This is a genomic window from uncultured Phenylobacterium sp. (assembly GCF_902826855.1).
Lineage (GTDB): Bacteria > Pseudomonadota > Alphaproteobacteria > Caulobacterales > Caulobacteraceae > Phenylobacterium.
In genome coordinates this window covers 1-45,339 of sequence record NZ_CADEGK010000002.1, presented here as the reverse complement: position 1 = coordinate 45,339, position 45,339 = coordinate 1, and the positions used below count along the sequence as shown (strand labels likewise).

Below are 45,339 nucleotides of genomic sequence, written 5' to 3'. Positions count from 1 at the left end.
GGCATCCGGACGCTGATGACCAACACCATCCTGAACGCCAGCCTCACCCTGGTGTTCGCGGCGGTCTACCTCGTTCTGCTCTTCGTCTACGACGTGCGCATGGCCCTGGCGGGACTGGCCCTGACCCTAGTCTACGCCGCCGCCGTGGCCGCCAGCCGGATCGCCCAGGCCGGCCCGCTGCGCGAAGCGGCGGAGCGCGACGGACGGCTCGCCAGCCTGACGTTCGAGATCCTCGAGGGTATTCCGAAGCTGCGATCCTCGGCCGCCGAGGCGCGCATCTTTGCGCGCTGGCGGGCCGGCTATGCCGGCGAACGGGCCGCGACGCTGCGCGGCGAACGCGTCGGCGCCCATTTCGCAGCCTTCGCCGACAGCTGGAGCATCGTGACCCTGATGGGCGTCTTCGCCGTGGCCATCTTGCTGGCCGCGCGAGACCTGCAGCCCGGGGTGTTCATCGCCTTCCTGGTGGCGTTCGCGGTCTTCCAGAGCGCGTTTGCCGCGTTCTGCGAGTCGATGCTGGCGATGTACGCCGTGCGCCCGCAGGCCGAACGCGCCCAACCGATCTTCAGCGCGGCGCCGGAGGCGGGGGTCGGCCGCGCCGACCCTGGGCGGCTGACCGGCGACATCCAGGCGAGCGGCCTGAGCTTCACCTACTCGGACGCCGGCGCCCCGCTACTCGACGGCCTCAGCTTCGCGATCCGACCCGGTGAACACCTGGCCATCGTCGGTGGTTCGGGTTCTGGCAAGTCGACCATTCTGCGGCTGTTGCTGGGGTTTGAGCGTCCCCGCACCGGCTCGCTGACCTATGACGGCCAGGAGCTCTCGAGCCTGGATCCGTCGCGGGTCCGCTCCCAGATCGGCGTGGTCCTGCAGTCGAGCAAGCTGTTCGCCGGCTCGATCAACGACAATATCCGCGGCGCCAGCGGAGCAAGCCTTGAGCAGTGCCGGGTCGCGGCGGAACGGGCCGGGCTGGCGCCGGACATCAAGCAGATGCCCCTTGGCCTGCACACCCCCATCACCGAGGGGAGCGACACCCTGTCGGGGGGACAGCGGCAGCGAATCCTGATCGCTCGGGCGATCGCCGCTGAGCCCCGGATCCTGTTCTTCGACGAGGCGACCAGCGCACTCGACAACGCCACCCAGTCGGTCGTCGCCCAGACGCTCGACAGCCTGCACGCGACCCGCGTGACCATCGCCCATCGCCTGTCGACGGTCCGCAAGGCCGATCGGATCTGCGTGCTGGAGGGCGGCAGGTTCGTGGAGACAGGCAGCTACGAAGAACTCATGGCCCGCAACGGAGCGTTCGCTGCGCTCTCGCGCCGGCAGTTGCTGGAGGACTGACGTGCGCAAGGCGCTTTACATCCTGGGGGAGCTGGACGACCGCGATATCGGTTGGCTGGCGCGCAACGGCGCCACGCGGACGCTCGCGAAGGGCGAACAGTTGATCACCGCCGGCCGAGAGGTCCGCGACCTCTACTTCGTGACCGAAGGCGAACTCGTCGTGTCGACGCCGGGTGGCAGCCGGCTGTCGACCATGGCGATCGGCGACGTCGTGGGTGAGATGTCGTTCGTTGAAAAGCGGCTGCCGAGCGCCTCCGTCACCGCGATCGCGGCGTCCCAGGTCCTCGCGGTGCCGCGCGAGGCCTTGCTGGCGGTCTTTGAGCAGGACCCGGGCTTCGCGGCGCGCTTCTATCGCGCTCTCGCGATCTTCCTGTCAGATCGACTGCGCTCGGCGACCACGGAGGGGGCCGCTGGCGATGAGCTGGACGAAGGTCTGCTGGATACGCTGCAGCAGGCCGGCGATCGCTTCGTCCGGCTCATGAACCTCCTTGGAGGCCGCGAGCACTGACCTCAGCGTCGTCCCTTGGGAGGCAGCGCGCTCGGCTTGGCTCATCGCAAGGACGTTGCGCCCTCATGGCGACGCGAAGAATGTACCGCTAGCCCCTCGTCGGCGGCTTGGGCGGCGTTGGGGCGGCGTAGCCGACATTGTGGCCGGCGACATCGAGCATGAACCGGCCACCGGTGGAGGTGTCGCCAGCCCCGACCGTCGTGTCGAGCGCGTCATCGTCCAGCACTGCCGCCACAGGCGCCTTCTCAACTTCCCCGGTCATCCTCGATCTCCTCTGAGCGATCAACGTTCTCCGTGAACTAAACGTCGACGCGACCGCCGGACAGCCCATTTTTCGCAGAGCCGCTCGGCGAAAGCCGCGCGCCGACAGGAGGCGATCTCGCGACGGGCCCGTAGTGCGCACCTTCGACCATCGACGCTCACCGCCAATCAACCCGCCAACATCGTTTCGCCGCTCGCGAGTGGCCCTCGGCGGTGCTCCAAGCCCATCACCCCACTTCGCCGCTACACCTGGATCAGGTGGGCGATGTCCGCCGTGGAGGTTTCGGCCACGCGGCCCTGCTGCACGATCCGCCCCCGCTGCATGACGAAGTAGTGGTCGGCGAAGGCCCAGGCGAAATCCAGGTTCTGCTCGACGATCAACACGCCCACGCCCAGCTCACTGCGGATGGTGGAAAGCGCGCGTTCGATCTGCTGGACAATGTTGGGTTGGATGCCCTCCGTCGGCTCGTCGAGGATCAGGAGGTCCGGCCGCCCGGCGAGCGCGCGGCCGATCGCCAGCTGCTGTTGCTCTCCGCCGGACAGCACGCCGGCCTTGCGCTGCGAGATGTCGCGCAGCTTTGGGAACAAGTCGAAGATGTAAGGTGGGATCTTCTTCGGGTGCTTGCCCTTGCGGGGCGAAAGGGCTGAGAGCCCGACGTTCAGATTCTCCTCGACTGTGAGGTGGGGGAACACGTGACGTCCCTGGGGGACGAAGCCGACGCCGGTCCTGGCTCGTTCGTGCGCCTGGCGCCGGCTGACGTCGATCTCGTTGAGGAAGACTTGGCCCTTCAGCAGCCGCAGTTGTCCCACGATGGTTTTCAAGAGGGTCGTCTTGCCCACGCCGTTGCGCCCCAGAATCGCGCCCGCTTCGCCCTTCCTCATGTCGAGCGCCACGTCCCAGAGGACCTGGCTCTTGCCGTAGGCCACGTCCACGGCTCGCAAGTTCAACAACTGGCTCATGCGCGTGGCCTTCCCAGGTAGATGGAGGCGACGTCCGCGTCGCTGCGGACCTCGGCCAACGATCCTTCCTTGAACAGCGAACCCTGGTGCAGCACCGCGACATGGCCGCCCATCTGCTCGACGAAGTCGATGTCGTGGTCGATCACCAGCACCGCGTGCCTGCCGACCAGCCCCAGGATGATCTGGGCTGTCCTGGTGGACTCGGCCGCTCCCATTCCGGCGGTGGGTTCGTCCAGCAGGATCAGTTCGGCGTCGGTGGCGACCACCATGCCGATCTCCAGCCACTGCTTCTCCCCGTGCGACAGTTCGCCGGCCAGTACGTCGCGGCGGTCGGCAAGCCCGATCATCTCGAGCACCTGCTCGGCCCGCTCGCGGCCGGCCGCCGGCCCGGCGAGGGTGAAGCTCTTCCACCAGCGCCGGTCCTTGGTGGCGGCGATGGCCAGGTTGTCGATCACGCTGAGGCCCACCAGCACGCCCGGCGTCTGGAACTTGCGGCAGACGCCCAGCCCCACGATGCGGTCCTCGCGCAGCTTGGAGATGTCCTCGCCGCGCAGCAGCACCCGCCCCGCCGTGGGACGCACGCGGCCGATGATGGTGTCGCACATGGTCGACTTGCCGGCGCCGTTGGGGCCGATGACGATGGTCAGGCTGCCGGGCTCCAGCGACAGCGACAGGTCGTTCAGGGCCTTGAAGCCGTCGAAGTCGACCGTAACGCCCTCGAGCTGCAGCAGGGGGGCGCTCACGTGGCGACCTCCTTGGGTGCGGCGGGAACGACGGGCGCGTCGGCCTCGGTGTTGCGCGTCCGGGTCGGGAACAGGCCGGCCAGGCCCTTGGGCATCACCGTCACGACGAGGATGAACACGATCCCCAGAACGTAGAGCCAGAACTCCGGGAAGACGCTCGAGATCTTATCCTTGGCGAAGTTGACGGCCAGGGCGCCGGCGATGGCGCCGGCGAGGCTGGTGCGTCCGCCCATCGCGGCCCAGACCACCATCTCGATCGACGGCGTCACGGCCACCAGGGCCGGCGAGATCACGCCGGCGTGGAGCGCGAAGAGAGCGCCCGACAGCCCCGCCAGAACGCCGGCGAGCGTGAAGGCGACGATCTTGTAGGGCGTGGGGTCATAACCGAGGAAACGCACGCGGTTGGTGTTGTCGCGTGTCGCCCGCAGCAGGCGTCCGAAGCGGGAGCTCAGCAGCCACGAGCCGCCGAGGAACGCCGCGGCGACGAACGCCACGGTCACCCAGTAGACGCCGCGGATCACAGCCGCATCGTTCAAGTCGAACCCGAGCAGGGTCTTATAGTTGGTCAGGCCGTTGAAGCCGCCTGTCATCCCCTGTTGGCTGATCAGCAGCGTGGAGAAGGCGAGGGTCACCGCCTGGGTGATCAGGGCGAAATAGACGCCACCGATGCGCCGGCGGAACACCAGCCAGCCCAGCGCCGCCGCCGCCAGCCCCGGCACGATGACGATGCCCAGCATCGTAACCAGAGGGCTCTTGAAGATCGCCCACCACCAGGGCAGCGCGGCGACGTTCGACCAGACCATGAAGTCCGGCGTGGCTTCGCCCACATCCAGAGCCACCAGTTTCAGGTGCATCGCCAGCACGTAGCCGCCGAGCCCGAAGAACATCCCCTGCCCCAGGCTGAGGATGCCGCCATGGCCCCAGATCAGCACCAGGCCCATGGCCGTCAGCGACAGCGCCAGGAACCGGCCGGTCAGGCTGAGGTCGTAGGACGACAGGAAGAAGGGGGCCGCCAGCGCCAGGGCGAGGGCCGCCAGGCCGCCGACGAGCTTGATGGGGGACAGCGTCATGGGTCAGTCGTCCAGGGCGCGGGACCGGACGGCGATCACGCCCTGCGGCCGGAACTGAAGGAAGATGATCACGAAGACGAGGGTCACCACCTGGGCGAAGCTGGCGTCGACGAACACCTGGGCCATGGCCGAGACGATGCCGATCATCAGGGCGGCGATGGCCGATCCCACGATGCTGCCCAGGCCGCCCAGGATCACCACCAGAAAGGCCGTCACGATGTAGCTCTGGCCCGCGGTAGGCGTCACGGGGCCCAGCAGCGCCAGCACCACGCCAGCGACGCCCGCCACCCCTGAACCCAGAGCGAAGACGAACATGTCCACCTGCCGCACGCTGACACCCATGGCCGAGGCCGTAGCCCGATCCTGGTTGGCGGCGCGTACCAGCAGGCCGATGCGGCTCGTCTTGAGCAGCACCGCCAGCCCGCCCAGCGCCAGCGCCGCGACCAGCAGGATGAACAGGCGCGCCAGCGGCAGCGACAAGGGTCCGACGTTGATCGCCCCGTCCAGCCATGCGGGCGCAGTGACCGAGACCCCGGTGGCGCCGAAGAGGTCGCGGGCGGCCTGTTGGACGATGAGGCTGACGCCCCAGGTGGCCAGCAGCGTGTCCAGCGGGCGGTCCGCGAGCCGGCTCACCAGGGTGGTTTCGAGGAGTGCGCCCAGCAGGCCGCCCCCGATCAGCGCCGCCACTATGGCGGCGGGTATGCCCAGGGGTCCGGGGACAAGCTTGATGGTGAGGAAGGCGATGTAGCCGCCCAGCATCACGATCTCGCCGTGGGCCATGTTGATGACCCGCATCAGGCCGAAGCTGAGCGCCAGGCCCAGCGCAGCCAGGATGTAGATGGACCCGACGCTCAAGCCGTTGAAGACTTGTCCCAGGAGGAAGGTCGGGTCCATCGGAGGTCCAGCTCTCTACGCGGTGCTTGCGATCAGCTGATCGTGCAGGTCTTGCCGGGGAAGGTGACCGGGTCGTAGGGCTCGGGTTCGATCGGAGCTGGCGAGGTCCAGATCACCTTGAACTTGCCGGCCGCGTCGAGCTGTCCGATGTAACCGGTCTGGACCAAGCTGTTGTTGGCCATGAACTTCACCGCACCCAGCGGCGTCGGGATCGACTCCAGGGTCACCGCGGCGGCGCGGACGGCGGCAGGGTCGAAGGACTTGGCCTTCTCGACGGCGGCCTTCCAGATGTAGACGTCGACATAGCCGTGGACCATCGGGTCGCTGGTGACCTTGTCGGCCCCGAACTTGGCGCGGTAGGCCTCGATGAACTTGGCGTTCTCGGGGCTATCCAGGGTCTCGAAGTAGTTCCAGGACGCATAGGATCCCTTCACCAGCGCAGGTCCCATGGACAGCGCTTCCTCTTCGGCGATGGAGAGCGACATGATCGGAACCTTGTCCGGAGTCAGGCCGGCGGCCGCCATCTGCTTGAAGAAGGCCACGTTGGAGTCGCCGTTCAGGGTGTTGAGGACGAACTCGGGCTTTGCCGCCTTGATCTTGGCGATCACACCGGAGAACTCGGTGCCGCCCAGCGCCTGATATTCCTCGCCCACGACCTTCATGCCGCCGCCTTCGATGTGCTTGCGGGCGATCAGGTTGGCCGTGCGGGGGAAGACGTAGTCGGAGCCGACGAGGAAGTAGGTCTTGAAGCCCTTCTCCTTCGCCCAGGCCAAGGCCGGCAGCATCTGCTGGTTCGGCTGGGCGCCCGAGTACATGATGTTCGGCGAGCACTCGTTGCCCTCGAACTGCACGGGGTACCACAGGAGGTTCTTGGCCTTCTCGAAGACCGGCAGCATCGCCTTGCGGCTGGCCGAGGTCCAACCGCCGAACACCGTGACCACCTTGTCGCCGTCGGTCAGCTTGGCCGCCTTCTGAGCGAAGATGGAGGGGTCGGAGGCGCCATCCTCGACGATGGCCTCGATCTTCTTGCCCATCACCCCGCCCGCGGCATTGATCTCGTCGATCGCCATCTGGGTGGAGTTCTTCACCGTCACCTCGCTGATGGCCATCGTGCCGCTCAGCGAGTGGAGGACGCCGACCTTGACGGTTTCACCGGCAGCCGCCGCCGCCGGGCCCTCTTCCTTCTTCTGACAGGCCACCAAGGCCGCGCCCATCAGCAGAACCGCGACCAAGCGCCCTGCCTTCACCCCCATGACCATTTCTCAGACCCCTCTGCAAAAGTATCGCCGGACGACCGGCGTCATGCCGGGCGATCCGATGTGACCAGGACTATGTGCAGGGGGCGCCGAAGGTCGGCATGCGCCATTTGACGTAGGCGTTGGACGGGGTCTCGACCCGCGCACCGACGGGATCGGACAATACGTCAAACGCCCCATGTCTCGAGCGGATCACGTCGGGACATTGCTGCGCACGTTCCCCCGGCCGCCGCCCGAAAGACCCAAATCCTGCCGAAGTGCCACGAGCAGCCCGTTGAGCGCCCGATTTCACGGCAGGCGGAGCGCCGCATCGCTTCAGACCCCTCGGACGCATTCCGTTTCCAGGACGGCCGGCCGACCTTGGACTGCGCACCAGGACCCGCCATGACCTGCCGATGACCGCCGAGCCGATCCGCGATTCGAACCCGCCCCGGCGTGTGGTGGAGCGCCGACAGCGGGTGGTGCGCACACGACGGCAATACAACCAGTGGGCCGCCAACCAGACCCTTGAGGACTTCGCGCTGCGCTTCACCGCCGAAGGCGCCCGCCGATGGCCCCTGTCGCGGATCGCCAACACCGCGCTGGGTTCGATCGCCTTCCTGGCCTGCGAGGCCGTGGGGGCGACCATCACCCTGGAGTTCGGCTTCATCAACGCGCTCGCCGCGCTGATCGCCATGGCCGGCGTCATCGTGGTGACGGGATTTCCAATCTGCTACTACGCCGCCCGCTACGGCGTGGACATGGACCTGCTGACCCGCGGCTCGGGGTTCGGCTACATCGGCTCCACGATCACCTCAGCGATCTACGCGGGCTTCACCTTCATCCTGTTCGCCATCGAGGCGGCGATCATGGCCGCCGCGCTCAAGCTGTGTTTCCAGATCCCTCTGGCCTTGGGCTATGTCATCAGCGCCGTGGTGGTGATCCCTATCGCCGCCTACGGGGTGCGTCGCATCAGCTGGATGCAGACCTGGAGCCAGCCGATCTGGCTGGTGCTGCAGTTGGCCCCGCTGGTCTACCTGGCGCTCAACCACACCCAGCTGGACGGCTGGGTCCGCTACAGTCCGATCGCCGGACGCGGGTTCGACCTGGCGATGTTCGCCTCCGGTTTTGCTGTGCTGCTCTCGCTGCTCCCGCAGATTGGCGAACAGGTCGACTATCTGCGTTTCCTCCCGCCGAAGCGGACGGACGGGCCGAACCGGGGCTGGTGGACCGCCCTGACCCTTGCAGGTCCCGGCTGGATTTTGCTGGGCGGCGTGAAGATCCTGATCGGCTCTGCCCTGGCCTATGTCGCCATCGGCCGCGGCCTGCCGTTCGCCGACGCCACAGCGCCAGCGGCCCTCTACAACATCGTCTTCCAGGGCCTGCTGAGCAGCCCGACGGCGGCCCTCGTGCTGACCGGCCTGTTCGTCGCGGTTTGCCAGGTCAAGATCAACGTCACGAATGCCTACGCCGGCTCGATCGCGGCCTCAAACTTCTTCTCCCGCCTCACCCACCGGCACCCGGGCCGAGTGGTCTGGCTGGTCTTCAACATCGCCGTGGCGCTCCTGCTCATGGAGGTGGGGATCGTCACGGTGGTGGCGAAGATCCTGACGATCTACGCCAATTTCGCCGTCGCCTGGATGGGGGCGGTCACCGCCGACCTCCTGATCAACAAGCCCCTTGGTCTCAGTCCCAAGGGCATCGAGTTCAAGCGGGCTCACCTCTACGACGTCAATCCTGTGGGCGTGGGCGCCATGGGCGGATCGCTGGCCGTCACCACCGCACTTTCGTTGGGCGCCCTGGGGTCCACCGCCCAGGCGCTGTCGCCGCTCATTGGGCTGGGCGTGGCGTTCGGCCTGGCCCCGACCATCGCTTGGCTCACCCGCAGCCGCTACTACCTGGCGCGGGAGGACAGCCTGCCCGCGCAGCCGCAGACAGAGCTGGTCTGCACGGTCTGCGAAAACGCCTTCGAGCGGCCCGACATGGCGTTCTGCCCGGTCTACGCCGGGCCGATCTGCTCGCTCTGCTGCACGCTGGAGGCGCGCTGCCACGACGCCTGCAAGGAAGACTCACAGGTGGTGGAGCAGGCCGCCGGCCTGCTGCGGCGGATCGCACCGGCTCGCCTCACCGAGGGCGGCTATGCCGTGGTGGCGCGCTTTCTGGGCGTGCTGCTGCTGTCGGCCCTGGCGCTGTGGGCGGTGCTGGGGGCGATTTACTACCAGCAAGCGCGCGGCGCGGCCGACCCCGACGCGATCCGCAACACCCTGGTAATGGTGTTCCTGGCGCTGTTCTCACTCGCCTCGTTCGCCGGCTGGTTCTTCGTCCTGGCCCGCGAGAACCAGCGTGTCGCGGAGAGCGAGAGCGATCGCCAGACGACAATGCTGCTGGAGGAGATCGAAGCCCATCAGCGCACCGACGCCGCCCTGCAGAAAGCGAAGGAGGCGGCCGAACACGCCAACCTCGCCAAGAGCCGCTACATCGTCGGCGTCAGCCATGAAATCCGTGCGCCGCTCAACGCCATATCCGGCTACGCCCAGCTGCTGGAACGCGATCCGGCGCACGCCGCCGACGCGGTCCGGGTGATCCGCCGCAGCGCCACCCACCTGTCCGACCTCGTGAATGGCCTCCTGGACATCTCGCGCATCGAAAACGGCGCGCTGCGGCTTGAGCGCAGCCGGGTGAACCTGATCGAGTTGCTCAACCAGATCGTGGACATGTTCCGCCTGCAGGCGACCAGCAAGGGCCTCGCCTTCCGCCATTCCTGGCCCGACACCCTGCCCACGCACATCTATGTGGACGAGAAACGCCTGCGGCAGGTGCTGATCAACCTGCTGTCCAACGCCATCAAGTACACCGATGCCGGCGAGGCGGCGTTGACCGTCGAGTGGCGCGGCCACACGGCCGAGTTCGTCGTCTCCGACACCGGCATGGGCATCGCCAAGCAGGATCTTGAACGCATCTTCGAACCGTTCGAACGGCTGGGCCGGGCGGCGGGTCGGCCGGGGGTCGGCCTGGGGCTGACCATAACCAAGGTGCTGACCGTGGTGCTTGGCGGCGACATCACCGTTCGCAGCGAGCTCGGCGTTGGCAGTGCGTTCACCGTCAAGCTGTTCCTCAGCGACACCCCGCCGCCGGCCAAGGGCGGCGCCGATACGATGCGGATCGGCGGCTACCTGGGCCGCCGCCGCCGCATCCTGGTCACCGACGACGACCCGACCCACCTCGACCTGGTGCGCCAGTTTCTGCAGTCGCTCGAATTTGAACTGGCTTTCGCCCGTGACGGGGAGCAGGCGCTGGAGGCGGCGCGTCGCGACCCTCCCGACCTGGTGATCATGGACATCGCGATGCCCGGAATGAACGGCTGGGACGCGGCCCGGGCGTTGCGTGACGAGCACGGCGATGAGCTATCGATCCTGATGATTTCGGCCAACGCCCACGATTTCTCGCGAGGCTGGCGCGAGGACGACCCGCACGACGACTACCTGCTCAAGCCCTACGAGGTGGATGACCTGTTTGACCGCCTGAGGACCCTGCTCAACCTGGAATGGACGAAGGCCGGCGAGGAGGCCGCATCCACGTGACACCGGACACGCGCGACCTCATCCTGGTGGTCGACGACGACGCCGAGACCCGCGACATGTTGGCCGCAGGCCTGCGCCAGGCGCAGTTCAACGTGCTGCCGGCGGCGGACGGCCAGAGCGCACTGGCCTTGGCCGCCCAGGCGCGGCCCGGCCTTGTGGTGCTGGACGCGGTGATGCCGGGTATGAGCGGCTTCGAGGTCTGCCGACGGATGAAGGCCAACCCCGACCTGGCCCACCTGCCCGTGATCTTCCTGACCGGGCTGGCGGAGACCGAACACGTCATCGAGGGCCTCCACGCCGGCGGCGTGGACTATGTCACCAAGCCGATCATCCTGGATGAACTGGCGGCGCGGATCAGCGTCCACCTGGCGACCGCTCGCATCGCGCACAGCGCCCGGGTCGCCCTGGACGTGGCTGGGCGCGCGATGCTGGCGACCGATGGCGCCGGCCGGTTGCTGTGGCGGACGCCCCAGACCGAGGCAATGCTGGCCGCACTCGGCCCCAACGACGGCGACGGCCTGCCCTCGACGCTCGGCAAGGCGCTCTGCGGCCTCATTCAGCGCCGCCACGAGGCGGGCATTCCCTCGGCCCGGATAGAGAGCGGGGCGGCGACGCTGGAGGTGGCCTATGTGGGCGGGGCGGACGACGCCTCCTACTTCCGGCTCAGCCAGCTGATCGAAGGCCGCGAGGCCAACCTGCTGCGCTCGGCGCTCGGCCTGACCATCCGTGAATCCGAGGTGCTGGTCTGGATTGCAGCCGGGAAGTCGAACCGCGACATCTCTGAGATCCTCGGCATCAGTCCACGCACCGTGAACAAGCACCTGGAGCAGGTTTTCACCAAGTTGGGGGTGGAGAACCGCGCCGCCGCAGCGGCCATCGCCACGCGGGTGATCTCCAACTGAGGCGCAGAAGAGCCGGGGCCAGATCCGCTCCAGCCGGACCTGGCCCCGCTTCGGCCGGCGAGAAAGGCGGGGAACAACCTTCCTGCACGCCGACCCCGGTCCGGTCGGCTTCGCGGAAAAACCGACCGGCGCCTTGCCTCTAGAACTGCAGCTGGACGCCGGCGGTGAGCCGGTCGTTGTCGGCGGCCCCGGCATCGACATGCTGCCAGACCGCGGACAGCCGGGCGTTGTGACCCTTGATGATGTAGTTCAGGCCGATGTCGTAGGCCTCGACCGTGGGGCCGACCCTGGGATCGAACTCCTGATAGCGGACGACTGGCTGGAACTTGCCGGGCCCGACTTCGGTCGGAAAGAGGAAGGCCGCCGAAGCCAGGAAGGCCTTGCCGTCGACGATCCCGCCGACGTTGTCGGTCGGGCCCGCGCCGCCGAAGCCGGGCGGCACGTCCAGCACCCCATCGGTGTCATAGTCGTAGTAGGCGCCCTCCAGCGTGATGGCGCCGCCGTCCATGACCTTCTTCTCGAAAAGAACATCGACGTTCCAGGCCGTGTAGTCGCCGCGGACCAGCGCGGTGCCCACGCCGTTCTTCTGGGACTGCACCGCGAACGCCACCGTGAAGATGTCGGCAGAGCCGTAGTAGGTGCTGCTGGTGTAGTAGCCCGGGTTGTCCTCGACCTCGAGGAAGTTGTAGGCGACGCGCCCCGCGAAGAGCGGCTCATGGCCCTTGTTCGACGCGGTAAGGGCCCTGTTGTGGCCGTTGAACACGCCGACGGCATAGGTCAGCTTCTTGTCGAACACCTTTCCCCAGACCGTGACCCCGTTGTCGCGCCCGGCGAACTTGGCGGGGTATTGCGACACCACGCCGGGGTAGTTCCAGGAGCTGAGGTAGTAGGGGCCGTCGAGGTTCGCGCGGTCACTCGGCGGCAGCATGCGGCCGACCCAGACGTTGAACTCATCCATCGGCTGCCAGCGGACGTAGCCGTCCAGGACCTTGATGTCGTCGTCGCCGTCCTTCTCGGTGTTGAAGGTGGCCCCGATCGTCTTGGTGACTTCGGCGTTCACGTAGAGGCGGACGCTGTCCAGACTGACATCCGTGGAGCGGGAGCCGTCGGAGGCGCCGTGCTCGTCGCTGTTGGCGCTGGCGCGGATGCCCAGGCCGATGCTGATGGACTGATCGCCGTCGCCGATCTTGATCAGTCCGCCGGCATGAGCCGCGCTCAACGGAGCCATCAGCGCCGCCGCTCCGACGCCTGCGCAGAACATGCGCCGGCAAGCATAGGTGAAGGCAGAGTTGTCTCGCATAAGTCTATCCCCCGGCACATGACCGCATCGCTCGGAGAATCTTCTCTCCGGTCCGAATGCGATCGAGATCTCAACGATCGTTTTCCTGGGCGAATTTTGAATACGTCAAAGCGCGTAGCTGCGCGGTTTCCTGCGGCCCACGTGTGGACAGGGCGATCGTCAGTCGCCAGTTTCGCCCGATGGACATGCTCCCAGCTTCCCGCGCCGCGACGCCTTCGCCGCAGCGGGCCGTGGGCGAGGGCTGGTTCCGAGCGGGGCCCGGAGTTGCGCTGGAGCGGCTCCATCAGTCCGGGTCGGCCAAGATCCGGTTCTGCCGGACCGAGGACAACACGCGCGAGGCGGTGCTGCTGAACACCGCTGGCGGGCTAGCGGGCGGCGACCGATTCGCCTGGGGCGTCGACTTGGTCGAGGGCGCACGTTGTCGGGTGGTCACACAAGCCTGCGAGAAGGTCTATCGCGCAGCCAGCGACGACCCGGCCAGTGTCGCGGTGCGGATCGATCTGGCCGCCGGTGCGAGCCTGGAATGGCTGCCGCAGGAGACCATCCTCTTCGAGGGCGCACGCCTTGAACGTCGCTTCGACGTGCGTCTGGCGCCGGGGGCGCGCCTGCTGGCCACCGAGGCGGTCGTGCTCGGCCGTCACGCCATGGGCGAAACCGCGATCCGCGCCCGGTTGCGCGACCGTTGGCGCGTGCAATGGGGTGAACGACTAATATTCGCAGACGAGCTTCGCCTCGATGCTGGGCCCTCAACAGCCGGGCGCCCTGCCCTGCTGCGCGACGCCGCCGCCTTCGCTCTCGTGCTGTTGATCGCCGAGGACGCTGAGGCCGTTCTCGACGCCGTGCTCCAGGTTCTGGGCGACAACGGCGGAGCGAGCGCATGGGACGGAAAGCTGATCTGCCGCATCGCCACCGCGGACGCACGCGACCTGCGGCAAACCCTGATGGCCGTGATGGCGGCGCTTCGCGGAGGCGCCCTGCCACCGCGTCTTTGGACGGTGTGACAGCGTGAACCTTTCTCCGCGCGAAAAGGACAAGCTGCTGATCAGCATGGCGGCGATCGTGGCGCGCCGGCGCCTGGAGCGTGGGGTCAAGTTGAACTACCCCGAGGCCATGGCGCTGATCGCCGATTTCGTCGTGGAAGGCGCCCGCGATGGATGCACCGTGGCCGAATTGATGGAGACGGGCGCCCACGTGGTGAGCCGCGGCCAGGTGATGGAGGGCGTGGCCGAGATGATCCACGACGTCCAGGTCGAAGCGACGTTTCCTGATGGAACCAAACTCGTGACCGTCCACGAGCCTATCCGGTGAACCCGAAGGGACCCCCATGAAGACAGCCGTTGTTCTGGCCTCCGCCGTGACGGCCGCGCTCCTGGCCGTCGGCCCCGCCCTCGGCCATCCCGGCCACGGCGAGGCCGTCCTTGCCTCGGGCCTGGCCCATCCGCACACCGGCCCCGATCACGTCGTGGCTTCCGCCGCCCTGCTGGTCGCCGCAAGCCTCGGCTTGTGGCTGATCGCACTACGGCTTCGCCGCCCGCCGGTAGCGCGCCTCCTCGGCGGCGTTGTCGCGCTGGGCGCGCTGGCGCTGGGCTTGATCGGCCAGCCGTGATTCCCGGCGAGATCATCCCCGGTGACGGCGAGGTCGTCCTGAACGGCGCCGCGGCGACGCTGGTCCTGCTGGTCGCCAACGCCGGCGATCGGCCGATCCAGGTCGGCAGCCACTACCACTTCGCGGAAACAAATCCCGCCCTGCGGTTCGACCGCGAGGCCGCCTGGGGGCTGCGGCTGGACGCGCCCTCGGGGTCGGCTGTCCGTTTCGAGCCGGGCCAGTCGCGGGAGGTGACCCTGATCCCCTTCACCGGCGCGCGAAGAGTGATCGGCTTCCGCGGCGCCGCGATGGGCGACCTCTGATGGCCATGCGGCTCTCCCGCGCAGCCTACGCCGGCATGTACGGCCCCACGGTTGGCGACCGCGTGCGATTGGCCGACACGGAGCTGTTCGTGGAGGTGGAACTCGACTTCACCACCTACGGCGAGGAGGTTAAATTCGGCGGGGGCAAGACCATCCGCGACGGCATGGGCCAGAGCCAAGTCACGCGCGCCCAGGGCGCCGTCGACACGGTCATCACCAATGCCCTGATCATCGACCACTGGGGCATCGTGAAAGCCGACGTGGGCCTGAAGGATGGGCTGATCGTCCGGCTCGGCAAAGCCGGCAATCCGGACATCCAGGACGGCGTCGACATCATCATCGGGCCGGGCACCGAAGTGATCGCCGGCGAGGGCAAGATCCTCACGGCCGGCGGCATGGACGCCCACATCCACTTCATCTGCCCCCAGCAGATCGAGGAGGCGCTGGCCAGCGGGATCACCACCATGCTGGGCGGCGGCACGGGCCCCGCCACCGGCACCAACGCCACCACCTGCACCCCCGGGCCCTGGCACCTGGCCCGAATGATCCAGGCGGCCGACGCCTTCCCCATGAACATCGGCTTCGCAGGGAAGGGCAACGCATCGCGACCCGAGGGCCTGGTGGAGCAAATCCTCGCCGGCGCCTGCGCGCTGAAGTTGCACGAGGACTGGGGCACGACACCGGCGGCCATCGACTGCTGCCTGTCTGTCGCGGACGAATACGACGTGCAGGCGATGATCCACACCGACACCATCAACGAAGCCGGCTTCGTCGAGGACACGGTGGCCGCCATCAATGGCCGCACGATCCACGCCTTCCACACCGAAGGCGCCGGCGGCGGCCACGCCCCCGACATCATCAAGATCTGCGGCCTGCCGAATGTGATCCCCTCATCCACCAACCCGACGCGGCCCTACACGCGCAACACGGTGGACGAGCACCTCGACATGTTGATGGTGTGCCACCACCTGGACCCCTCGATCCCCGAGGATCTGGCCTTCGCCGAGAGCCGCATCCGGCGCGAGACCATCGCCGCCGAGGACATCCTGCACGACATCGGGGCCTTCTCGGTGATCTCCTCCGACAGCCAGGCCATGGGTCGCGTGGGCGAGGTGATCCTGCGAACCTGGCAGACCGCCCACAAGATGAAGCTCCAGCGCGGCGCGCTGCCCGGCGACGGCGCGGCCGACAATGCGCGCGTGAAGCGCTACATCGCCAAGTACACGATCAACCCGGCCATCGCCCACGGCCTGTCCCGCCACATCGGCTCGGTGGAGGCCGGCAAACGCGCCGATCTGGTGCTGTGGAGCCCGGCGTTCTTCGGGGTGAAGCCCGACATGGTCCTGCTGGGCGGGTCCATCGCCTGTGCGCTGATGGGCGACCCCAACGCCTCGATCCCGACGCCCCAGCCCGTGCACTATCGGCCGATGTTCGCGGCCTATGGCGGCGCGCTCATCCGCTCGTCGGTGACCTTCGTGTCCCAGGCCGCCGTGGACGACGGCCTGGCCGGCCGTATCGGCGCCCAGAAATCCCTCCTGGCGGTGAACAACACCCGCGGCGGGATCGGCAAGGCCTCGATGATCCACAACAGCGCCACGCCCCATATGGAGGTCGATCCCGAGACCTATGAAGTACGCGCCGACGGCGAACTGCTGGTCTGCGAACCGGCGGATGTCCTGCCCATGGCGCAAAGGTATTTTCTGTTTTGACCCCGCATCGCGTCATCGAGGTGCTGGACCCCGGCCAATGGCGCGGACACGCCGCCGACCACATCTGCCTGGACTACGACGATCGCCATAGACGCCGCCTGGTGCTGACGGCCGAACACGGCACGCGGTTCATGCTGGATTTCCCGGAGAGCCGTCGGCTCGCGGGCGGCTCGGCGCTGCGCCTGGAAGACGGCCGGCTGGTGGAAGTGACGGCCCGCGAGGAGGCCCTGCTGGAGGTTCGCGCCACCGACGCGCCCGCGCTCCTGCGCCTGGCCTGGCACATCGGCAACCGCCACCTGGCGGCGCAGGTCGAAGCAGACCGCATCCTCATCCGGCGCGACCATGTCATCGCCGAGATGCTGGCGGGCCTGGGGGCGACCGTCCGTGAGCTGGACGCGCCCTTCGATCCGGAAGGCGGGGCCTACGGCGGCGCGCACATCCCGCATGGCCATCACCCCGGCCACGGCCACGCCCATGGACACTGACCCCGGCCCAGCGGCGCTTCCGGCCCTGCTGTTCGCCTGGTTCTCGCCAGCCTTCCCCACCGGTGGATTCGCCTGGTCGCATGGGCTCGAGGCGGCCGCGGCCCATCCGGCTGCGGACGAAGCCTGGCTGGGGGCGTGGCTGGAGGACGTGCTGATGCGCGGTGGGGGCTGGTCGGACGCCGTGCTGATGAACCTCGCCTGGAACGCGGGCCAGACGCGCGACGTCGGCGCCTGGCGTGACGTCGGCGTCCTGGCCATGGCCCTCTGTTCTTCACGCGAGCGAAGAGCCGAGACCCTGGGCCAGGGCGACGCTTTCGTCGCCGCCGTGCGCGAAGGTTGGCCGGCCCTGGCGCCACCGGGACTGGAAGCCACGCCCTACCCCGTCACGGCAGGGTGGAGCACGGCGGCCCTGGGCGCGCCCGCGACCGACGCCATCGCCGCCTATCTCACGGGCTTCGCCGCCAACCTGATCGCCGCCGGCGTGCGGCTGTCCCTGTGCGGCCAAGCGGGAGCGGTGCGTATCCTGGCCCGGATCGCGCCTCGCATCGCCAATCTGGCCGCCCGCGCGGCGACCGCTAGCGAGGACGACCTGGGCGGTTGCGCGATCGCCGCCGACATCGCCGCCATGCGGCACGAAACCCTGGACGGAAGGCTGTTCCTCTCATGATCCACGGTCCCCTTCGCGTCGGTGTCGGCGGCCCGGTGGGCGCCGGCAAGACCACCCTGGTGGAGAAGCTCTGCAAGGCGATGCGCGGCCGCTGGTCGATCGCCGTCATAACCAATGACATCTACACCCGCGAAGACGCCCTGATCCTGGCGCGCCTGCAGGCCTTGCCCGAGGAGCGCATCATGGGGGTGGAGACCGGCGGTTGCCCGCATACCGCCATCCGTGAGGACGCCTCCATCAACCTCGCCGCCGTCCGCGAGATGAGCGCGCGGTTCCCGGACCTGGAGGTGATCTTCATCGAGTCCGGCGGCGACAACCTGGCGGCCACCTTCTCTCCGGACCTGGCCGACCTCACGCTCTACGTGGTCAGCGTCTGCCAGGGCGAGAAGATCCCCCGCAAGGGCGGTCCAGCGATCAGCCGGTCGGACCTCCTGATCATCAACAAGACCGATCTCGCGCCCTATGTGGGCGCCGACATCGAGGTGATGCGTCGCGACGCCGCCCGCCAGCGAGGCGATCGGCCGTTCGTGTTCACCGACCTGACGCGTGTCATGGGCGTCGACCAGGTCGTCGACTTCGTGGCGGAACGCGGCGGCCTGCAGATGGGGCCGCGCTAGCGGGCCTTTTTCGTCGCCACTAAGTTCCGCCGTCAGTAGCCGTCCAACGCCCGGGCCGCCGCGTTCGAAGCGTTCGGCCGGGCGCTCACCCGGTGGCGGCGGAACGTGCGGCTGACACCTTGGTGTCGGCGAGACCTTCGTCCAATCGCGTCGCGGCCCTCAGCGCGCAATCTGTCTGCAGTCCTGCACGCAACGGCCGAGGAGGTCTCAATGAACGCCCAGGCAGCGCCTGCTCAGATCCGTGTGGTCCGGCGCAGCTCCGCCTGCTGGCGGGTCACCTTCGACAACCCGCCGCTGAACGTGATGGGTCCACAGATGGTCCGCGAGTTCGCGGGGCTGATCGATGAGATCGAGGCTGCCCCGGGCCTTCGCGTCGTCGTGTTCGACAGCGCCGTCGAAGGCGTCTTCCTGAACCACTCGGATTTCAGGGCGCCTCTGGAGGATCTGCTCGCTCTCCCGCCCGGGCCGACCGGCCTGCCGCCGTGGCCGGACTTCCTCGTGCGCCTGACCCGGGCCCCGGTGTGCTCGATCGCCCTGATCCGCGGACGGGCGACGGGCAACGGCAGCGAGATCGTCCTGTCCTGCGACATGGCCTTCGCCAGCCGCGAGACGGCGATCCTGTCGCAGTGGGAAGTCGGCGTCGGCATGGTCGCCGGCGGCGGACCCATGGCCCGGCTGCCGCAGCTCATCGGACGGAACCGGGCTCTGGAAGTCCTGCTGACGTCCGAAGACATCCGCGCCGATCAGGCCGAAGCCTGGGGCTACATCAACCGCGCCCTACCCGACGCTGAGCTGGATGACCACGTCGACGCGATCGCCAACCGGATCGCGCGCTTCGACAAGTGGGCGATCGCCCAGACCAAACGCCTGGTGAACACCAGCCTGTCGCCGGATGTCGAACTGGGCGCCGGCTGGGAGGCCTGCATCGCGTCGCTCGGCCGACCGGCGGCGCAGGAGGGCATCGCGGCCCTCACCGAGAAGGGCTTCCAGGCGCCAGGCGACGTCGAGACCCGCCTCGCCGTCCACCTCGGGCGTCTGGCGGCGCGCTGAGCCGACCATCCCCCATAGGCCCGCGCGACAATGGAGACCCCATGAAAACCCTGATCGCCGCCAGCGCCGTCCTGGCGGTCGCCGCCTCCGGCCCGGCGAGCCTGGCCGCACCGAAGCCGCCAGGCCCCTACCGCTACGCGCTCCCCCTCGACCTGGCGCTCGAGGCGTCGACGGAGGCGGTCCGCGTGTGCGGCCTGCGGGGCTACCGGGTCACCGCAACCGTCGTGGACATGGACGGCATTCCCCAGGTGGTGCTGCGGGGCGACGGCGCGACCGTCCACACCGGCCAGTCGAGCTTCGAGAAGGCGTTCACCGTGGTCACCCTCGGCCCGGAGTTCGGGTTCGACACCTCGGGCGCGCTCTTCGAACTCGTGAAGACCAACCCTTATGCGCCGCGTCTCGCCCAGGTCGATCACGTGATGGCGCTGCCGGGCGCGGTGGCTTTCTACGCCGACGGCGCCATCGTCGCGGCGCTGGGTGTCGGCGGCGCGCCAGGCGGCGACAAGGACGAGGTCTGCGCGCGGGCCGGGATCGCGAAGGTCGCCGACCGCCTGCCCCGGTGATGCCGGACGGCGCCAGACCGGATCTGACGAGGGTCATGGAGCTCAATCGCGGTCGTCGCGGCGGCGGACGTCGGGCCGGTGCAGGAGGTCCTCCGCGGCTGAACGCCGACCCCTACCAGGCGGTGGCGCCGCCCTCGACCGGAAGGTTGGCGCCCGTGATGTAGGACGCGCGGTCGGACGCCAGGAACACGGCGGCTTCGACGACCTCTTCCGGTCGACCCCAGCGCTTCAGAAGCGTCCGGCCGGTGACCAGGTCGCGCTGTGCGGCGTCCAGGTCGCCTTCCCGCGACAGGATCGCCCCCGGGCTGATGGCCACGGCCCGGATGCCGAAAGGCGCGCCTTCGACCGCCAGCTGGCGGGTCAGGGCGATGACCCCTGCCTTGGCGGCGGCGTGGGCCGCCATGGGCGGTTGCGGGAAGCCGATTAGACCGGCCACGGAGCTGATGTTGAGGATCACCCCGCCGCCTCGGGCCACGAGGTGTGGCCAGGCAGAACTGGTGACGTAGAAGACGCTGTCCAGTTCCACGGCGAACGTGGCGCGCCAGTCCTCGACCGGCATCGCCGACACTGGGCCGAAGCGCGGCCCACCCGCGTTGTTGTAGATGACGTCGAGACCGCCGTAGCAGGCCGCCGCGGCATCGACGAACCGCCCGACCGCCTGCGGATCCGTCAGGTCCACAGGCGCGAACCCGGTCATCTGTCCGCCGGCCGCGCGAACCGCGCGAACCGTCTCCGCATTGCCGGCGTCCTGGAGGTCGCTGCCAATCACCCGGGCGCCCTCCCGCGCAAAGGCGAGGCAGGCGACCCGCCCCTGGCCGCCGGCGGCGCCGGTGATGAGGGCGACCTTTCCGTCGAGCAATCCCATCATGGTCTCCAGTTCGTAGGCTGTTGCATCGCTGCCGCTCGTGGGTCGGGATGCGACGCAGGGGTCCGGGGTCCCCCGCGACAGGCCGGGTCCGGATCTGCGCCGCCTTCGCCATCCCAGCGCATCACCTCCAGGTCGTCCTCAGAGGCGGCGGGGGCTTCGTCGGGGGTCAGCAGCCGGGGCGGGCGGCCGGCGGCCGCGCCCTCGAAGACGATCTCTTCGAAACTATCGATCTGGGAGGTCTGGATGGCGATGCGCGTCATGTCGGGCTCCGTCTCATGGCCCGGCCCGGACCACGGGATATGTCGGTAGGGCATCGGGCGGCACAAAGACGCCGCGCCTCCGGCGGGCGGGGGTTGGACCGGAGGCGCGGCGCAGGCCTCGGCTCGGGGGAAGCCGGGGCGGGTGGCGGAGGCGCGGCGCACGTCAGGCGCCGCTCAGATGCGCCTCCACGAACCAGAGCTGTTTGTCGGTGGCCCGGGACACCTCGGTGAGCACGTCGGCGGTGTCGGCGTCCGGGAGCGCGGCCGCAGCGTCGATGTCCGCCCGCAGGCTCTTGCCGAACTGAGCCAGCACAGCGGCGATGGCCCGAAGGTGGTCCTCGCCCGCCACCGTCTGCAGCGCGTATTCGTAGAGCTGGGTCCTGACGGCGGTAGTCTGCACCCGGCCGTCGGCGACCCCGCCCAGCGTCGCGATACGCTCCGCCAAGGTGTCGGCGAACCCTTCGACCTCGCCGTGTACCGCGTCGAACAGCTGGTGAAGTCCGAAGAAGCCCATGCCGCGCACGTTCCAATGGGCCTGCTTGAGCTGGGCGTCGAGGTCGAGGGCGTCGGAAAGGCGCGCCTGGAGCAGCCGGATAGCGGCCTTGCGCGTGTGGTCGGGGATGTCGATCCGGCTGGCGTACATGTTGGAGTGTCTCCCGAAACGAAGGATCAAATGGCGGGGCGAGTGGGTGCGGGGCCGCGCTGCAGCTCGGCGAGGCGGCGGCCGAAATTCAGCTCGAAGTCACTGCGCTCGCCGTAGCCGAGCGCGTCCAACGGGCCGCGGCGCGCCTGCGCGGCGGGGCGACCAAGTGCGGCGAAGAAGGCCTGGTTGCTGGCCTCGAACGCCTCGCCGTCAGGCACGCCGACCCGGTTCACGAGGGCCTTGAGCGCACCCATCGTCTCGCGGTCGAACGACGCCAACCGGCGCGCCAGGCTGTCGACGAAGGGATCCAGGGCATCGTCGTCCAGGGCCCGGTTGACCCAGCCGTAGCGCTCCGCCGTGTCGGCGCGGAAGTCGTCGCCGCTGAGCACGATCTCCAGGGCGCGGGCGCGTCCGACCAGCCGAGGCAGCCACTCGAGCGCGCCGCCGCCGGGCGGCAAGCCGACGCCGACCTCCGGCTGGCCCAGGATCGCGCGCTGGCGGCTCGCGAAGCGCAGGTCGCAGGCCAGGACGAACTCGCTGCCGACGCCGCGCGCGCGGCCCCGGATCTTGGCGATGCTGATCACCGGCGAGCGGCTGAGCCGGAGCACCACGTCGATCCAGGGCGACTGGCCGCTCGGCCCGGGCTCGCGGGGCATCTCGGCGGCCCCGGCGGTCTCGAAATGCGCGATGAAGAAGTCCGGGTCGACGGAGTCGAACACCAGCACCTTTACGCTCTGATCGGCATCGACCGCCGTGACCAGAGCCTGCAGCTCCACGATCGCGGCCGGCGGCAGCAGGTTGATCGGCGGGTTGGAGAAGGTGGCCCGCCAGATCCCCGGCTCGGACCGGTCGACGGTGAAGAAGCCCTGCGCGCTCATGCGACCGCCTCCGCAAGCTCGGCGAGCAACGCGGCGGTCTTGGTGATCGCGTGCGCGTAGGTCGGCCCGTTGACCTCGTGCGCCGAATGCATCGCCTCGGCGCTGAACGCCGCGGTGGCGTCCTTCACCAGGGTGACGTGGTAGCCCAGCTCCATCGCGAAGCGGCCCGTGGCCTCGAGGCAGGTGTTCGCGATCAGCCCGATCAGGATCACCCGGCCGATTCCGTACTGCTTGAGCTGCATGTCGAGGTCGGTATTGGCGAAGCCGCTGGCGCCCCAGTGCTCGTGGATCACCACATCGCCATCCTGCGGCTGGAAGTCGGGATGGAACGTCCCGCCCCAACTGCCCTTCTCGAAGATCCGGCGCTGGGCGCCCGCGCGCTGGTAGGGCGTCGTGTGATGCCAGTGGGCGTAGTCGCCGTCCTCGAAGCGGTGGTGCGGCACGAAGAAGATCTTCAGGCCAGCCTCGCGGGCGGCCGCGACGATGGCGCGGAGGTGGTCGAGGAGGTTCACCTCCTCGGCGATCAGCTTCAGCTTGGGCCACGATTTGCCGCCCTCGCTGAGGAAGTCGTTGTACGGGTCCACCAGCAGGATCGCCGTGGACTGGGGCGAATGGGTCATGGCGCGACCTCAGGCGGCCGCGGCGGCGTGACGCTGGGTGAAACGCTCGAGGCTGGCCGCGAACAGCGGCGTCTCGCCGGCGTTGTGGGCGGCGCTGTAGGGCGCACGGCCAGCGCGAAACACCTCGAAGGGGATCCCCTGGCGATCGAGGTACGCCTGGAACTCCTCGGTCGGGTAGGTATGCACCCGGTTGGTGAACTCGCAGCGCCCGCTGCCCAGGCTCTTCACGCTGAGCTCCCACACCACGACCATGGTGGTGCGGCCCGCGGCCGTGAACAGGTCGGAGACGGACTTCAGCACCAGGCGGTGCGGCGTCGCCTCCTGCTCCACGTAGTGCTGCACCATCGGCGTACCGCCGATCACCTCGACGTTGATCGACATCCGGCGCCCGTCGGGGGCGGTCGTGGCGCCGGCGGCCACGTGCGCCGGCGAACAGCCCTGGTATTCGACGTCCGGCAGGCTGAAGCACCAGGCCGGGATGTCGACGGCTTCGATGGGGGCGTTGATCACGGCGGTGAAGCTCGTGTCGACGATGACGTTGTCGTCCATGAGGTGCGCTCCTTTCGGGGTGGGGGTCAGAGGCGGGCGACATCGAGGATCGCGCGGGCGAAAGCCTCGGGCGCTTCTTGCGGCAGGTTGTGGCCGACGCCGCCGGGGACCAGGCGGTGGGCGTAGGGACCGGTGAACTTCGCGGCATAGGCCGCCGGGTCGGGGTGAGGCGCGCCGTTTGCGTCGCCCTCCAGCGTGATGGTCGGGACCCGGATGGTCGGGGCCGCCGCCAGCCGGGCTTCGTCGGCGTCGTAGCGCCGCTCGCCGTCGGCCAGGCCCATGCGCCAGCGGTAGTTGTGGATCACCACCGCGACGTGGTCGGTATTGTCGAAGGCGGCGGCGGACCGTTCGAAGGTAGCGTCGTCGAATGACCACTTCGGCGAGGCCAGCCGCCAGATCAGCCGGTTGAACGGCCGGCGGTTCGCCTCGTAGCCGGCGCGGCCGCGCTCGGTGGCGAAATAGAACTGGTACCACCACTGCAACTCCGCCTCCGGCGGCAGCGGCTTGGCGCCGGAGGCCTGGCTGCCGATCAGGTAGCCGCTCACGGCCACGAGCCCCTTGCAGCGTTCCGGCCACAGGGCGGCGATGATGTCGGCGCTCCGCGCACCCCAGTCGAACCCGCCCAGGATCGCGCTGCCAACGCCCAGCGCATCCATCAGGGCGATGGTGTCGAGCGCGACGGCGGTGGGCTGGCCGTTCCGGAGGCTGTCCGGCGAGACGAAGCGCGTCGCGCCGAAGCCGCGCAGATAGGGCACGATCACCCGGTAGCCCTCGGCCGCGAGCCGGGGCGCGACGTCCTCGAAGGCATGGATATCGTAGGGCCAGCCGTGCAGGAGGATCACTGGGTCGCCGCCGGGCGGCCCGATTTCCGCATACGCGATCTCCAGGGCGCCGGCGCGGGCGCTGCGAAGGGGTGGGAAGGCCCCGGACGGGGTGCGCGTTCCGCCGGATCCCGCCGCGGCGACTGCGGCCCGGCCCGGCCCCAGGGCGGCGGCGGAGATGACGGCCGCCCCCAGCAGCCGACGGCGTGACGTCTCGAGGTTCGTGGACATCCGGATTCTCCCGCTAGCCGAAGGTGAAGCACCAGACGCGCGCGCCGGCGGCCTGGAATTCGATCGTGAAAGTGCGGTCGCCGACCGGCCCGGCCTGTCGGATCAGTTGGTACATGCGCGCCTCGCGCAGCTCGCCCCGGCCGGCCGCGTCGACGTCCCAGCCGTGGTCGGGCCCGGGCGCGGCGCCATCCAGCGATACACGGACGCGGACCGGCCGGTCGCCGGGGCCCGGCCCCATGACGAGGTGGAGGTCGCGGGCGTGGAAGCGGAAGGCGATGGCGCCCGGCGCGGCGCCGGCCTCGGCGAATTCGGAGCGCACGGTCCAGTCGCCCGACAGGCTCCAGCCGTTCAGCGGCAGGCGGGGGGGCGGAATGTAGCCATGGGCGACATCGCGGCGGAGGCCGCCGCCGGCGAAGGTCTCCGCCTTCGCGTAGCCGGTGTAGCTCTCGGGCGAACGGAGGTCCTGCCAGTCCGGCGCCGCCTGCGGACCCTCCCCCGCCACCGGCTGTATGGGGTCGTCGACCCGTTCGCCGCGCGCTCCGCTCAGCAGCGACTGCAGGACGCGCTCGGTCCTGTCGTACTCGCCCTCGCCCTCGCCGAGGCGCTTGTGGCGGACCCGGCCTTCACCGTCCAGGACGTAGAAGCCCGGCCAGGCGTTGTTGCGGAACGACCGCCAGATCGCGAAGTCGTTGTCGATTACGACCGGATAGCGGATCCCCAGGTCGGCAACCGCCGTCCGCACCCGCGGCAGCTCGTGCTCGAAGCTGAATTCCGGGGCGTGCGCGCCGATCACCACCAGTCCGCGGTCGCGATATCGATCGGCCCAGGCGCGCACATAGGGCAGCGGCCGCAGGCTGTTGATGCAGGTGTAGGTCCAGAAGTTCAGCAACACGACCCTGCCGCGCAGGTCCGCCGCCCGGAGCGGCGGCGTGTTCAGCCACGGTCCCGCGCCGGCGAAGCCGCGCCAGGCATCGGCCGGCGCAGCGCATGCGGCTAGTCCTGGCGCAACCGCCAAGGGCCCCGCGAACAGGCCGAGCGCCGCGGTCCGGCGGCTCGGCGTCATGTCTGTGCGGTCTAGGACAACGGGCATGGCGCGGGGCCGCCTTGGAGCTGAGGAGTCTGAAAAGAAGGGGGGCGGATCGGCCCGGGGAGGCGCGCCGATCCGCCGGTCCGGCGGTCTGCTAGGCCTTGTGCAGAGGCCGGAACGCGTCCCGCAGGTCCTCGCTGAGGCGCTGCGGCTGTTCCCAGGCGGCGAAGTGGCCGCCGCGATCGTGCTTCCGGTAGAAGATCAGCTTCGGATAGGCCCGCTCCGCCCAGGACTTGGGGGCCTGGTAGAGCTCATCCGGGAAGGCGCTGACCGCCACCGGGATGCGCACGCCCTTGGGAGCGAAGAAGGGCAGCTTGCTCTCCCAGTACAGCCGCGCCGAGGAAACCGCCGTGTTGGTGAACCAGTAGAGCGCGACGTTGTCGACGATGTCCTCCTGGCTCAGGCCTTCCTTCTGGCCGGCGAAGACACGGGCGATGAGCTCCTGGCTCTTGGCGTCATGGTCCAGCATCCAGGCCGCCAGGCCGATCGGCGAGTCGGCCAGCGCGTAGAGCGTCTGCGGGCGGTTCGCCATCTCGTTCGCGTAGCCCAGGCCGTGCTTGTAAAAGCTATCGAGCTGGTCGAAGGCGCGCCGTTCGTCGGCTGTCAGCCCCGACGGGGCCGGGGTCCCAAGCTGCAGCGCCTTGGCCACGTCGTCCGGGACGGTCGCAGGCATGTTGGTGTGGATGCCCAGCAAGCCCTTGGGCGTCAGCAACGCCATCTGCTCTGTGACGGCGTTGCCCCAGTCGCCGCCCTGGGCGACGTAGCGGCCGTAGCCCAGCCGCTGCATGAGGATCACCCAGGCCTTCGCAATCCGGATCGGATCCCAGCCAAGCTGCGCCGGCTTGCCGGAGAACCCGTGGCCGGGCAGCGAGGGGATCACGACGTGGAAGGCGTCCGCCGCGGTCCCGCCGTGGGCGGTCGGATCCGTGAGCGGTCCGATGATCTTCAGCTGCTCGATGATCGAGCCCGGCCAGCCGTGCGTCACGATGATCGGCAGGGCGTCGGCGTGCTTCGACCTGATGTGGAGGAAGTGGATGTCGACGCCGTCGATCTCAGTGACGAAGTTCGGCAGGTTGTTGAGATAGGTCTCGCAGCTGCGCCAGTCGTAGTTGCTGGCCCAATACTGGGCGAGCGCCTTCACCGTAGCCAATTGCACGCCCTGGGAGTCGTCCGCGACGAGTTCCTTGTCCGGCCACCGTGTAGCCAGGATCCGACGCTTGGTGTCGTCGAGCAGGCTCTGCGGCACCTGGATGCGATAGGGACGGATGGCGCCGCTCCCGCTGCCGCCGACGGGCTCCGGGGCCAACCCCACCACCTCGGCCGCAGCCGGACCGGCCAAGCCGAACGCGCCTGCGGTGGCTGAGACCGCAAGGAAATGACGCCGCGTCTTAAGTCTGGATTCCGATGACATCTCGCCTCTCCTGATGCGGGTCGCCGATCTCCGGCGCCTCCACTAACAGGAAATAATTTGATGACTATTCACGCTGATATCTATTGAACTATAGTATAGTATATACCTTCGTATTGGTCGTTACATCAAATAATCTAAGAATTTATCTAAACGTCATCGAACACCGCCGGCGCGGGCCGGCGGCGTTCAAGCTCCAGGACCTAGGGGATCGCCTGGGAACCTAGGTCAGCTGCGCGTCGAGTGTGATCTCGGCCTTAAGCACCCGCGAGACGGGACAGTTCTGCTCGGCATCAGCGGCCACGCGTGCGAACGTGTCCTGGTCGAGACCGGGAACGTCGGCCCGCACGCTGAGCGCCGAGCGGGAGATTCGGAACCCGTCACCCTCCTGGTCGAGCGATACGGCGGCTTCTGTGGCGAGCTCCGTCGGGACGTAGCCTTCAACCTGCAGGCGGAAAGCTAGCGCCATTGTGAAGCAGCCCGCGTGCGCCGCGGCGATGAGCTCCTCGGGATTGGTCCCGAGCTTGTCCTCGAACCGGGTCCGATAGGAGTAAGGGCTGGCGTTCAGGACGCCTGAATCGGTGGTGAGGTCCCCGTCGCCATCGCGGCCCGTGCCTCGCCAGATGGCCTGCGCCTTGCGAATCATCGTCTGCTCCTCGTCGCCCGGTCGGCTGCGGCCCGTGTGGATCAAAGTCCAGCCGGTGCGGAACCCAGATGCTGGCTGACGGCGCAAAGGTCCATTGTACCAAGGTGTCGCCGATACCTTGGTACAATTGCCGCCGGTGGATCCCCCGACCGATCCTGCCCCTGTCCTGAAGGGGGAGTTGCGGATGCGTCGAAGAGGCCTCGCGTGCGCGAGCGGCGCCGTCCTGGCGGCCGCGGTCAGCTTCGGCACGGCCAGCGCTGACGAGGCCGGCGTCGAACCCATCCAGGAGCTGGTGGTCACCGCCCAGAAGCGTGAGCAGGCGGCAGACAGCGTCGGGATGGCGATCACGGCCGCGGGCGCAGAGACGCTGCGCCTGCGCGGCATCGACGCCGTAGCCGACCTCCCGCAATTGGTCCCAGGCGTGACCCTCCAGGAGAGCAATTTCGCCTCGACGTCCTTCAATCTGCGCGGAGTCGGCTTCTTCAACAGCGATCTGGCGACCTCTCCGGCAGTGACGGTCTACCTGGACGAGGCGCCGCTGCCCTACCCGGCCATGACCAAGCTCGTCGCCTTCGACCTGGAGCGGGTCGAGGTTCTCAAGGGACCGCAGGGTACGCTGTTCGGGCAGAACGCCACCGGCGGCGCTGTCAACTACATCGCCGCGGCGCCGCGCAACGATCCCGAAGGGGGGGTGGAGGCGACCTACGGCCGTTTCGATCGGATCCGGGTGGGGGGCTACGTCACCGGACCGCTGACGGGCGACCTGTTCGGGCGTCTTGCGGTGCAGGGCCGCTGGGGAGATGGCTGGCAGAAGAGCATCACCCGACCGGGCGACCGGCTCGGCCGGATCGATGAACTCCAAGTGCGGCTCAGCCTGGAGTGGACCCCCAATCCGCGGCTGACCAGCGGGCTCACCTTGACCTACACGCACGATGGGTCCGAGACTCCGGCGGCCCAGTTCATCGCGGCTCGCCCGGTCGTGCCGGCGCTCGCGACCCCCGGGCTCCTGACCTTCCCGACTGTGACCAAGCCCCGGGCCGCCGACTGGAGCGTGTTGCGCGTCGATACCGGCGAGACGTTCCCCTACTCGAGCGACACAACCTTCCTGCACGTGAGATGGCGGAACGATTTTCAGCTTGGCGAGCGGGTGACCCTGACCTCCTTGAGCTCCTACGCCTATCTCGACCTTGAGTATGGCCAGGACCCCAATGGTACGCCATTCAACCTCAATGAGGTCATCGACAGGGACGGCCAAGTTTCATCGGTGTTCCAAGAGCTGCGCCTGGCGGGTGAACAGGGGCGCCTGACCTGGCTGGCGGGCGTGAACTACGCGCATGACCGAGCCAAGGACCAGCCGCTGCAGACGTTCCGCGATGTGGATCTGGCGCAGCTTTACGAGTCGATTGACCCCCAAGCCTATGCAGACGTGAACCTGCTGTTCAGCCGCGTGCGGGTAAACACCTACGCCGCCTTCGGCCATGTGGAATACCGGCTTTCCGACGCCCTGACGGTCGAGGCGGCCTTGCGCTACAACATCGATCGTCGGCGCTTCGACAGCTGTACGCTGGCCCCCTCGGACCACTTTGCGCGCTTCTGGAATTTCTTCCGCAACGGAGCGTCGCCAGTCACCCAGGTCGGTGACTGCACTGTGCTCGATCCGGCGAACGGACTGCGTCCCGCGCAGAACGTCCACAACAAACTGAACGAGAACAGCCTCTCCTGGCGGTTCGGAGTCACCTGGACTGGACGGCCGGGGCTGCTGGCCTACGCCAACGCCAGCAAGGGCTACAAAGCCGGCGCCGTCCCGGTCGCCGCCGCATCCACCACGACCCAGTACGACCCCATCCAACAGGAATCGCTGATCGCCTACGAGGCGGGGGTGAAGGCGTCATTGTTCGAGGGCCGCGCTCAGTTCAACGCGTCCGGCTTCTACTACCGCTACCGGGACAAGCAGCTTCGCGGCGCCTTCGAGGATCCCAACTTCGGCCCGTTGGAAGCCCTGGTCTCGATCCCGAGGTCGCACGTGATCGGCGCGGAAGCCCAGCTGGTCGCCCGGCCGATCGAAGGCTTGACCTTGGACACCTCGGTCACCTGGCTGCACAGCGAGATCGACCGCTTCGTGGGCGTCGACGGGCTCGCGCAGATTGGGGATCAGGCCGGGACACCCTTCCCGTTCGCGCCCGAATGGCAGTCCGCCACCAACCTCGACTATGAGTTCGCGGTGACGGAGGCCTGGGGCGGATTCGTGGGCGGAAGCCTGACCTATCGCAGCCGCACCTGGGCTGGCGTGGGCGCTCCCCAACCCCTGCGGATCGGCGGCTACGCCCTGTTGGACGTTCGCGCGGGCGTCGAGAGTTCGGACGGGCGCAGACGGGCCTGGATCTGGGGGCGCAACGTCACCAATGCCTACACTTGGAGCAACGTCTTCCTGAACGCCAATGTGCTGGCCCGCTTCGTCGGCCAGCCCGCGACCTACGGGGTGTCGGTCTCCGCACGCTTCTAGTGGCCTCGGGGGCGCGAGCGGTGGCGACTTCGACGCGGGCCAACACCAAAGTACTATGGACGATGCAACGTCGCGGCCTGCATCCTGGGCGGCGGCCCAGCCCACGAAAGCTTGGAATGGAGACGGATCTCAGCAGACTGCTCGATGCGCTTCCGGGCATGGTTTGGACCGCCACGCCTGACGGGAAATGCAACTTCGTCAACCGCCGATGGCGCGAGTACACCGGCCTTACGCTGGACGGCGTCAGGGCGGCGGGCTGGGCAGCGATCTTCCATCCCGAGGATGTCGCCGCGGCGATGTCGGCCTGGACCTCGACGCTCGCCACCTCGCCTCCCGCCGAGATCCACCTCGAGGCGCGCCTGCGGCGCGCCGATGGCGTCTACCGCAGGTTCAAACTGGAGACTCGGCCGCTACACGACGCGGAGGGGCGGCTCACCGGCTGGTGTGGCGCCAACGCCGACATCGAAGACCGCACGCGGGCGGAAGCGCAGCTCGCGGCCGAGAAGCGCCTGCTCGAACTCGTAGCGCGCGGCGTACCCCTTCCGGACGTTCTCAAGGAACTCGCCCTGCAGGTTGAGACCCTTTCGCCCGGATCCTTTTGCAGCATCTTGCTGGTCGACGCAGAACGCCACCGGTTCAGGGTCGGCGCCGGCGCCTCCCTTCCGGCGGACTACAACGCGATCCTCGATGGCAAACCCATCGATCCCTATTACGGGCCTTGTTCCCTGGCCGTGGAAACTCGCCAGCCCGTCGTCGTCATCGACCCCCGGAACGACGGGCGCTGGCGGGCGGAAGACTGGCCGGCGACCATGGCGCGCTTGGACCTGGTGTCCTGTTGGTCGGCTCCGATCTTCAGCAGCCAAAACGAGGTGCTTGGGATCTTCGCCATCTATCGGCGAGAGCCCACCGGCCCGACGGATGAGGAACAGGAGCTCATCGATCGCTTCACGAAGATCGCGGGTATCGGCATCGAGCGCGCACAGTCGGACATCGCCATCAAGGCGGCCGAGGCGGACCTGCGGCGGTCGAACCGTTTCCTGAACGGCGCCCAGCGCCTCAGCCAGACCGGCAGCTTCTCGCTGGACACGAGCACGGACGAACAGGTCTGGTCGGACGAGAACTATCGGATCTGGGAGTTCGACCCGGCCGTGGCGCCGACGATGGAGATGGCCGCGAAGGCCATCCACCCCGACGATCGGGCAGAGATACTGGCGACATTTGCGGCCACGACAGCGGCCCGGGAAGATTTCGAAGTCTCCTACCGGATCGTGACCCCGAAAGGCGGGGTGAAATACCTGAAGACAGTCATGGCGATCGTCCCCGAATTTTCCGACCGGGTCGTGTATCTCGGAAGCTCACAGGACGTCACTCAGAGCAAGCTCGCCGAAGAAGCTCTAAAGGCCAGTGAAACCGGCCTCGTCCGCGCCAACATGTACCTGACCGCGGCCCAACGGCTCAGCAAGACGGGCAGCTACACCTGGGGGGTGGAAACGGGCGAGCTCGACTGGTCGGACGAATCCTATCGGATCTGGGGTATCGACCCCACACGCACGCCTGAGATGTCGATGGTGTTGAATGGGATCCACCCCGAAGATCGAGAGTCGACGATCGAGGCCCTGAACCACGCGACGCTGGCCAGCGCCGACTTCGAGATGTTCCACCGCATCATCACCCCGGAGGGCGTCACCAAGCACGTTCACTCGGTCGCCACGCGCATGCCGGACATCACCGGCCGCTCGGTCTATGTCGGCTCGATTCAGGACATCACCGAGAGCAGGATTGCCGAAGAGGCCTTGAAGGCGAGCGAGGCGGACCTGCGGCGCGCCAACCGCTATCTCGCCGGCGCACAGCGGCTCAGCAAGACCGGCAGCTTCACCTGGGACGTCGAGACCGGCGCGCAGGACTGGTCGGAGGAGCTCTACCGGATCTGGGAGATGGCGCCGGAGGATGACCGCGCGGTCCCCACGCTCCACGCCACCGTGGTCCATCCCGATGACAAGGTCGCGGTCGAAGCGATCATGGCCAAGTCCGTGGCCGCCGGCGAAAGCTACGAGATCTCGTACCGGATCGTCACCCCGAGCGGGAAGATAAAGCACCTGCACACCGTGAACGAGCGGCTCGGCGACGTGACCGACCGGCCCGTCTACGTCGGCGCGACCCAAGACCTGACCGCCAGCAAGCTTGGCGAGCAGGCTCTCAGGACCAGCGAAGCGCGGCTTCGGCGCGCAAACCGCTACTTGAAGGCCGCCCAGACGATCAGCCGGGTCGGCAGCTTCACCTGGGACATCGAGCACGACGAGCTCGACTGGTCGGACGAGAACTACCGGATCTGGGAGGTCGATCCGGCCAGCACGCCGACCACCGCCATCGTCGTGGGCGCGATCCACCCGGAGGACGTAGAGGCCGTGCAGTCGCTGATGAGCAGGGCCCGCGAGACCGGGGGTGACTTCGAACTCGTGTACCGGATCGTAACCCCCAAGGGGACGATCAAGCACCTGCAAACCATCGCCACGCTGACGCCGGACTTCGCGGATCGCGTGGTCTACATCGGCACCAACCAGGACGTCACAGAGAGCAAGCTCGCCGAAGCGGCGCTGCGCGCCAGTGAGACGGCCGCCACCCGGGCCAACAAATACCTCACCGGCGCGCAGGCGCTCAGCCGCACGGGCAGCTTCACCTGGGACGCCGAGACCAATGAGCAAGATTGGTCGGCTGAGAACTACCGGATTTGGGAACTCGATCCCGACGTGGATCCCACGATGGAGATGGTGCTCGACCGGGTCCACTCCGAGGATCGGGAGTCTGCCGCCGCCGCCATGTCGGCCGGTCGCGACACGGGGGCGGACTACGAGGTCTTCTATCGCATCGTCACGCCTACCGGCGGCGTGAAGCACCTCCACACCGTTGGGACGCGGGCCCAGGAGATCCGCGATCGGATCGTCTATGTCGGCAGCACGCAGGACGTCACCGCGAGCAAGTTGGCCGAATCCGAGCTCGCGCGCACCAACGCCTACCTCACGGCCGCCCAGCGACTCAGCAGGACCGGCAGCTACACCTGGGACGTGGCGGCGGAGCAGCAGGACTGGTCGGCCGAGAACTTCCGCATCTGGGAATTCGATCCGGCGACCACCCCCACCATGGCGATGGTCCTGGGCCGCATCCATCCGGAGGACCGGGAGCGCGCAGCGGCCTCGATCGTGGCGGGCGCGAACACCGGCGAGGACTTCGAGGTCCACTACCGCATCGTGACGCCTTCGGGGGCCGTCAAGCATCTCCATACGGTCAGCACGCGGGTCAAGGAGATCGCCGACCGCCTCGTCTACATCGGCAGCACTCAGGATGTGACCGCCAGCAAGCTCGCCGAGGCCGACCTTGCGCGCGCCAACACCTATCTCACCGCCGCCCAGCGCCTCAGCCAGACGGGGAGCTTCACCTGGGATGTGGAGGCGGACGCCCACAACTGGTCAGAGGTCATCTACCGGATCTTCGGCTACGAGCCCGGCACGGCCATCACGATGGACATGATGATGGGGGCCATCCATCCCGACGACCTTTTGGAGGTTCAGACCCTGCTGGGTGGCGCGACGGTCGGCGAGAACTTCGACCTCGTGTTCCGGGTCGTGACACCGAACGGCGACATTCGCCACGCGCATGTGGTCGGACACCGGATCGATCAGTTCCCCGATCGGCCGGTGTTCATGGGCGCGCTGCAGGACATCACGGCGCGCAAGATCGCCGAGGACGATCTCAACCGGGCGCGCGCGGAACTCGCGCACGTGGCGCGCGCCGCAGCCCTCAGTACGCTCACCGCCTCGATCGCCCATGAGGTGAGCCAGCCGCTTGCCGGGATCCTCACCAACGCCAGCACCACCCAGAGGATGCTGACGGCCGAGCCGCCCAATCTGGAGGGGGCGCAGGCGACGGTGCAGCGGACGCTGCGTGACGCCGACCGCGCTTCGGAGGTGATCAAGCGCCTCCGGGCGCTGTTCTCCCGCCAGCTCCCCAGTTTCGAGCCGGTCGATCTGCACGATGCGGCGCGGGAGGTCCTGGCCCTGTCCGCAAGCGAGCTGCAACGGCGGCGGGTCATCTTGCGGACAGAGTTCACCCATGACCCCCCGCTGGTGCAGGCCGACCGTATTCAACTGCAGCAGGTGATCTTGAACCTGATCCTGAATGCCGCCGACGCCATGTCCACAATCTCCGACCGGCCGCGAGAACTCTGGATCTCAACCCGCCGGGCGGACGCCGCCCACGTGCATCTGCACGTGCGCGACGCCGGGATCGGCATCGACCCCGCGACGGCCGCGCAGCTGTTCGAGGCGTTCCACACGACCAAGCCCGAGGGCATGGGGATCGGCTTGTCGATCAGCCGGTCCATCGTCGAAGCCCACGGGGGGCGGCTGTCGGCGGCCCCCAACGACACCGGTCCCGGCGCCACGTTCTCCTTCTTCATCCCCTGTGACGCCCCGTCGGCCACAGGTTCAGTAACGGGTAAGCGTAATGTCAAAGCGTGACTTGGTGTCGGTCGTGGACGACGATGAGTCGGTCCGGGAAGCCTTGCCCGACCTGCTGGGATCGTACGGCTTTCCCACCCGGCCGTTCGCTTCGGCTGAGGCGTTCCTGGCCTCCGACAGCGCGATCACCACGCGATGCCTGGTGCTGGACGTGGCCATGCCGGGAATGACCGGGCCCGATCTCCAGCTCGAACTTGCGCGCCGCAACGCCGATATCGGCATCGTGTTCATCACGGCGCACGCCGACCCCCTACTCGAGGCCGAGGTGCTCAAGCGCGGCGCCGCGGCCTTCCTGCTCAAGCCGTTCACCGAAACGGCCATTGTCCAGGCCGTCAACGCCGCGCTTGGGAAGGGATGAAGGGCGCCTCCATGCAACCATCTTCCAGCGACACGTGTGTCCTCCAGGCGCCTCGGCGCTCCGGCACGGGTCCCACGGCGACGGTCTACGTCGTCGACGACGATGTCTCGGTGCGCGAGGCCCTTGAGGGCCTGATCCAGGTTTCGGGATGGCGAGCGCGAACCTTCGCCTGCGCCGCCGACTTCCTGGACAGTGCGCCGGATGCGGGCCCGAGCTGCCTAGTCCTGGATGTCGGCCTGCCCGACCTCAATGGGCTCGATCTGCAGGATCGCATCGGGAGCCAACTCGTCGGCATGCCAATCATCTTCATCACCGGCTACGGCGACGTGCCGATGACGGTGCGGGCCATGAAGGCCGGCGCCGCGGAGTTCCTGACAAAGCCGTTTGGGGACGAGGTCCTGCTGGCCGCCATCGACGACGCCCTGCAGCGTAGCCAGGCCGTTCTCGCCGAGCAGACAGCGCTACAGGCGCTGCGCGATCGTCGCGCGGGGTTGAGCCGCCGAGAATGCGAGGTGATGGACCTGGTGGTCACAGGCCTGCTCAACAAGCAGGTCGGGGGCGAGCTCGGCATCAGCGAGATCACGGTGAAGGCCCACCGCGGCCGCGTAATGGAGAAGATGCAGGCCCGGTCGCTCGCCGATCTCGTCCGCATGAGCCAGCGCCTGGGCCTGCACCCAGAGGACTAGCGCCCCTACGAAGGTGTCGATGATACCTAGGTGCAATGGTCCGGCGACCGGCCCTGTTGTCTCATGCCTCGCAGACCGCGACGCGATCCGCGCAGCGGCAGTTGGGAACGCGGCCATGACGCCTGAGACGAACCTGATGCAAGGCCACGCCGGCGGACTGCCGCTGTATCTGGTCGAGGAGATCAGCCATCGGGTCGCCAACGAGTATGCGGAGGCCATCGCGGGCCTGTCCCTGGCCGCGGCCGGGTCCGGTCGGACGGAGGTGCGTCAGGCGCTGCGGCGTGCGGCGGACCGGCTGCACGCACACGCCGAGACCCACCGGGCGCTCCTGCCGCCGATCGACGGGCATGTGAACCTCGCCGACTACGTCGGTCGCCTCTGCGCCGCCTTCTCGAAGTCGACGCTGGCGGACCGGGGGGTGAGCCTCGCGGTCGAAACCGACGACATCTGGCTGGCCTCCGACCGGGCGTGGCGCCTCGGCCTGGCCGTCTCCGAGCTTGTGCGCAACGCCGCACGACACGGGCTTGCCGGCCGTTCCGGCGCCATCGTGGTGCGCCTGTCACTGGCCGGCAGCGACGTGGTCTGTACGGTTTCCGACGATGGCGTCGTCCTGGCCGGCGCACGTCCGGGACGCGGGGTCGGCCTCGTCCGCGCCCTGGCGCTCGAACTGGGCGGCGTGTGCGACTGGTGGTTTACGCCGCGCGGCGCCTTCGCCCGCCTGTGCGCGCCTCTCACGCCGGCGACATGACGCCCCTGCTCCAGCGGATCGGCATCCGGTTGGCGATCATCCAGGCGCCGATGGCCGGAACCTCGACGCCGCAGCTTGCGGCGGCCGTGACCAACGCCGGAGGCCTGGGTTCGATCTCGCTCGGCTCGGTTGATGTGGCCGGCGCCCGCGACATGCTGGCCGCGCTTCGCCGCCTCACCGGCGGCCCGGTCAACGTCAACCTGTTCTGCCACCGGCCCGCGCGGGCGCACCCGGATCGCGAGGCCGGCTGGCTCGCCGCCCTGGCGCCCGAGTTCGCGCGTTTCGGCAGCCACCCGCCCGAGCGGATCGGCGAAATCTACCGCAGCCTCGTGGCGGATCCGGAGATGCTGGGCGCTGTGCTGGAGGCGCGACCAGCCGTTGTCAGCTTCCACTTCGGCCTACCCCCGCAGGATGCGATCGACCGCCTAAAGGCCACAGGCGCCGTCCTGCTCTCTACCGCCACCTCACTGGCGGAAGGCGAGGCGGCGGTCCGGGCCGGGGTCGACGCTGTGGTGGCGCAGGGCTGGGAGGCGGGCGGACACCGGGGCGTGTTTGATCCCACCGCAAATGACGCCCAGCTCGGCGCCGCCCCCCTCACACGGCTCCTGGTCACGCGACTGCCTGTCCCGGTCATCGCGGCCGGCGGGCTCATGGACGGCGCTGGCGTCGCCGCGGTCCTGGCGCTCGGCGCCGCCGCGGCCCAGCTTGGCACCGCATTCGTCGGTTGCCCGGAATCCGGGGCGGACGCCTCGCATCGCGCCGCGCTGTTCGGATCCGGCGCGTCCGCTACGGAAATGACCTCGCTGATCTCCGGGCGACCGGCGCGCTGCCTCGCCAACAGCTTCACACGCCTGAAGGCCGGCCCGCTCGGCCAGGCGCCCCCGCCCGACTATCCGATCGCCTACGACGCCGGCAAGGCGCTGGCGGCCGCGGCGCGATCGAAGGGCGATGGAGGCTACGGCGCCCATTGGGCGGGCCAGGGCGCGCCCCTTGCCCGGCCGCTCCCGGCGGCCGATTTGATGGCCACGCTGGCCGGAGAACTGGCCGAGGCGCGGACCACCCTCCTGCGCGCCTGAGGAGACCACTTCGACGGACCAGCTCGACGCCATGAAGGTGTTCATCGGGGCAGCCTCGCAGGCACGGCCAGCGCGAAGCGCCTGACGACCCTTCATTGCCCCGAAGGCGCACCCGTGCGGGACTGTCGGTATTCGAGGGCCGGCAATCCGCCCCACCCCCAGTTCTCGAGTTCGATCTCCTGGATGGTCACGAACGTCGAATCGAGCGGCTTGCCCAGGACCTCCAGCAGCAGGTCACTGACGCCCTTGATGAGGCGGGCCTTCTCCTCGGCGGTGATCGCAGTGCGGTCGGGTCCGGAGCCCTCACGGGTCACCAGGATGTTGACGATCGGCATGGTCGGAGCGCTCCAGGGCAGCGCAGCGGGCCGCGTGGGCGGCCCGCTGCGAAGGGTCACCAGTGGCCGGCGGACTGGCCGCCGTCGACGTGCAGAATCTCGCCTGTCACGAACGGGGCGTTCTCCAGATAGAGGACGCCGTGGACCGCCTCCTCGACCTCGCCCAGGCGGCCGAGGGGCTGGAGGGTGGCCAGGCCCGCGTGGGTTTCCGGCGGATGCATCGGGGTCTTGATGATGCCCAGCGCCACCGCGTTCACACGAATGCCCCGCCCGGCGTACTCGATCGCCAGGGACTTCGTCGCCGCGTTCAGTCCACCCTTCGTAAGGGACGCCAGGACCGAGGGGACGCCATTGATCGGCTGCTCGACCAGACTCGTCGAGATCTGCACGACGTGCCCGGAGCCTTGTCTCTCCATCCGGCGGATCGCCGCCTGGGTCACGTGGAAGAAGCCGGCGAGGTTGGTGCCGGTGTTCGCCGCCCAGTCTTCCTGCGTGAAGGCCGTGAAGGGTTTCGCGGTGAAGACCCCGGCGTTGTTGACCAGGGTGTCGATCCGCCCGAAGCGCTCGACCGCGGTGGCGACGACGCGTTCGGCGACGGCCGGATCGGCGATGTCACCGGCTACGGTCGCCAGATCGGCGTCCCCGGACGGTCCGATCGATCGCGAGTTGGCGACGACCTTGTAGCCAGCGGCGCGATACGCGGCTGCCAGCGCCGCGCCCAGGCCCTGCGATGCGCCGGTGATGACGGCGACCTTTGAAGGTTGGCTCATGGAGATGTCTCGATCCTGTCCTGTGTTGTGCGGACGCTTTTGTCCGCCTCGGCAGCCCGGGAATCGGGCGTGACCCCGCCCCGCGCTTAGAGGCGCGGCGAGAGCGACAGTCGTTCGCGGCGCGCAACGCCGGGGCGTCCCGCCGACGGCCAGAGACTCCGTCGCGAGGCCCGCGCGCACAACCGAGACAAAGGTATCGCCGACACCAAAGTGCAATGTCCGCCCAGCCCTGGCGCGGCCAGGTTCGAAGGCGCCGGGCGCCGCGCCCGTGATGACGGTGGAGGTCGACGATGCTGCACACACCCGCCACGCCAACGCCGCCGAAGGGCGTCGCGCTGATCACCGGCGCGTCCGCAGGGATGGGGGAGGTCTATGCCGACCGGCTCGCTGGCCGCGGGTTCGACCTCATCCTGGTAGCGCGGGACTCCATGCGCCTGGAAGCGGTGGCCAGCCGCCTGATCCAGGCGACCGGGCGGCAGGTCGAGACCCTGACCGCCGACCTCGGCCGTGCCGACCATGTGGACGACATCGTGCTGCGCCTGCGCGATGACGCGCGGATCTCGATGCTGGTGAACAATGCCGGCGTCGGCTCCGCCTTGCCGCTCCTGAGTTCGGATGTCGCTGCCATGCAACCCATGATCGATCTCAATGTCACGGCGCTGATGCGGCTGACCTATGCCGCAGCCCCGAAGTTCGTCGAGCGGGGCTCCGGAACGATCGTCAACATGGCTTCCATCGCCGCAGTCGGACCGGAGATCCTCAACGGGGTCTATGCCGGCACCAAGGCGTTCGTGGTCGCCCTGACCCAGTCGCTGCACCACGAGCTCGCCGCGCGCGGACTTCGGGTCCAGGCCGTCCTGCCGGGCGCCGTCGGCACCGCCTTCTGGGCCGCCTCGGGCGCGCCGCTGGACACCTTGCCGAGGGAGATCGTGATGAGCGCGCCGGATGCGGTCGACGCGGCCCTGTCGGGCCTCGACCAGGGCGAACTCATCACCCTGCCATCCCTCCCGGACGTCGGCGACTGGCAGGCCTACGAGGCGGCCCGCCAGGCGTTATTCCCCAACCTCTCGCGGTCCGAGCCGGCCGCTCGCTACCGGGTCCAGGAGTCGGCGGCGCCCCAGCCCCAGCACGACTTTGGTATCGCCGCTGCCTAGGTCCAATGGCCCGGCGGCGCACGATCCGATCTCATCGGGGCGTCAATCCGACACCGCAACGAACCGGCATGCCCACCATGCGCACCTTCCTCCTCCCGTGCGGGTTCGCCGCGCTCATGGCCGCCGCGCTGGCCGAGGCCGGACCCGGCGCCCTGCCGTCGACCTCGGTGACAACCACCTACCGCCGGGCGCTGGTCGATGGCGTTGGGGTCTTCTACCGCGAGGCGGGGCCCTCGGACGCGCCGACGATCGTCATGCTGCACGGCTATGCTCATCGTCGCGCATGTACGACGGTCTGATCCCGCTTCTGGCCGGCGGTACCATGTCATCGCGCCCGACTATCCGGGCTTCGGGCAGAGCGATGCGCCGGCGCCGGCGCACTACGCCTATACCTTCGACCACCTTGGAGAGACCATGCGGGCCTGCTCGTCCAGCTCGGCGTGCAGCGCTGCGTCTTCGAGCTGGACGCCGTCACTTCGCCCTCGATGAGCGGCTCGACGAGGCGGCCGCGCTGATCCTACAGTTCCTGGAAAGCGCCCCGCCCTGAGACTCGGCCCACCACGGGCTCCGGATTGCGGGCGCCGGGCGCCGCAACCACATAAGACGACCGACCGCCAGAGGAGACCCCTATGCCGACCACCGAACGCGCCATCCTCGCCGGCGGCTGCTTCTGGGGCATGCAGCAGCTGATCCGCCGCCAACCCGGCGTCCTCTCGACCCGGGTCGGCTATTCCGGCGGCGATGTCCCCAACGCGACCTACCGCAACCACGGCACGCACGCCGAAGCGATCGAGATCGTCTTCGATCCGGCCGCGACCAGCTATCGCGACGTTCTGGCGTTCTTCTTCCAGATCCACGACCCGACCACGCTCAACCGCCAGGGCAATGACGTCGGACTGAGCTACCGCTCCGCGATCTTCTATACGAGCGAGGACCAGAAGCGGGTCGCCGAAGAGACCATCGCCGACGTCGAGGCCTCCGGTCTCTGGCCCGGCCGTGTGGTGACCGCGGTGGAGCCAGCGGGCGACTTCTGGGAGGCCGAGCCCGAGCACCAGGATTATCTCGAGCGTATCCCGCACGGCTACATGTGCCACTTCCCGCGCGCCGGCTGGACGCTGCCGCGACGCACTGTGGCGTCGCCCGCCCGGTGACACGGCGCGGCCGTCGCGCCGGATGAGACTTTGGTGTCGGCGACACCTAAGTCCAATTCCGGAGCGGGGCCGCCGGTCCAATTCTCTCCTCAGGCCAGGGCGGCGCAGCGTCGCCGCGCCATGACAGGAGAGCGACCGTGTCGACCCCACGCGCGTACCGGACGACGAGACAATTCGGCCAGGTCATCGGCGCCGCCGCGCTCGTGGCGGTCCTGATCGGCGCACCGGCGCGGGCGGGGTCCCCGCCCGGGCAGCCAGGCGCGCCCTACGCGAACATGCCCACGCTCGCACCGATCGGGGTGCGCCCCGACCGCTACCTACCGGTCTCCGCAGACAACACGCCCCCGGCCATCGACCCGGCCAAGGGCTACCGCACGCAGAAGCTGGGCGACGGGCTCTGGATGGTCACCGAGAACGCCTACCAGTCGATGTTCCTGGTCTACGAGACCGGCGTGGTGGTGGTGGACGCGCCCCCCACCTACTCGGCCCACATCCGGCGGGCGATTGCCGAGGTTACCGACAAGCCGATCACCCACGTGATCTACAGCCACTCCCACGCCGACCACATCGCCGGCGTGAATGACCTGGGCCGCGTGCCGGTCGTCATCGCCCAGGAGGAGACCAAGCGGCTGCTGCTCCGCGATGCTGACCCGAAGCGGCCGCCGCCGACCGTGACCTTCAAGGACCGCTACACGCTGAAGGTCGGCAGCCAGGTCCTGGAGCTCAGCTACCACGGCGACGCCCACGTGCCCGGCAACATCTTCATCTACGCGCCGCGGCAGAAGACCCTGATGGTGGTGGACGTGATCTTCCCGGGCTGGATGCCGTGGCGGCGGTTCGCGGTCGCGCACGACGTGCAGGGCGTCTTCGAGCAGGTGGCCCTGATCGACAAGCTGCCCTTCGAGACGATCGTCGGCGGCCATGTCAGCCGGACCGGAACCCACGCCGACGTGCGCACGCAGCTGGAGTTCATGAACGACCTGAAGGCGGCGGCGGGGCAGGCGCTGCAGACCACCGCCATCGGCGAGGAGCTCGCTGCCGAGGACAAGACCAACCCCTGGGCGGTGTTCGACAACTACATCGACCGCGTGGTCGTGAAATGCGTGAACACGGTGACGCCCAAGTGGCAGGACCGACTCTCGGGCTTCGACGTCTACATCTGGGACCAGTGCTTCGCGATGGAGCAGAGCCTGCGCATCGACTGACCGTCGGTCCCCGCACCCCGCGCCCGCTTCCCGTCCACTTCCCTCCGCCCTCCCACTGACTCCGAGAGATCTTTGCGATGTCCGATCCGCTCAACGTCGTCGTGCTCGTCGGAAGCCTGCGCAAGGCCTCCTACACCCGGCGGATCGCCCGTGCGTTGATCGCGCTGGCCCCGCCCACCCTCGCCTGTCGTATCGTCGAGATCGGCGACCTGCCGCTCTACACCGAGGATCTCGACGCCACGCCGCCGGCGGCCTGGACGCGCTTCCGCGACGAGATCAGGGCGGCGGACGCGGTGCTGATCACCACGCCGGAGTACAACCGCTCGGTCCCCGGCGCCCTGAAGAACGCCATCGATGTCGGCTCCCGTCCCGACTACCCGAGTCCGTGGGACGGGTTGCCGGCGGCGGTGGTGAGCGTCTCGCCCTACAAGCTGGGCGGTTTCGGCGCGAACCATCACATCCGCCAGAGCATGGTCTTCCTGAACATGCCGGTCATGCAGCAGCCCGAGGCGTACATCGGCGAGGCCGCGGCGATGTTCGATGGCTCGGGTGAGGTGCTGACGCCGAACGGCCGGGCCTTCCTGGAGCGGGTGATCACCGGCTTCGCCGACTGGGCGGCCCTGACCAGCCGCGACGCGCGCAGGCGCGCATAGTCCTCCACGCCCGCCGAGCCGCCACCATGCCCCTTCGAACGATCGGCTGCGCCGCGACCGCGGCCCGCGCCGAGACTCCCAGCCTGCCGGACGGCGTACGCCTCTCGCCAGGCCTGGTCTGGAAGGACCTGGGAGGCCCTGGTCACCTGGGACCGCGCCGGCGAGCCGGTGCTGGGCCACGGTTTCATCGCCGAGTACACGAGCGGACCGGGTCGATCTGGCCGCCGCGTTCTATCTCGACGGCCGGCCGGCGGGGGGCTGCGGCCTTACCGCAGTCGCCCGCGAGCTGCCGCGGGGCTGCATCGCCGCCTACTATCGCGAGGCCAATGTGCCGAGGACCACGATCGCCGCAGCGGCGCCCCGGCCTACAAGTCCGCGCCGGTCCGGCTGTCGCTCGCCCGAGTCACGACGCCGGAGACGCAGGATGGGCCTTGATCGACTGTCCGCGTTCGAGAACGACTTGGGGCGGGGCCTGGTGGGGGTTGCACAAGCCGTGAATCGTCACGGGTCTGGGCCGTCAGGGCCACGCCCAACGGCGCGCCAGTAAGCGGCGAGCCCAACGCGCTCGGCCAAATCGGGGAAACGCGGGTCGCGGCGCATGGCGGCCGCCACCGGCGTGAAGAGCATATGAGTTTTGCGACGTCGCTGATCGCTAACCAGCACTTGGCCCGGGCGCCAACGCACGCTGGCCATCAGGGGTCCCTCCTCCAACAGGTAGGCGCGGGCCACCTCGAAGGCGCGGTCGACCTCGCCCAAACCGTTGAGGATCAGGAGGGCGTTAACCGACGCCGAGGGGCTGCGGCCCACCTCGGACAGCAAGCGGTCGGCGGCGAGGGTCACGTCGGCCGGCCGGCCCGTGATCAGAGCGGTGACGGCGGTGCGCAAGGTCTGCATCATCCAGGGTGGCAGGTCGGGGCGAGCCGCAGCGTCATCGAGATGGCTCAAGGCGCGCTCGGCGCGGCCGGTGAAGGCCAGCACCCACAGCCGCGCGAACCACGCGCCGGGATGGCGCGGCCAGAGCTGGAGCGCACGTTCGGCGGCGCGGTCGGCCTCGGTGACCTGGCCTATGATCCAGTGGGCGTAGATCAGGCGGTAGAGCAGGACGGCGTTTAGCGGCTCGCGCGAGGCGATGGCCAGGCGCTCCGCCATGTTCTCGCGGACCCGGCCCACCGAGACATAGAGGAAGCCACGGGCGTCGCGGGTCGCCACGTGGCTGGGCGCGACCTTCAGGACGGCGTCCATCCGGCGCTCGGCGGCCTGCCAATCGCCGAAGTAGGGCGGCAGGATCGCGCCCGCGGCCAGCGCGTCGGGCTGGCGCGGATCTAGCGCCAGGGCGCGGCGGGCCGCCTGCTGGACCTGCTCGGTGAGGGCGGCAACGCGGTCTGGCGCGGTCTCGTCGGCGAGCGCGCTGCGGACGAGGGCGAGCTTGCCCCACGCAGCAGCGCTGGCGGGGTCGAGCCGGACGGCCTGTTCGAGAGCTTGCGCGGCGCGGACATGGCCATCGGACATCCCGGTCTGGCGAGCTTGCTCGGCGTCATCCACCAGCGCGGCGGCGCGGGCGCGGGCAGGATCGGGGCGGAGGGCCCACCAGGCGGCGCCGGCGGCGGCGATCGCGGCCGCCCCACCGCCGGCGAGGAGCAGCCGGCGCCGCGCGGCCGACGGGGCTGGGCCAGGCGCGGCTTCGCCCGCGAGAATGAGGCGATAGCCAGTGCGCGGGACCGTTTGGATGGCGACGAGGTCGCCGACGGCGGCGCGCATATCCCGGCGGACGTCGGCGACGGCGCGGTTGAGGCTGTCATCGCCCACCACCGCGTCGCCCCAGCAACGGCGAAACAGGGCGTCGCGGGTGACGACGGCGCCGACCGCGTCGCTGAGCGCAACCAGCACCTGCATGGCGCGCGGCTCGAGACTGGCCTCGCCGGCCGGGCCGCGGACCAACCGAGTCGAGGGGCTGATGCGGACCGGCCCGAACTCGATATCGGGCCGTCGCGCGAGCCCGGCCAGCGTGAGCATTCCGCCCGGCGCATCCACCCGCAACCTCCCCCAGGGTCGAAGACCCTCAGAAGTTCCTCAGGCCTTCATCATGGCCCAGGCGGCGCAGCCCTCACAAGGTCGCAGCCTTCCGCCCCGCAAGCTCGCGGCCGCCGCCAAGCAAGGGAGTCCATTTCGATGTCCAAGCCGCTTCTCTCCGTGGCGCTCGCGTGCGCCTTGTCGATCGCTGCCACGCCGGCGCTGGCCGTGACGGACCCCGCGGACGACTTCCTGGCCACCTACACCGGCCCGCAGGCGGCCGACCTGGACATCCTCAGCGCCAGTGCGACCTATGACGGCGCCAACTTCCATCTCTCCGCGACGCTGGCGGGAACGCCCGGCACGACAGTGGG

46 protein-coding genes are annotated in these 45,339 nt (G+C 68.8%); 26 read left to right on the top strand and 20 right to left on the bottom strand.

The window, feature by feature from the left end; translation table 11 throughout:
• Both QZV94_RS00660 and QZV94_RS00655 read left to right on the top strand, forming a co-directional pair.
• The coding region (locus tag QZV94_RS00660) for an ATP-binding cassette domain-containing protein (protein WP_293675863.1) at positions 1–1,338 on the top strand (1,338 nt) is incomplete at its 5' end.
• A gap of 1 nt (position 1,339) precedes the next feature.
• Positions 1,340–1,846: a cyclic nucleotide-binding domain-containing protein gene (locus QZV94_RS00655; protein ID WP_293675862.1), complete on the top strand. Its 507-nt coding sequence runs from the start codon at positions 1,340–1,342 to the stop codon at positions 1,844–1,846.
• An 88-nt stretch (positions 1,847–1,934) separates the two neighbouring features.
• Here QZV94_RS00655 and QZV94_RS00650 read toward each other — a convergent pair whose 3' ends face one another.
• The 6 genes from QZV94_RS00650 to urtA form a co-directional block, all read right to left on the bottom strand.
• The gene (locus QZV94_RS00650; RefSeq protein WP_293675861.1) at positions 1,935–2,108 is read right to left on the bottom strand and encodes a hypothetical protein; all 174 of its coding nucleotides are present in this window, start codon (positions 2,106–2,108) and stop codon (positions 1,935–1,937) included.
• Positions 2,109–2,350: 242 nt separating this feature from the next.
• Positions 2,351–3,067, bottom strand: coding sequence for an urea ABC transporter ATP-binding subunit UrtE (urtE, locus tag QZV94_RS00645; protein WP_293675860.1), 717 nt, complete (start codon positions 3,065–3,067; stop codon positions 2,351–2,353).
• Positions 3,064–3,810, bottom strand: coding sequence for an urea ABC transporter ATP-binding protein UrtD (urtD, locus tag QZV94_RS00640; RefSeq protein ID WP_293675859.1), 747 nt, complete (start codon positions 3,808–3,810; stop codon positions 3,064–3,066). Before urtD ends, urtE begins: the two co-directional genes overlap by 4 nt.
• On the bottom strand, positions 3,807–4,880 hold the full coding sequence (gene urtC / locus QZV94_RS00635; protein WP_293675858.1) for an urea ABC transporter permease subunit UrtC: 1,074 nt from the start codon (positions 4,878–4,880) through the stop codon (positions 3,807–3,809). The genes urtD and urtC overlap by 4 nt, the downstream gene beginning before the upstream one ends.
• 3 nt (positions 4,881–4,883) lie before the next feature.
• On the bottom strand, positions 4,884–5,774 hold the full coding sequence (gene urtB, locus QZV94_RS00630) for an urea ABC transporter permease subunit UrtB (protein ID WP_293675857.1): 891 nt from the start codon (positions 5,772–5,774) through the stop codon (positions 4,884–4,886).
• A 32-nt stretch (positions 5,775–5,806) separates the two neighbouring features.
• The gene (urtA, locus tag QZV94_RS00625) at positions 5,807–7,027 is read right to left on the bottom strand and encodes an urea ABC transporter substrate-binding protein (RefSeq protein ID WP_293675856.1); all 1,221 of its coding nucleotides are present in this window, start codon (positions 7,025–7,027) and stop codon (positions 5,807–5,809) included.
• Between the two features lie 398 nt (positions 7,028–7,425).
• Here urtA and QZV94_RS00620 point away from each other — a divergent pair, with 398 nt between their 5' ends.
• Complete coding sequence (locus tag QZV94_RS00620) at positions 7,426–10,590, top strand: ATP-binding protein (protein WP_293675855.1); 3,165 nt, start codon at positions 7,426–7,428, stop codon at positions 10,588–10,590.
• On the top strand, positions 10,587–11,492 hold the full coding sequence (locus tag QZV94_RS00615; RefSeq protein WP_293675854.1) for a response regulator: 906 nt from the start codon (positions 10,587–10,589) through the stop codon (positions 11,490–11,492). Before QZV94_RS00620 ends, QZV94_RS00615 begins: the two co-directional genes overlap by 4 nt.
• A gap of 139 nt (positions 11,493–11,631) precedes the next feature.
• On the opposite strand, the gene QZV94_RS00610 is transcribed toward QZV94_RS00615, so the two are convergent.
• Positions 11,632–12,792 (bottom strand): hypothetical protein, encoded by a 1,161-nt coding sequence (locus QZV94_RS00610; RefSeq protein WP_293675853.1) that lies wholly within the window; start codon positions 12,790–12,792, stop codon positions 11,632–11,634.
• Positions 12,793–12,971: 179 nt separating this feature from the next.
• On the opposite strand from QZV94_RS00610, the gene QZV94_RS00605 reads away from it, so the two are divergent.
• The 10 genes from QZV94_RS00605 (at position 12,972) to QZV94_RS00560 (ending at position 19,791) form a co-directional block, all read left to right on the top strand.
• Positions 12,972–13,793: an urease accessory protein UreD gene (locus tag QZV94_RS00605; RefSeq protein ID WP_293675852.1), complete on the top strand. Its 822-nt coding sequence runs from the start codon at positions 12,972–12,974 to the stop codon at positions 13,791–13,793.
• A gap of 4 nt (positions 13,794–13,797) precedes the next feature.
• Positions 13,798–14,100: an urease subunit gamma gene (locus tag QZV94_RS00600; RefSeq protein ID WP_293675851.1), complete on the top strand. Its 303-nt coding sequence runs from the start codon at positions 13,798–13,800 to the stop codon at positions 14,098–14,100.
• 16 nt (positions 14,101–14,116) lie between these two features.
• Entirely contained in the window at positions 14,117–14,398 is a 282-nt protein-coding gene (locus tag QZV94_RS00595; RefSeq protein WP_293675850.1) for a HupE/UreJ family protein, read from the top strand.
• Positions 14,395–14,700: an urease subunit beta gene (locus tag QZV94_RS00590; protein WP_293675849.1), complete on the top strand. Its 306-nt coding sequence runs from the start codon at positions 14,395–14,397 to the stop codon at positions 14,698–14,700. The genes QZV94_RS00595 and QZV94_RS00590 overlap by 4 nt, the downstream gene beginning before the upstream one ends.
• Positions 14,701–14,705: 5 nt before the next feature.
• Positions 14,706–16,409: an urease subunit alpha gene (gene ureC / locus QZV94_RS00585; RefSeq protein ID WP_293675848.1), complete on the top strand. Its 1,704-nt coding sequence runs from the start codon at positions 14,706–14,708 to the stop codon at positions 16,407–16,409.
• Positions 16,406–16,894, top strand: a complete 489-nt coding sequence (locus QZV94_RS00580) for an urease accessory protein UreE (protein WP_293675847.1) — start codon at positions 16,406–16,408, stop codon at positions 16,892–16,894. Before ureC ends, QZV94_RS00580 begins: the two co-directional genes overlap by 4 nt.
• Entirely contained in the window at positions 16,884–17,561 is a 678-nt protein-coding gene (locus QZV94_RS00575) for an urease accessory protein UreF (protein ID WP_293675846.1), read from the top strand. The genes QZV94_RS00580 and QZV94_RS00575 overlap by 11 nt, the downstream gene beginning before the upstream one ends.
• Positions 17,558–18,178 carry an urease accessory protein UreG gene (ureG, locus tag QZV94_RS00570; RefSeq protein WP_293675845.1) on the top strand — a complete coding sequence of 207 codons (621 nt, stop codon included), beginning with the start codon at positions 17,558–17,560 and terminating at the stop codon, positions 18,176–18,178. Before QZV94_RS00575 ends, ureG begins: the two co-directional genes overlap by 4 nt.
• Positions 18,179–18,388: 210 nt before the next feature.
• Positions 18,389–19,228 (top strand): enoyl-CoA hydratase/isomerase family protein, encoded by an 840-nt coding sequence (locus QZV94_RS00565; RefSeq protein WP_293675844.1) that lies wholly within the window; start codon positions 18,389–18,391, stop codon positions 19,226–19,228.
• A 41-nt stretch (positions 19,229–19,269) separates the two neighbouring features.
• Entirely contained in the window at positions 19,270–19,791 is a 522-nt protein-coding gene (locus QZV94_RS00560; protein ID WP_293675843.1) for a heme-binding protein, read from the top strand.
• A gap of 112 nt (positions 19,792–19,903) precedes the next feature.
• Here the strand turns inward: QZV94_RS00560 and QZV94_RS00555 are convergent, their stop codons facing one another.
• The 10 genes from QZV94_RS00555 to QZV94_RS00510 form a co-directional block, all read right to left on the bottom strand.
• A complete protein-coding gene (locus tag QZV94_RS00555) occupies positions 19,904–20,659 on the bottom strand; it encodes an SDR family NAD(P)-dependent oxidoreductase (protein WP_293675842.1) in 756 nt (251 codons plus the stop codon).
• Positions 20,656–20,919 carry a hypothetical protein gene (locus QZV94_RS00550; protein WP_293675841.1) on the bottom strand — a complete coding sequence of 88 codons (264 nt, stop codon included), beginning with the start codon at positions 20,917–20,919 and terminating at the stop codon, positions 20,656–20,658. The genes QZV94_RS00555 and QZV94_RS00550 overlap by 4 nt, the downstream gene beginning before the upstream one ends.
• A gap of 163 nt (positions 20,920–21,082) precedes the next feature.
• Positions 21,083–21,562, bottom strand: a complete 480-nt coding sequence (gene dps, locus QZV94_RS00545; RefSeq protein ID WP_293675840.1) for a DNA starvation/stationary phase protection protein Dps — start codon at positions 21,560–21,562, stop codon at positions 21,083–21,085.
• Between the two features lie 26 nt (positions 21,563–21,588).
• On the bottom strand, positions 21,589–22,440 hold the full coding sequence (locus QZV94_RS00540; protein WP_293675839.1) for an enoyl-CoA hydratase/isomerase family protein: 852 nt from the start codon (positions 22,438–22,440) through the stop codon (positions 21,589–21,591).
• Positions 22,437–23,060, bottom strand: coding sequence for an isochorismatase family cysteine hydrolase (locus QZV94_RS00535; RefSeq protein WP_293675838.1), 624 nt, complete (start codon positions 23,058–23,060; stop codon positions 22,437–22,439). The genes QZV94_RS00540 and QZV94_RS00535 overlap by 4 nt, the downstream gene beginning before the upstream one ends.
• Positions 23,061–23,069: 9 nt before the next feature.
• Positions 23,070–23,609, bottom strand: coding sequence for a hypothetical protein (locus tag QZV94_RS00530; RefSeq protein ID WP_293675837.1), 540 nt, complete (start codon positions 23,607–23,609; stop codon positions 23,070–23,072).
• A gap of 26 nt (positions 23,610–23,635) precedes the next feature.
• Positions 23,636–24,661 (bottom strand): alpha/beta hydrolase, encoded by a 1,026-nt coding sequence (locus tag QZV94_RS00525; RefSeq protein WP_293675836.1) that lies wholly within the window; start codon positions 24,659–24,661, stop codon positions 23,636–23,638.
• A gap of 13 nt (positions 24,662–24,674) precedes the next feature.
• A complete protein-coding gene (locus tag QZV94_RS00520) occupies positions 24,675–25,724 on the bottom strand; it encodes a redoxin domain-containing protein (protein WP_293675835.1) in 1,050 nt (349 codons plus the stop codon).
• Between the two features lie 118 nt (positions 25,725–25,842).
• Positions 25,843–27,159 (bottom strand): epoxide hydrolase family protein, encoded by a 1,317-nt coding sequence (locus QZV94_RS00515; RefSeq protein WP_293675834.1) that lies wholly within the window; start codon positions 27,157–27,159, stop codon positions 25,843–25,845.
• A gap of 220 nt (positions 27,160–27,379) precedes the next feature.
• Positions 27,380–27,802 carry an OsmC family protein gene (locus QZV94_RS00510; protein WP_293675833.1) on the bottom strand — a complete coding sequence of 141 codons (423 nt, stop codon included), beginning with the start codon at positions 27,800–27,802 and terminating at the stop codon, positions 27,380–27,382.
• A gap of 184 nt (positions 27,803–27,986) precedes the next feature.
• On the opposite strand from QZV94_RS00510, the gene QZV94_RS00505 reads away from it, so the two are divergent.
• From QZV94_RS00505 to QZV94_RS00480, 6 genes are all read left to right on the top strand, one after another.
• On the top strand, positions 27,987–30,305 hold the full coding sequence (locus QZV94_RS00505) for a TonB-dependent receptor (RefSeq protein ID WP_293675832.1): 2,319 nt from the start codon (positions 27,987–27,989) through the stop codon (positions 30,303–30,305).
• Between the two features lie 116 nt (positions 30,306–30,421).
• On the top strand, positions 30,422–34,819 hold the full coding sequence (locus tag QZV94_RS00500) for a PAS domain-containing protein (protein ID WP_293675831.1): 4,398 nt from the start codon (positions 30,422–30,424) through the stop codon (positions 34,817–34,819).
• A gap of 13 nt (positions 34,820–34,832) precedes the next feature.
• A complete protein-coding gene (locus tag QZV94_RS00495) occupies positions 34,833–35,177 on the top strand; it encodes a response regulator (RefSeq protein WP_293675830.1) in 345 nt (114 codons plus the stop codon).
• A gap of 11 nt (positions 35,178–35,188) precedes the next feature.
• The gene (locus QZV94_RS00490) at positions 35,189–35,863 is read left to right on the top strand and encodes a response regulator (RefSeq protein WP_293675829.1); all 675 of its coding nucleotides are present in this window, start codon (positions 35,189–35,191) and stop codon (positions 35,861–35,863) included.
• Positions 35,864–35,978: 115 nt separating this feature from the next.
• Positions 35,979–36,611 carry a sensor histidine kinase gene (locus QZV94_RS00485; RefSeq protein ID WP_293675828.1) on the top strand — a complete coding sequence of 211 codons (633 nt, stop codon included), beginning with the start codon at positions 35,979–35,981 and terminating at the stop codon, positions 36,609–36,611.
• A complete protein-coding gene (locus QZV94_RS00480; protein ID WP_293675827.1) occupies positions 36,608–37,687 on the top strand; it encodes a nitronate monooxygenase family protein in 1,080 nt (359 codons plus the stop codon). Before QZV94_RS00485 ends, QZV94_RS00480 begins: the two co-directional genes overlap by 4 nt.
• 92 nt (positions 37,688–37,779) lie before the next feature.
• Here QZV94_RS00480 and QZV94_RS00475 read toward each other — a convergent pair whose 3' ends face one another.
• Positions 37,780–38,022 carry a 4-oxalocrotonate tautomerase family protein gene (locus QZV94_RS00475; protein WP_293675826.1) on the bottom strand — a complete coding sequence of 81 codons (243 nt, stop codon included), beginning with the start codon at positions 38,020–38,022 and terminating at the stop codon, positions 37,780–37,782.
• A gap of 56 nt (positions 38,023–38,078) precedes the next feature.
• The gene (locus tag QZV94_RS00470; protein WP_293675825.1) at positions 38,079–38,792 is read right to left on the bottom strand and encodes an SDR family oxidoreductase; all 714 of its coding nucleotides are present in this window, start codon (positions 38,790–38,792) and stop codon (positions 38,079–38,081) included.
• A gap of 290 nt (positions 38,793–39,082) precedes the next feature.
• Here QZV94_RS00470 and QZV94_RS00465 point away from each other — a divergent pair, with 290 nt between their 5' ends.
• The 5 genes from QZV94_RS00465 to QZV94_RS00445 all read left to right on the top strand — a co-directional run bounded on the left by QZV94_RS00465 (position 39,083) and on the right by QZV94_RS00445 (position 42,955).
• Entirely contained in the window at positions 39,083–39,946 is an 864-nt protein-coding gene (locus QZV94_RS00465) for an SDR family oxidoreductase (protein ID WP_293675824.1), read from the top strand.
• 77 nt (positions 39,947–40,023) lie between these two features.
• Positions 40,024–40,245, top strand: a complete 222-nt coding sequence (locus QZV94_RS00460) for a hypothetical protein (protein ID WP_293675823.1) — start codon at positions 40,024–40,026, stop codon at positions 40,243–40,245.
• Positions 40,246–40,575: 330 nt separating this feature from the next.
• Complete coding sequence (msrA, locus tag QZV94_RS00455) at positions 40,576–41,097, top strand: peptide-methionine (S)-S-oxide reductase MsrA (protein ID WP_293675822.1); 522 nt, start codon at positions 40,576–40,578, stop codon at positions 41,095–41,097.
• Positions 41,098–41,234: 137 nt separating this feature from the next.
• Positions 41,235–42,302 carry an MBL fold metallo-hydrolase gene (locus QZV94_RS00450; RefSeq protein WP_293675821.1) on the top strand — a complete coding sequence of 356 codons (1,068 nt, stop codon included), beginning with the start codon at positions 41,235–41,237 and terminating at the stop codon, positions 42,300–42,302.
• A gap of 77 nt (positions 42,303–42,379) precedes the next feature.
• Complete coding sequence (locus QZV94_RS00445; protein ID WP_293675820.1) at positions 42,380–42,955, top strand: NADPH-dependent FMN reductase; 576 nt, start codon at positions 42,380–42,382, stop codon at positions 42,953–42,955.
• 501 nt (positions 42,956–43,456) lie between these two features.
• On the opposite strand, the gene QZV94_RS00440 is transcribed toward QZV94_RS00445, so the two are convergent.
• Positions 43,457–44,986 carry a winged helix-turn-helix domain-containing protein gene (locus tag QZV94_RS00440; protein WP_293675819.1) on the bottom strand — a complete coding sequence of 510 codons (1,530 nt, stop codon included), beginning with the start codon at positions 44,984–44,986 and terminating at the stop codon, positions 43,457–43,459.
• 138 nt (positions 44,987–45,124) lie between these two features.
• On the opposite strand from QZV94_RS00440, the gene QZV94_RS00435 reads away from it, so the two are divergent.
• The coding region (locus QZV94_RS00435; protein WP_293675818.1) for a hypothetical protein at positions 45,125–45,339 on the top strand (215 nt) is incomplete at its 3' end.

Bases quoted from the DNA above. Each gene is read 5' to 3' on its own strand.
- QZV94_RS00650 (WP_293675861.1), bottom strand. From the start codon at position 2,108: ATGACCGGGGAAGTTGAGAAGGCGCCTGTGGCGGCAGTGCTGGACGAT.
- urtE (WP_293675860.1), bottom strand. From the start codon at position 3,067: ATGAGCCAGTTGTTGAACTTGCGAGCCGTGGACGTGGCCTACGGCAAG.
- urtC (WP_293675858.1), bottom strand. From the start codon at position 4,880: ATGACGCTGTCCCCCATCAAGCTCGTCGGCGGCCTGGCGGCCCTCGCC.
- urtB (WP_293675857.1), bottom strand. From the start codon at position 5,774: ATGGACCCGACCTTCCTCCTGGGACAAGTCTTCAACGGCTTGAGCGTC.
- urtA (WP_293675856.1), bottom strand. From the start codon at position 7,027: ATGGGGGTGAAGGCAGGGCGCTTGGTCGCGGTTCTGCTGATGGGCGCG.
- QZV94_RS00620 (WP_293675855.1), top strand. From the start codon at position 7,426: ATGACCGCCGAGCCGATCCGCGATTCGAACCCGCCCCGGCGTGTGGTG.
- QZV94_RS00610 (WP_293675853.1), bottom strand. From the start codon at position 12,792: ATGCGAGACAACTCTGCCTTCACCTATGCTTGCCGGCGCATGTTCTGC.
- QZV94_RS00605 (WP_293675852.1), top strand. From the start codon at position 12,972: ATGGACATGCTCCCAGCTTCCCGCGCCGCGACGCCTTCGCCGCAGCGG.
- QZV94_RS00595 (WP_293675850.1), top strand. From the start codon at position 14,117: ATGAAGACAGCCGTTGTTCTGGCCTCCGCCGTGACGGCCGCGCTCCTG.
- ureC (WP_293675848.1), top strand. From the start codon at position 14,706: ATGCGGCTCTCCCGCGCAGCCTACGCCGGCATGTACGGCCCCACGGTT.
- QZV94_RS00575 (WP_293675846.1), top strand. From the start codon at position 16,884: ATGGACACTGACCCCGGCCCAGCGGCGCTTCCGGCCCTGCTGTTCGCC.
- ureG (WP_293675845.1), top strand. From the start codon at position 17,558: ATGATCCACGGTCCCCTTCGCGTCGGTGTCGGCGGCCCGGTGGGCGCC.
- QZV94_RS00565 (WP_293675844.1), top strand. From the start codon at position 18,389: ATGAACGCCCAGGCAGCGCCTGCTCAGATCCGTGTGGTCCGGCGCAGC.
- QZV94_RS00560 (WP_293675843.1), top strand. From the start codon at position 19,270: ATGAAAACCCTGATCGCCGCCAGCGCCGTCCTGGCGGTCGCCGCCTCC.
- QZV94_RS00555 (WP_293675842.1), bottom strand. From the start codon at position 20,659: ATGATGGGATTGCTCGACGGAAAGGTCGCCCTCATCACCGGCGCCGCC.
- QZV94_RS00550 (WP_293675841.1), bottom strand. From the start codon at position 20,919: ATGACGCGCATCGCCATCCAGACCTCCCAGATCGATAGTTTCGAAGAG.
- dps (WP_293675840.1), bottom strand. From the start codon at position 21,562: ATGTACGCCAGCCGGATCGACATCCCCGACCACACGCGCAAGGCCGCT.
- QZV94_RS00540 (WP_293675839.1), bottom strand. From the start codon at position 22,440: ATGAGCGCGCAGGGCTTCTTCACCGTCGACCGGTCCGAGCCGGGGATC.
- QZV94_RS00535 (WP_293675838.1), bottom strand. From the start codon at position 23,060: ATGACCCATTCGCCCCAGTCCACGGCGATCCTGCTGGTGGACCCGTAC.
- QZV94_RS00530 (WP_293675837.1), bottom strand. From the start codon at position 23,609: ATGGACGACAACGTCATCGTCGACACGAGCTTCACCGCCGTGATCAAC.
- QZV94_RS00525 (WP_293675836.1), bottom strand. From the start codon at position 24,661: ATGTCCACGAACCTCGAGACGTCACGCCGTCGGCTGCTGGGGGCGGCC.
- QZV94_RS00520 (WP_293675835.1), bottom strand. From the start codon at position 25,724: ATGACGCCGAGCCGCCGGACCGCGGCGCTCGGCCTGTTCGCGGGGCCC.
- QZV94_RS00515 (WP_293675834.1), bottom strand. From the start codon at position 27,159: ATGTCATCGGAATCCAGACTTAAGACGCGGCGTCATTTCCTTGCGGTC.
- QZV94_RS00510 (WP_293675833.1), bottom strand. From the start codon at position 27,802: ATGATTCGCAAGGCGCAGGCCATCTGGCGAGGCACGGGCCGCGATGGC.
- QZV94_RS00505 (WP_293675832.1), top strand. From the start codon at position 27,987: ATGCGTCGAAGAGGCCTCGCGTGCGCGAGCGGCGCCGTCCTGGCGGCC.
- QZV94_RS00500 (WP_293675831.1), top strand. From the start codon at position 30,422: ATGGAGACGGATCTCAGCAGACTGCTCGATGCGCTTCCGGGCATGGTT.
- QZV94_RS00490 (WP_293675829.1), top strand. From the start codon at position 35,189: ATGCAACCATCTTCCAGCGACACGTGTGTCCTCCAGGCGCCTCGGCGC.
- QZV94_RS00485 (WP_293675828.1), top strand. From the start codon at position 35,979: ATGACGCCTGAGACGAACCTGATGCAAGGCCACGCCGGCGGACTGCCG.
- QZV94_RS00480 (WP_293675827.1), top strand. From the start codon at position 36,608: ATGACGCCCCTGCTCCAGCGGATCGGCATCCGGTTGGCGATCATCCAG.
- QZV94_RS00475 (WP_293675826.1), bottom strand. From the start codon at position 38,022: ATGCCGATCGTCAACATCCTGGTGACCCGTGAGGGCTCCGGACCCGAC.
- QZV94_RS00470 (WP_293675825.1), bottom strand. From the start codon at position 38,792: ATGAGCCAACCTTCAAAGGTCGCCGTCATCACCGGCGCATCGCAGGGC.
- QZV94_RS00465 (WP_293675824.1), top strand. From the start codon at position 39,083: ATGCTGCACACACCCGCCACGCCAACGCCGCCGAAGGGCGTCGCGCTG.
- QZV94_RS00460 (WP_293675823.1), top strand. From the start codon at position 40,024: ATGCGCACCTTCCTCCTCCCGTGCGGGTTCGCCGCGCTCATGGCCGCC.
- msrA (WP_293675822.1), top strand. From the start codon at position 40,576: ATGCCGACCACCGAACGCGCCATCCTCGCCGGCGGCTGCTTCTGGGGC.
- QZV94_RS00445 (WP_293675820.1), top strand. From the start codon at position 42,380: ATGTCCGATCCGCTCAACGTCGTCGTGCTCGTCGGAAGCCTGCGCAAG.